This is a genomic window from Agrobacterium sp. 22-214-1, assembly GCF_053522465.1.
On sequence record NZ_JBNWCK010000001.1, the window covers coordinates 481,402 to 536,022 of the forward strand.

The window sequence follows — 54,621 nt, forward strand, 5'->3', positions numbered from 1 at the left end:
AGCGAGCCTGCAATGCCGCGCATCAGCTTGAAATAGAGGTCTGGGCCGGGTTCCAGTGTCGCTGCTTCCGGATCGAGCGTCGCCGATTTCGCCGCGGTGCCTTCGGTGATGACCGAAATCAGCTTCGGCTCGAATTGCGGTTCAGCGAAAACGCAGGTTGCGCCGAGCTGGCGAACCTTTTCCTGCGTCTGCTTGACGCGGTCCGCACCCGGCAGGGTTTCGGGGCTGACGGTGATCGACCCCGCCGTCTTCACGCCGTAACGATGCTCGAAATATTGATAGGCATCGTGGAAGACGATGAAGGGCTTGTCCTTCACCGGCTTGATCGTTTCCTTGAGTTCGGCGTCGAGCGCATCGAGGTCGTCGATCAGTTTTTTGGTATTGGCCTGATAGGTCGCGGCATTGCCGGCATCGGCGGCGATCAGCGCGGTTTCCATCGTCTGCGCCATGGCCTTGGCATTGGCGGGATCGAGCCAGAGATGGGTGTCGTATGCACCGTGGTCATGGCCTTCGTGACCCTCCGCATGGTCGTGTCCATGATCGTGCGCGCCTTCCTCTTCGGCGTGGCCGTCATGCGCCTCGTGGCCTTCATCGCCATGGTCGTGTGCTTCAAAGGGGCCGCCTTCGCGGAAGGGCAGCTTTTCCAGACCCTTTGCGTCTTCCAGTTCCACCACGGTCGCCCTGCTGGCAAGCGCTTCGAGCGGCTTTTCCAGGAATGCTTCCAGTCCCGGCCCAACCCAGAAGACCACGTCGGCCTTTTCCAGTTTGCGGGCATTGGACGGTCTGAGATTATAGGTATGCGGCGAAGCCGCGCCGTCGACAATGAGCTGCGGTTCGCCGACGCCCCGCATGATGGCGGCGACGAGGGAATGGACGGGCTTGATCGAGACCACGACATCGGGCGCGGCGGTGGCGCCGGAAGCGGCGGCCGCTATTGCCACCGATGCCATGAGCGGGATCAGGAACGATTTCATGAAATGCACTCCACTTGAAGAAGTATAGTTATGTTATTACATTTATTGCGTAACTCTATAACGTATGCAATAGCGGTAAGCAACATCGCCGAACGGACAATCCCATGCTTCATTCCGCCCATCGGGGCAAAGAGATACTTGTTTCCCTTGCCAATGCCGGCGTGCAGCGTAACGGCCACTGGCTGGTGCGTGGCGTGGAGTTTTCCGTCAGCAAAGGCGAGATCGTCACGCTGATCGGGCCGAATGGTTCCGGCAAATCCACCAGCGCGAAAATGGCGATCGGCGTGGTGAAGCCGACCGAGGGCGAGGTTTCGCGCATTGCCGGTCTGAAGGTCGGTTATGTGCCGCAGAAGCTTTCCGTGGACTGGACCATGCCGCTTTCGGTGCGGCGGCTGATGACGCTGACCGGGCCGCTGCCAGCCCGTGAAATCGACGCGGCGCTGAATGCGACGGGCATTGCGCATCTCGCCAATGCCGAGGTCCAGCACCTTTCCGGCGGCGAGTTCCAGCGCGCTCTTCTGGCCCGCGCCATCGCCCGCAAACCCGATCTGCTGGTTCTAGACGAGCCCGTGCAGGGTGTCGATTTCTCCGGCGAGATAGCCCTCTATGATCTGATAAAAAATATCAGAAATTCAAATAATTGCGGAATTCTGTTAATATCGCATGACCTGCATGTGGTGATGGCGGAAACCGACACCGTCATATGCCTGAACGGCCATGTGTGCTGCCGGGGCACGCCGCAGGCGGTGAGCCAGAGCCCGGAATATATGCGGCTGTTCGGCGGCTCGGCTGCCAAGGCGCTTGCCGTCTATAGCCACCATCACGATCATACCCATCTGCCCGATGGCCGGGTGCAGCATGCGGATGGTTCGGTGACCGATCATTGCCATCCCGAAGATGGGCACCATCATATGCATGACCACGGCCACCATCACGACAGCCATGACGACTGCGGCTGCGGCCATGAGCATGAGCATGAGCACGAGGGCCATACGCCTCCCGGCCAGCGGCAGGGAGAGCGCCATGTTTGACGATTTCTTCGTTCGCGCCATGGTCGCCGGTATCGGCGTTGCGCTCACTGCCGGTCCTCTCGGCTGTTTCGTCGTCTGGCGGCGCATGGCCTATTTCGGCGATACGATGGCCCATTCGGCGCTGCTCGGCGTCGCGCTGTCGCTGCTGTTGCAGCTGAACCTCATCGTCAGCGTCTTTTTGGTAGCGTCGGCGGTTTCGATCCTGCTGCTCTTTTTGCAACGGCGTCAGGCGCTTTCCGCCGATGCATTGCTTGGCATCTTGTCCCATTCGGCGCTGGCGATCGGTCTCGTCATCGTCGCTTTCATGAGCTGGGTGCGCATCGATCTCGTCTCGTTCCTGTTCGGCGATATTCTCGCCGTTACCCGCAGCGATATCGCCCTGATCTGGGGCGGCGGGCTGGTGGTCATCGTCTCCATGGTGTTCCTGTGGCGGTCGCTGCTTGCCTCCACCGTCAATACGGAGTTGGCCGAGGCCGAGGGCTTGAACCCGGAGCGCGCAAAGCTGATCTTCACGCTGTTGATGGCGCTGGTGATAGCCATTGCCATGAAGGTGGTCGGCATCATGCTCATCACATCGTTGCTCATCATACCGGCGGCGACTGCCAGACGCTTTTCCGCGACGCCTGAGGTGATGGCGGTGGTGGCTTCGTTGATCGGCGCGGTCGCCGTTGTCGGCGGCCTGTTCGGCTCGCTCAGTTACGATACGCCGTCCGGCCCATCCATCGTGGTTGCCGCGGTGATCCTCTTCGTTATAAGCCTGTTACCGGCGCCGGGTTTTTCCCGCGCCGCGGATGAAGGAGGCAAATCATGAATGCACAGACCCAGCAGAACCTCACCAAGAACCAGTCGCTGGTCATGAATGCCCTCTCAAACGCGCATCAGCCGCTCAGCGCCTATATGATCCTCGACAAGCTGCGGGATGAGGGTTTTCGTGCGCCGCTGCAGGTTTACCGGGCGCTGGAAAAGCTGGTGGAGTTTGGCCTCGTGCACCGGCTCGAGAGCCTCAACGCCTTTGTCGCCTGCACCCATACGCAGGCGGAGTGCTGCTCGCACCACCATGGCACGGTGGCTTTCGCCATCTGCGAATCCTGCGGGCAGGTGACGGAGTTTCACGATCACGAAATCGACCACCGCCTGGAGCGCTGGGTGAAGGACAGCAAGTTCAAGGCGGAAAAGACCACCATTGAAATTCGCGGCCTCTGCGCCACCTGCTCGTCTTAGTCTCATGGCAGGGCGGGCGTGGATGCCCGCCGTTTCCTACCCCTCGATTATCGCCAGATCTTTCGAAAAGCGCTTCCAGTTTTCGATGTATTTTTCGGCCGAGCGGCGAAGCCCCGCGGCGGCCTCATCATCCAGCGTGCGGATGGCGCGCGCCGGCGAGCCGACAATCAGGGAATTGTCCGGAAATTCCTTGCCCTCCGTCACCAGCGCATTGGCGCCGACGAGGCAGTTGCGGCCGATCTTCGCGCCGTTCAGGATCGTCGCGCCCATGCCGATGAGCGAATTGTCGCCAATGGTGCAGCCATGCACGATGGCATGGTGGCCGATAGTGCACATTTCGCCGATGACGGCGGGAAAACCGGGATCGCTATGCACCATCACGCCCTCCTGAATATTGGTGCCGCGCCCGATGCTGATCGGCTCGTTATCGCCGCGCAGCGTTGCGCCGAACCAGATGCCGACATCCTCACCGAGCGTCACCGAGCCGATGACATTGGCATCCGGGGCAACCCAGTAGCGATCAGGCGCAGGGGTCTGCGGCACCCGGTCGGCGAGGCGGTAAAGCGGCATGGTGGTCTCCTCCCTTTTGTTTTTTTGACGACCTCAGGCAACCGTCACGCCCAGCGTGCCGACACCCTCGACGCCGCATTCGATGCGGTCGCCACGCACGATGGGGCCGACGCCGGCCGGCGTGCCGGTCATGATGACATCGCCAGCGGCAAGCGTGAACAGCTTGGAAAGTTCGGCAATCACTTCCGGCACCTTCCAGATCATCTGGGCCAGATCGCCCGTCTGCTTGCGTTCACCATTGACGTCGAGCCAGATCGCGCCGGTAGCGGGATGGCCGATCCTGTCTGCCGGGACGATGGGGGAGACCGGTGCGGAATATTCGAAGGCCTTCGCGCCTTCCCAGGAGCGGCCCATCTTCTTCAGGCCGTCCTGAAGGTCGCGACGGGTCATGTCTATGCCGACGGCGTAACCCCAGACATGATCCAGTGCCTCGGACGCCGGGATATCGGCACCGCCGCTTTTCAGAATCACGACACATTCGACTTCGTAGTGCACATTCGATGACAGCGGCGGGTAGGGGAAGTCCTGACCGGCGGGCAGCAGATTGTCCGGGTTTTTCTGGAAATAAAAGGGCGGCTCGCGCGAGGGATCGTGGCCCATCTCAATAGCGTGATCGGCATAATTGCGGCCGACGCAATAGACCCGCCGGACGGGGAACAGATCGCCCGTGCCTTCAACGGGCAGGAGAACGGGTTTCGGAGCGGGGATGACGGTGGTGGCCATGTCGATTTCCTGTCGTCTTTTTCGGTGCGATTCTTGTCCCGCGATTCCGGGGCGATTTCCAGTTCAAAATGACCCCGACTGCAAAACTGGCTTTTTACGGTCCTTTGCTGTAGAAGCCGGCGCAAAGAGGTTAATCCATGTACAGACAAGCGCTTGCAAGCGGCGAAAAAATCTTCGCCGTGGCCCCCATGATCGACTGGACCGATACCCGCTGCAGGTTTCTGCACCGGCAATTGTCGAAGCGCGCGCTGCTTTATACTGAAATGATCGTCGCCGACGCCATCATCCATGGCCAGCGCGACAGGCTGCTCGGCTATCACCCTGGGGAACATCCCGTCGCGCTGCAGCTTGGCGGATCGGATCCGGCCAAGCTCGCCGAGGCGGTGCGGATCGCCGGCGATTACGGATATGACGAGATCAACCTCAATGTCGGCTGTCCCTCGGATCGCGTGCAGTCCGGCACATTCGGTGCCTGCCTGATGCGCGAGCCGGAGGTGGTAGCGCAATGTGTCGCGGCAATGAAGGCTGTCGCCAGCGTGCCGGTTACGGTGAAATGCCGGATCGGGGTCGACGATCAGCAGCCGGAAGCTGTTCTGCCGGATTTTCTGAAGCGGGTTGTTGCGGCGGGCGCGGACGCGGTCTGGGTTCATGCGCGAAAAGCCTGGCTGCAGGGGCTTTCGCCGAAGGAAAACCGCGAAGTGCCGCCGCTCGATTATGATCTCGTCTATCGCATGAAGCGGGAAAACTCCGATGTCTTTATCGGCATCAATGGCGGTATCGCCGATCTCGATCAGGCGAGCGAACATCTCCAGCATATGGATGGTGTGATGCTCGGCCGTGCCGCTTATCACAACACGTCCATTCTTGCCGATGTCGACCATCGCATCTATGGCGAAGAGGCCCGCCAGCCGGACTGGATAGCGCTGCGTGACGCGATGATGGCCTATGCCGCCGACTATATCGCCGCAGGCGGACGTCTCAACCACGTCACCCGCCACATGGTCGGGCTGTTTCAGGGCATGCCCGGCGCGCGCCGTTTCCGGCAAATCCTCTCCAGCGACGCCACCCGGCCGGGCGCTGGCCCGGAGGTGATCGAGGCCGCTTTCGCGGCCATCGATTTCAGCCCGACGAAAGACATGGCGGGCTGAAAGCGCTCAGACCGCCTTTTGCAGTTCCTGCGCACCAACAGGCGCATTCACCTTGCCGCCGGTGATGAAGAAGGCGAAGACATCGCGCGGTGTCTTTTCGACCTTCCGATCCGGCGCTATCAGCGGCAGATCGTCCGGCACGGCGCCCTTCGCATAGGTCTTTACCCGCTCGGCCCAATGGTCGATGTCTTTTTTCGGGTAACAGGTCTTGATATCGTCCTCGCCCTTCTGCAGGCGGCAATAGACGAAATCGGCCGTCACATCCGGCAGCATCGGATAATCATGATGGTCGGCGCAGACGACGGCGACCTTGTGCCTGGCGAGAAGATCGATGAATTCCGGAACCTGAAATGTCTCGTTGCGCACCTCGACGACATGGCGAAGACGGATGCCGTCCTGCTTCTCCGGTAACAGAGACAGAAATGCGCCAAAATCCTCCGCGTCGAATTTTTTCGTCGGCGCGAATTGCCAGAGGATCGGGCCGAGGTGGGACCCGAGTTCCGTCAGCCCCTGCGTCAGAAACTTCGTCATCGATTCACCGGCCTCGGCCAGAACCCTGCGGTTGGTGACGAAGCGGCTCGCCTTTAGCGAGAAGACGAAATCCTCGGGCACTTCGGAAGCCCATTTGGCAAAAGTTTCCGGCTTCTGGCTGCTGTAATAGGTGCCGTTCACCTCTATGGCCGTGAGCTGCCGGCTGGCATGCTCCAGCTGGCGCTTCTTCGGCAGTTTTTCCGGATAAAATGTGCCTTCCCATGGCTCAAAGGTCCAGCCGCCGATACCGGTGCGGATCGTGCCTGACATATTCATCTCTCTAATCTCCTCCACCGGCGCGATCCACTGATGACAATTCACATGAGTTGCCACGTGTGTTCTCTTGAAATTTCTCAAGTGTAAATCTTGGATATTTTTCTATCCATTCTGTTCTTTGCATTGCCCGCGCGGAAATGTCAGAGATGCAATATATCTTGCTTAGCTCAAACATTATTTCATTCTTCTCGCGTTCCACCTTTATGACAGCACCTAGGGGGTGCTTTTCTAGGTCGGCCGTTCCCATCGCCGTATATCGATGAACAGGCACTGGAGTCAGATTGCACCATCGATCTGACACCAATAAGTGCAACTCCCAATGGAATTCATCTAAGTGCCACCACAGATTTTTGTATGTTTCAAACTTTCTGTCGTTAATCGGGTTCGCCCGTTCAACTTCAATGCAGATTACCGACATAACGTCTTCATCGATAAACCAAAGATCAGGAATAATTCCTTCTTTCCAAACCTCTCCTATCTCTAGGAATTCCTTCCAAGAGGTTGATTCTTCGGTGTTAGCCCATCCTTCTTCATTCCATTGAAGCTCTTGAATTGCTTTTCGAAATCCAGAACGTTTGGCTGCCCGATATGACTGCTGAAGCAATGTTATTGCGGTCTCGTGTATCGATCCAACCAATTTGTTCTACTCCGCAGCCTCCCGTTTTCCGGCCGGCCGGCGCTCCAGAAGCTCCTTCAGGAAGTGACCGGTATAGGAGCGATCGACCTTCACGATGTCCTCCGGTGTGCCGGTCGCCACCACCTCGCCGCCGCCCGTGCCGCCTTCGGGGCCGATATCGATGATCCAGTCGGCCGTCTTGATGACTTCGAGATTGTGTTCGATCACAACGACGGAATTGCCCTGTTCCACCAGCGCGTGCAACATTTCCAGGAGCTTGTTGACGTCGTGGAAGTGCAGGCCGGTCGTCGGTTCGTCGAGGATATAGAGCGTGCGGCCGGTCGATCGCTTTGACAGTTCCTTGGCAAGCTTGACGCGCTGCGCCTCGCCGCCGGAGAGCGTATTGGCCTGCTGGCCGACCTTGATGTAACCGAGGCCGACATCGAAGAGCGATTGCAGCTTGTCGCGCACTGCCGGCACGGCGGCGAAGAATTCCACGCCTTCCTCGACCGTCATATCCAGCACGTCGGCGATGGATTTGCTCTTGAAGGTGACGTCCAGCGTTTCGCGATTATAGCGCTTGCCGTGGCAGACATCGCAGGTGACATAGACGTCAGGCAGGAAGTGCATCTCGATCTTGATGACACCGTCGCCCTGGCAGGCCTCACAGCGGCCACCCTTGACGTTGAAAGAGAAACGGCCCGGTGCATAACCGCGCGCCTTGGCTTCCGGCAGGCCGGCGAACCAGTCACGGATCGGCGTAAAGGCGCCGGTATAGGTGGCCGGATTGGAGCGCGGCGTTCGGCCGATCGGCGACTGGTCGATATCAATCACCTTGTCGATGAATTCGAAACCATCGATGCGATCGTGCTCGGCCGGGATTTCGCGCGCTCCCATCACCCGGCGGGCCGCCGATTTGTATAGAGTCTCGATCAGGAAGGTGGACTTGCCGCCACCCGATACGCCGGTTACGGCGGTGAAAACGCCAAGCGGCACAGCCGCGGTGACATTCTTCAGATTGTTGCCGCGTGCACCGAACACCTTGATCTCGCGGCCCTTCTTGGGCTTGCGGCGCTCAGCCGGCACGGCAACGCCGAGTTCGCCAGAGAGATATTTGCCGGTTAGCGATTTTGGATTGGCCATCACCTCCTGCGGCGAGCCTTCGGCAATCACCTGACCGCCGTGAATGCCGGCCGCCGGGCCGATATCGACGACGTAATCTGCCGTCAGAATGGCATCTTCGTCGTGTTCGACCACGATGACGGTATTACCGATATCGCGCAGATGTTTCAGCGTATCGAGCAGCCGGGCATTGTCGCGCTGGTGCAGACCGATGGAGGGCTCATCGAGAACATAGAGAACGCCTGTCAGGCCCGAACCGATCTGCGAGGCCAGACGGATACGCTGGCTTTCACCGCCGGAAAGCGTGCCGGAATTGCGCGACAAGCTGAGATAATCCAGCCCGACATCGTTGAGGAAGCGCAGCCTTTCGCGGATTTCCTTGAGGATACGGACAGCGATTTCGTTCTGCTTGGCGTTTAGGCTTTCCGGCAGCACCTCGAACCAGTCACGCGCGGTGCGGATCGACATTTCGGTGACTTCGCCGATATGCAGCCTGTTGATCTTGACGGCGAGCGCTTCCGGCTTCAGGCGATAACCGGCGCAGGCCGGGCAGGGGGCCGCCGACATGTAGCGTTCGATTTCCTCACGCGCCCAGGCGCTGTCGGTCTCTTTCCAGCGACGCTCCAGATTGGGCACGATGCCTTCGAAGTTCTTCACCGTCTTGTAGGAGCGGGCGCCGTCCTGATAGTTGAACTCGATCTTGTCATCCGTGCCCTGAAGGATGGCGTGCTGCGCCTCCTTCGAAAGATCGGACCATTTGCTTGAAAGCTTGAAACCGAAAGCTTTGCCGAGTGCTTCCAGCGTCTGGTTGTAATAGGGCGAGGAAGACTTTGCCCAGGGAGCAATGGCGCCGTCGCGCAGGGTGCGGGCTGGCTCCGGTACGATCAGGTTTTCATCCACCTTCTGCTGCGAGCCAAGGCCATCGCAGCTGGGGCAAGCGCCGAAGGGATTGTTGAAGGAGAACAGACGCGGCTCGATTTCCGGAATGGTGAAGCCGGAAACGGGGCAGGCGAATTTTTCCGAAAACAGCACACGCTCGTGAGTCTCGTTGAGAGACTTGTTGGCGGAGCCGCCGGCGGCGGTCTCTTCGGGCGGCAGAGGCTTGTCGGCAAATTCTGCGATTGCCAGGCCGTCGGCAAGCTTGAGGCAGGTCTCGAGACTGTCGGCAAGGCGCGCGGCCATATCCGGGCGCACCACCGCACGGTCGACCACCACGTCGATATCGTGTTTGTATTTCTTGTCGAGGGCGGGCACGTCGGCGATTTCGTAGAACTGGCCATCCACCTTGACGCGCTGGAAGCCCTTCTTCATCAGATCGGCGAGTTCCTTTTTATATTCGCCTTTGCGGCCGCGCACCATCGGCGCGAGAATATAAAGACGTGTGCCTTCCTCGAAAGCGAGGATGCGGTCGACCATCTGGCTGACCGTCTGGCTTTCGATCGGCAGGCCCGTGGCCGGCGAATAGGGCACGCCGACACGCGCGAACAGCAGGCGCATATAGTCGTAGATTTCGGTGACCGTGCCGACCGTGGAACGCGGATTGCGCGATGTGGTCTTCTGCTCGATGGAGATTGCCGGCGACAGGCCGTCGATCTGGTCGACATCCGGCTTCTGCATCATTTCCAGGAACTGGCGCGCATAGGCCGAAAGGCTTTCGACATAACGGCGCTGGCCTTCGGCATAGATCGTATCGAAGGCAAGCGAGGACTTGCCCGAACCGGAAAGGCCGGTCATGACGATCAGCTTGTTGCGCGGCAGGTCCAGATCGATGCCCTTGAGGTTGTGCTCACGGGCGCCACGGATGGAAATCGTCTTCAGTTCACTCATGACAAGGCTCGGACAAAAATAACAGGCTTGATGGCAGCGCGTCCTTATGTAGTGACGCAGCCGGATGTGTCGAGGTCTATTCCCAATCGGTCGCAGCTTTTCGGAATGCTTGACTCGAAATCTGGGATTCAATAGAACAAAAAAGGAACGAATTGCAAGCGCGAATGTCTGCTCCCGCAGCTTAAGATTATTCTTTGTGGATAGTTCCATGCTTGCGGTGCCCTTTGCCAGCGGCGGCAGCTATTGTGTGGCGAATTTTTTGAAATGCAATTGCCGGTCATGAAGGCTGGCGGACAGGATGACGAGATGGCTGGTAGCGTAAACAAGGTAATTCTGATCGGGAACGTGGGTGCAGATCCCGAAATCCGCCGGACGCAGGATGGACGCCCCATCGCCAACCTGCGTATCGCCACCTCTGAGACCTGGCGGGACCGCAACAGCGGCGAGCGCAAGGAAAAGACCGAATGGCACACCGTCGTCGTCTTCAACGAAGGCCTGTGCAAGGTCGTCGAGCAATATGTCAAGAAGGGCGCCAAGCTCTATATTGAAGGCCAGCTGCAGACGCGCAAATGGCAGGACCAGACCGGCAACGACCGTTATTCCACTGAAATAGTGCTGCAGGGCTTCAACTCCACGCTGACGATGCTCGATGGTCGCGGTGAGGGCGGTGGCCGTAGCGGCGGCGATTTCGGCGGCGGCAATGATTATGGCAGCGGCGGCGGCTCCAGCTATGGCGGCGGTTACGACCAGCAGTCCTCGTCGCGCGGCGGCTCTTCCCGTGGCGGCGGCCAGCCTTCCGGCGGCTTCTCCAACGATATGGATGACGATATTCCGTTCTGAGCGGATGGCGAATTCGGGAAAGCGTAACGGGAGACAGGCATGAGTGATGCGCCCGCACCGAAACAGCCGGCAACCTGGCGCATCGTTCTTGCCTTCTTCCTCGATTTCTGGACGGCGTTTTTCGCCGCCGGATTTCTCGTGGCGGCGGTTGCAGGCGGGCGCACGCCACAGGGTTTTGCCTTGAACGGTGTGCCCGCCTTTATCGCGTTTGCGCTTATCGTCGCATATTTTGTCGTGCTCGGCCGGTTCTTTGGCGGCACGTTATGGCAGCGTCTTCTGAAGGCGAGGCGCTAACATCCGGCTTTGCCGGCTCTCCGATGGGGGAGAAGGTATTTCGGCGTCGCGGCAGACTATGCCGCGACCTTGTCCGCCAGCATCGCGACCATGACATCGGATTGCGACACGATGCCGACCATCTTGCCTCTGGCGTCGATCACCGGCAGGTAATGCAGTCCTTCTTCGGCAAAGCGGATGATGGCTTCCTCGATTGCCGTTTCCGGCCGTACGGTTCTGACCGGCGATGTCATGATGTCCTTGACGGTATCGTTGGGGGCGCTTGCGCCGGAGAGGATGAGGCGCAGCCGCTGCAGGAAACCGATGGAGGGACGGCCGTTTCTCCAGCTCGCCTTTTCCAGAAAATCCGTCTGGGTGACGATGCCGACGATCTCCGCCTTATCGTTGGTGACCGGCAATGCCTTGAAATGGTGGCTGTGCATCAGCGCATGGGCATGGCGCAGACTGTCATCAGGCGCAACACCGACGACATCGCGCGACATGACGCTGGCGCAATCGAGATGCAGCGCACGGCGACGCCAGGAGCGCAGTTCGGTCTTGCGTAAAATGGTTTCGAGCTCGTCGCGGTCGATATCCAGGACCTGGTCATATTCCTTCAGCACCTCGTCGAGGTCGTTGGAGGAAAAGCCGATTTTCTGGATGGGGGTCGGATCGGTGGTGCCATGGGCGGCCTTGCCGAGCTTCAGGCCGTGTGGGTAGGCGCGGCCGGTGGCATTGTTATACGCGAGGGCCAGGGCAAGAAGGATCAGCGAATTTCCGGCGACGGGCCAGAGCAGGAAACCATAACCGAGGCTGTGCACGGCTGGGCCGCCGAGAACGGCGGTGAGCGCCACCGCACCGCTTGGCGGGTGCAGGCAGCGCAAAGCCATCATTGCGGCAATGGCGAGGCTGATGGCGAGCGCGCTGGCAAGGAATAGATCCGGTATCAGCAGCGCGACTGTTACGCCCACGAAGGCCGAAACGAGGTTGCCGCAGAGGATCGACCAGGGCTGCGCCAGCGGGCTGGAGGGCACGGCGAACAGAAGCACGGCCGAAGCGCCCATCGGCGCGATCATGGCGGGCAGGGTGGGATCGAAACGCAGAGCGAGACTTCCCAGAAGGCCGGTCAGCAGAATGCCGACAAAGGCGCCGGTTGCGGAGCGCAGCCTTTCCCTGTTGCTGACGGGTGCGGCATCCGGGATGAGGCGACGCAGCGTGGAACGCATGGAGATAACTTTCGAATCCGAAAAAACATGCGTCTTTTAGCCGAAGCTGCGATCGGATTTAAAGGGAGGATTTTCCGGCGTTTTAGCGGTTGGCGGGAATTTATTGCGCGGGCACCGCCAAAGGGCGGCTTTTCAAAAAGCGAAGGCCGATTTTATGCCGTCGACCACGAACTGCACGGAAAGGGCGGCAAGCAGCACGCCGAGCAGTCGGGTGAGGATCGCGCGGCCGGTATTGCCGAGAAAACGGTCCATCCGCTCCGAGACGATCAGGGCCGCATAAACGAGGGCCATGGCGAAAGCGAGGATCAGGATGAGCACCAGCATCTCGACGGTGGTTTTCATCGAGCCGGCGAGAAGTACGGTTGCGGAAATGGCGCCCGGCCCGGCGATCAGGGGCAGCGCCAGCGGAAAGACCGCCAGATTGTGAAGGTGGTCCTTGGTGATGGCGATCTCGGAGGTCTTTTCCTTGCGCTCCTGGCGTTTTTCGAAAATCATCTCGAAGGAAATCCAGAACAGCAACAGGCCGCCGGCGATGCGGAAAGCACCGAGCGAGATGCCGAGAAGATTGAGGATGGCAAGGCCGAAGAGCGCGAAGACGGCGAGAATGCCGAAGGCGATGATGGAGCCGCGCAGCGCCACCTGGCTGCGCTGGTCGCGCGTCATGCCGGCGGTCAGCGCCAGAAAGACGGGGGCGAGGCCCGGCGGATCGAGCGTGACCAGAAGTGTGGTAAGCGCGTTGATGAGCGTTTCGCTGCTGGCCATTCTTTCCCCGTCTCATCTGTTTTTAGGGCGGAGCCTACGCAAGTCGCCGGCACTTTGAAAGGGAGCGGCGGCGCTTTTGCTAGGCTAAATCGTGAAAAGCGGCGTTCGTCTTGCAAATGACGCAAAAGCCTGTTCAAAACTCGCCGGGAAATTGGCTTAACGTGGCTGTTTCCGCTATAAAAATCCATCCGATTCTTAACAGAGAATGTGATCCGTTTTGACTGACCAGAGCCCCCCCGGCGGCGGAAAACTTCCGCCAGGCATTGAACCGATTTCCATCATGGAGGAAATGCAGCGGTCGTATCTCGATTACGCCATGAGCGTCATCGTATCCCGCGCGCTTCCCGATGTGCGAGACGGCCTGAAGCCGGTTCATCGCCGTATTCTTTACGGCATGTCCGAACTCGGCATCGACTGGAACAAGAAATACGTCAAATGCGCCCGCGTTACCGGTGACGTGATGGGTAAATTCCATCCGCACGGCAACTCGGCAATCTATGACGCGCTGGCGCGTATGGCGCAGGACTGGTCGCTCCGCCTGCCGCTGATCGACGGGCAGGGCAATTTCGGCTCGATCGACGGCGATCCGCCGGCGGCAGAACGTTATACCGAATGCCGTCTGGATAAAGCTGCGCATTCGCTGCTTGACGATCTCGACAAGGAAACGGTCGACTTCCGCGACAATTATGACGGCACCTTGCAGGAGCCAGTCGTCATTCCGGCCAAGTTCCCGAACCTTCTGGTCAACGGCGCAGGCGGCATCGCCGTTGGCATGGCCACCAATATTCCGCCGCACAATCTCTCCGAGGTGATCGACGGCTGTATCGCCATGATCGACAATCCGGCGATCGAGCTGCCGGAACTGATGCAGATCATTCCGGGTCCCGACTTCCCGACCGGCGCCTTGATCATGGGCCGCTCCGGCATCCGCTCGGCTTATGAAACTGGCCGTGGATCGGTTATCATGCGTGGCCGCGCGACGATCGAGCCGATGCGTGGCGACCGTGAGCAGATCATCATCACCGAAGTTCCCTACCAGGTGAACAAGGCGTCGATGATCGAAAAAATGGCGGAGCTCGTCAAGGAAAAGCGCATCGAGGGCATTTCCGACCTGCGCGACGAATCCGACCGCCAGGGTTACCGCGTCGTCATCGAATTGAAGCGCGACGCCAATGCAGACGTCATCCTGAACCAGCTTTACCGCTACACGCCACTGCAGACCTCGTTTGGCTGCAACATGGTGGCGCTGAACGGCGGCAAACCCGAGCAGATGACGCTACTCGACATGTTGCGTGCTTTCGTCTCCTTCCGCGAGGATGTCGTCAGCCGTCGCACGAAATACCTGCTGCGGAAGGCGCGCGAGCGTGCGCATGTGTTGGTGGGTCTGGCGATTTCCGTCGCCAATATCGACGAGGTCATCCGCGTCATCCGCCATGCTCCCGATCCGGCTTCGGCCCGAGAGGAACTGATGACCCGGCGCTGGCCTGCACAGGATGTGGAAAGCCTGATCCGTCTCATCGATGATCCCCGCCACCGCATCAACGAAGACGGGACTTACAACCTCTCCGAGGAACAGGCACGCGCCATTCTTGAATTGCGTCTTGCCCGTCTGACGGCGCTCGGCCGCGATGAAATTGGCGACGAGCTGAACAAGATCGGCGCTGAGATCAGCGAGTATCTGGAAATCCTGTCATCGCGCCTGCGCATCATGCAGATCGTGAAGGATGAGCTGACCGCCGTTCGTGACGAGTTCGGTACGCCGCGTCGCTCCGAGATCGTCGAGGGCGGTCCCGACATGGACGATGAAGACCTCATCGCCCGCGAGGACATGGTCGTCACCGTTTCGCATCTCGGCTATATCAAGCGCGTGCCGCTGACCACGTACCGGGCGCAGCGTCGCGGCGGCAAGGGCCGTTCCGGCATGGCGACGCGCGACGAGGATTTCGTCAACCGTCTCTTCGTTGCCAATACCCATACGCCGGTGCTGTTCTTCTCCTCGCGTGGCATCGTCTACAAGGAAAAGGTCTGGCGTCTGCCGATCGGCACGCCGCAGTCCAAGGGCAAGGCCCTCATCAACATGCTGCCGCTGGAGCCCGGCGAGCGCATCACCACCATCATGCCGTTGCCCGAGGATGAGACCACCTGGGAAACGCTTGACGTGATGTTCTCGACGACACGCGGCACGGTTCGCCGCAACAAGCTCGGCGATTTCGTGCAGGTCAACCGCAATGGCAAGATCGCCATGAAGCTGGACGAGGAGGGCGATGAAATCCTCTCCGTCGAAACCTGTACGGACCGCGATGACGTGCTGCTGACGACCGCGCTCGGCCAGTGCATCCGCTTCCCCGTGGACGATGTGCGCGTCTTTGCCGGCCGCAACTCCGTCGGTGTGCGCGGCATCAACATGGCCGAGGGTGACCGCATCATTTCCATGACCATTGTGGGCCATGTGGAAGCTGAACCGTGGGAGCGTGCGGCCTATCTTAAGCGCTCGGCTGCTGAGCGGCGTGCCGCAGGCGTCGATGAGGACGATATCGCACTCGTTGGCGAGGAAGTGACGGAAGAGGGTGAACTGAGCGAAGAGCGTTATCAGGAACTGAAGGCACGTGAAGAATTCGTGCTGACGGTTTCCGTGAAGGGCTTCGGCAAGCGCTCCTCTTCTTACGATTTCCGCACCTCGGGCCGCGGCGGCAAGGGCATCCGCGCCACCGACACCTCGAAGACCAACGAGATCGGCGAACTGGTTGCGGCCTTCCCCGTGGACGAAGGCGACCAGATCATGCTGGTTTCCGATGGCGGGCAGCTCATCCGCGTGCCGGTCAACGGCATCCGCATCGCCAGCCGCGCCACCAAGGGTGTGACGATCTTCTCTACCGCGAAGGATGAGAAGGTGGTTTCCGTGGAGCGCATCAACGAGCCGGAAGGCGACGACCAAGCAGAGAACGGTAATGGCGAAGATGCCGCCGACGATCTGCCGGAGGCACCGGAGAACGAGGCGTAAGCCGCCTCGTCATCTTCGGGTACCAATCAAGAAGAACCCCGCGGCGCTCAGGCTCCGCGGGGTTTTTGTTTGTGTCGTATCGACTGCGTTTGATTTTCAGCGAATCCGAATATGGACCGGAGCGCGACCCGAACGGCTCGCGACGTGAAGGTGGATGTTTGCTTCCGGCTGATTGGAGCGCCAGGCACGGGCGCCATGCGACAGAAGCAGCGCCACGAGATCGCGTGTCTTCGCCTTGGAACGGTTGAGACCGAGATCGGCGATACGCATCGCCACTTCGTGAATGGGATGCAGAACCGACAGGCTGCCATGCCCGTTGCCAGACGCAATGTCCGAATAATTCTCGTTGACTGCCATCTTGGAAAGCCTCGCTACACATTACAAACTTCGAGGAGACAGGCGATGTTTCGACCATGAAGCACCGCCTGTGGAAACGTCTGTTACTGGAGTGACGCCCAGCAGCTGACGCCTTTCTTTTTCAATGCATTGCATGCATTCACCGCGGCGTTCTGGCCATCGAAGCCGCCGAAACGGGCGCGGTAGATCTGGGAGCCGTCCTTGCTGAAGGCGACCGTGAAGGGTTTTGCGGAGCGCAGTGCCGCGCCACCCTTTTCCTGCGCGTTCTGCAACAGGCCGCGTGCGGAGTTCTCATCGGGAGATGCACCGATCTGGATCACCCAGCCGCCCTGCGGAGCCTCTGCCCTGGCCGAGACCGAAGGGGCGGAGAGGACAGGCGCCGTGGTGGATGCGGTGACGATATTGTCCACCTTGGTCGAGTTGGTGATCAACTTGCGGTCCGGTGCAGCGGGCGCCTGATTGATTGGGTCCTTGCCCTTCTGCCAGGTGGCGGCTTCCATGGCCTTGACGGCTGCATTGGAAGAGGAGCCCGCGAAGGCGGTGACCGGGGCTTCTTCGTAACGGGTCTGCGGCACCGGACCGGAATTGGGCAGGCCGGCTGCGGTTGCCGCAACTGCCACGGAAGGAACAGCAGCGGCCACGGCGACGGGCTCTTCGACCGGCGCTGAGCGGGTCTGCGCGATCAGGTTGCTGTTGCCGCCACGCGATGCCTGCGGCAGATAGGTTGCGACAAGCTTGCGCATGGTGGCGTCACGGGCAGCGCTGGAGCGGCCGCCGAGAACGACGGCGACGATGGAGCGGCCGTCCAGCTGAGCCGATGTGGCAAGGTTGCTGCCGGCTGCACGGGTATAACCGGTCTTGATGCCATCCACACCCTTCACGGTTCCGACGAGGCGGTTATGGTTGCCGATAACCTGCTTGCCGAAATTGAAAGTGCGGGTGGAGAAATAGCCGTAATATTGCGGGAAATGCTGGCGAAGCGCGACGCCGAGACGGGCCTGGTCGCGTGCCGTCGTCATCTGCGCCGTGTTGGGCAGGCCGTTGGCGTTGCGATAGGTCGTGCGGGTCATGCCGAGTGCGCGGGCCTTGGCGGTCATCATTCTGGCGAAACGGTCTTCCGAGCCACCGAGATATTCGCCGAGCGCGGTTGCCATGTCATTTGCGGACCGGGTGACGAGCGCGAGGATAGCCTGCTCCACGGTGATGCTGCCGCCGGCGCGCACACCGAGCTTGGACGGCGGCTCCTTGGCGGCGTTGGCTGACACCGGCACCTTGGAATCGAGCGAGATACGTCCAGTATTGAGCGCTTCGAATGTCAGATAAAGCGTCATCATCTTCGTCAGCGAAGCCGGATAACGCAGCCCGTCCGGATCCTCGCCATAGAGGACCTTGCCGGTTTTGGCATCGATGACGATGCCCGCATATTTCGGATCGGCCTTTGCGGTTTGAACGGATGTTGCGGTTATGAACGCCGCAGCAAGGGTTAACGCAATAAACCTTACGAAAGACGTCGCACCCGCTTTGCGCGAATGTGCCCCAGATAGACTTTTCAACACTGCTGAACTCTTCAATCGCATATTTCTGTTCCGCTCGGACACGCCCCGCCCGATGCTCCGGGAAGAAACTTTATCGGGATGGCGTTACCAAGTGGTTTATGAAAGGTATCTGCCTTCCATAAAATGCGACTTTTCGCACGCAATCTGTGCCGTGCTGTTTCACCGATTTCCGTCTTTTACGAGGCGGCGCTCGATATAGTTTTTCACATCCGCATCCAGCTTTTGCCATTGCGGCAGCAGGGCGGAGGAGAAACGGTAGAACAGGCTGAGGTCCTGTCCGGCGTGAATATCCCTCTGACAATCGCTGCCGGTGGCCGCCTGCGGCGTTTGCGGCAGCAGGCAGCGCACCACATAGGCGCTTTCGCCTTCGCGCTCGCCGGTCAGTATGACTTCCTTGCCGTAACCGGAATCAGCCCGCAGGCGGTGCAGCAGCAGGCCGTGCTTCAGCGGCACGGGCTCTCCTTCCGTCAGCCGTGAATAGATCGGCCCGAAACGGCCGGACATGTCCTCGGACATGGTGCTTTGCGAAAGCTGGATGAAGATGAGCCCTGCCGCCTGCGCCGGATCGTCGAAGACGGCGCGATTCGCTTCCTCATACCCCTTGAGGTCAGGCCAGCTCAGATAAAGGTCGACGCGCTCGCGTTCTCCGCCGAGGCGCTCGGAAGGCGCCCGCAGGGTGTTTTTGGCAAGCTTCAGCCGGTCGTTGCCGATGACGATCTCCACCTCCTCGGTGGCCGTCGTATGGCCCGCCTGGAGAATCCGCTCGCCATACCATTTGATGCCGAGATTGAGGGTGCCTAGAAAGACGAGAAGAATTCCGGCGATGAGAGCGGCCCGGAGCATGAGTGACGATGAAAGCAGGGGTTTCTGGTCGTTCATGGGCTTCCATATTCGTTCCGGCCGCCGGATAAGTTTCCGGCCGGGAAATAGCCGTGCAAAGCTTTAACCCGAGGCGATCGGCATTGAAATGATGTTTTGCCACTGCTACCTGATAACGACCAAGCAAAGGACGGCATATGGCAGCGCGCGACAGATATTCCCGGAAGCTCGAATGTTCCAGATGTGGTCATCAGGGTTTTGCCGAAGCGTCGGAATCGGATGACAAGAGCCGCCGGGACGTCGATTTTCGCATCGATGAAATGCCGCGTGGATTTCGCGCGGAGCGCGCCTCGGGCGATCCAACGGATTTCATGATCCGCTGCGCCCAGTGCGGCAACATATTCCGTTTCCTGCAGAAAACCGCCTATGCGCCCGGAGGCGAGCCGCGCGTGAAGGCCTGAAGGGAAGGTATCGGCATGACTTTACCGCAACAACCGAACGGAGCGCCGCAAAGGCGCAAGCCGATCTGGCCGTGGATCGTGCTGCTGGTGCTGACGCTTTCAGCCATTTATTCCTATAATCGCGCCAACGAAATCATCGCCGAATTGTCCGATACCTTGCCGCCGGCGCTGCTGAACCTGTTCGAAGATATTCTCCGGGGTGACGGCCGGCATGGCAATGGCGGGCCGAGCATCGGCGTCTGAGGCGAGGGCGGTATGGAGAGCCGCTGGCCTTTTTGGCCGTGCTTCGTCTTCTGGGCCATAAAAGAAAAAAGCCCCGCAAAGAGGCGGGGCAGGTTGATCGCTCGGGGAAAGTTGGGCAATGCCCGGGAGCGATGGGTTGATATAAGTGACAATAGTGCTGACGCGATAGGCCATTTCCGTCCCAAACAGTACGCCTATGCATAAATTTCGCTCAATCAGCAGATTTTTAAACGATGAGTTCGGGAAATCTGTAAGACAACTTGACAGACTTTCGCTTTATTCTTCGCATTGCCTCGAATTGCACATATTCGCCTTTAACATAACGTGACATGAGCAGACGCATGGATAAATCGGGAATCCTCTTCGTGGCGCTTTTGCTGGTGCTTGTGGCAATCGTTTTAAGCCTGACGCTATTCGATACGGCTCAGCAGGTGCCCTCGATACCTTCAGGTGATGGATCCCTGCTGCCGCCGGCAACGACCCCGGGGCAATGATCTGCCAACCATAAGAGAAGGGCGACACAGCTCGTCCGGGCGGGATTGACGGCCTTTTTCAAACCGCTATAAAGCCTCACCACCGATGGATGGGTGTCCGAGTGGTTTAAGGAACCGGTCTTGAAAACCGGCGTGCGTGAGAGCGTACCGTGGGTTCGAATCCCACCCCATCTGCCATAAAGCGCAAAAATCATTCGAACAACGCTGCGACGAGGGATGCCTCGATCGCGTTAATCAGCTTTGGAATGGCTCGAATTCAGCGCAAATGAGAAACCCGCCTTGCGGCGGGTTCCATGCTGTTTATCCAATCAAATTTCCGGGCAGCCCCGTTCATTGGCGAAGGTGATGCGATCCGGCCCCCGGCGCGTGAAGCCTTCGACGACGACACGACCAGGGGTGACGCGCACGACCTCGGGATCGCGCAGGCCTGCTTCACGGGCGGCGGCGCGGGCTTCGCGTTCGCTGCAGCCGCGCATGCGGGGCGGGCCGCGGCGGTCTACGTCCCGGTCACGATCGCGGATGACGGGGCGAACGCCATCGGGGCCGATTCTGAGTTCCATGTCCTGCGCACCTGCGGGGATCGGCGCGGCGAAGGATGCCAGGGCGATGCCCATCGCCAGAGCTGTGGTTTTCATAAGCTTGATCATGTTTCCTCCCTCAGCCGAAACCGGCGGAAAGCTCGTTTGTTTGCGGGGAGAGAACGCGGTTGCCGTCCGTTTGTTCCTTGCAGATGCGGTGAGCGGGAGATGTTGAGGCGGGTAAATCCGGCCCGATGGGCGGGCTCAAAAGATAGAAATCATTAACCACGTTCGTTACAATTTTATCGAATTTGCAGAAGTCGTTCGCATTTTCGCCACGTTATGCACAAGATTAAGCGACTGTTAGGTGCTTCGATGGCAGGGGCAATTATCGAGGCAAGTGAGGGTGCGGTTCTCCGAGCCAATAGCAGCGTGGGGCAGACGATTTGAATTCTACGGTCAAGAAACTCGGCATCAACGCCAGGTCGGGCGTGAAGTGGCTTGCAATTTCCGTGCTTTGCGCCGCAACCGCATCGTGTTCCACGACATCCGAGACCAAGCCTAAGCCCAAGCGCAGCAAGGAATATTTTTCCGAATCCGAATATGGCGTCAAAGCCAGCCCGCGTGTGGCCGATGGCAAAGCCATTCCCAAGGGCGGCGGGCGCGAGCTGATCGGCAACGCCTATACCGTCAAGGGCCGCCGTTATTTCCCGAAGGAAGAGCCGGGTTACAACAAGACCGGTCTTGCTTCCTGGTACGGTTCCGCCTTCCATGGCCGCCTGACCGCTAATGGCGAAGTCTACGACAAAGAACATCTTTCTGCCGCACATCCGACATTTCCCCTGCCGAGCTACGCGCGCATCACCAACATGGAAAATGGCGCTTCGGTTCTGGTGCGCGTCAACGATCGCGGACCGTTCCACGAAGGCCGCCTGATCGACGTTTCAAGCAAGACGGCCGATCTTCTCGACATGAAGGCCACCGGCACGGCCAATGTGCGGGTACAATATGCCGGCCGCGCACCGCTCGATGGTCACGACATGCCTTATCTGATGGCATCCTATATTCCGAAGGGTTCGCGTTCGCCGGGTGTAGCACCCGAAGGGCAGATCGCGACGGGCGTGATGGTGGCTTCGGCCTCACCGAATTTCGTTCCGGCTCCCGTATCCAACCCGAATTATGGCGGCTCCGCACAGACCGCGCTCGTCGGTTCCAAGAAGAATGCGGCGCTTCAGGCCATGCCGCTGGTCAACGGCCCGGCGCCGGCTTTCGAGCAGTTCGCGATCCTGCCGGAAATCGGCCCTATCCTGGCGGAGCGTCCGGAAGGCAATTTCATGCGTGAGCCGGCGGCGCCTGGCGGCAATTATCTGCGCGTGCCGACGCCTTCCTCCAAATTTGCGGCGGCCTATTCCGAAGAATCGGCTACGGTCTCCAGGACCGCGAGCGCCTTCGACAGCGTGCTCGTCGACCGTGGCGCGCTGAACGAGCAATCGATACTCGCCCATGTGAAGCGTCAGCAGGCGAAGTCGCGCTGACGGATTGAAGGATACGGCCGGCCTCTCGCCTTTGACGCGGGCAGCCGGTTACGGCAGGCAGGACTGGGCGGTTTCATGCGCAAGGCCATTCATCGCTCCTATCGTTCGGTCGTCGCAGCGGCAGCGTTTGCGTTTTTCAGTGCAGGTCCGGTGCAATCGCAGACCGGCCCCTTCATTGCAAAGGCCGAACAGGCCTATATGATCGATGCCGAAACAGGCACGGTGCTTCTTTCGCAAAACGAGAATCAGCCCTTTCCGCCCGCGTCGCTTGCCAAGCTGATGACGATTGAGGTGGTGCTGGATGCGCTGTCAAAGGGGCAGGTGACGTCAGAGACGGCTTACCCCGTCTCCGAATATGCCTGGCGCACGGGCGGCGCGCCCTCGCGCACCTCGACCATGTTCGCGGCGCTGAAATCCTCCGTCAGCATCAACGATCTTTTGACCGGCATCATCGTGCAGAACGCCAATGACGGCTGCATCGTCGTTGCCGAAGGCATGGCGGGTTCGGATTCCGCCTTCGCCAAGCGCATGACTGTGCGGGCGGGCGAACTGGGCATGAGCAGCAGTACCTTTACCAATTCGACCGGGCTTCCCGACCCCGGCAACCGGACGACTGCGAGGGACATGGTGCGTCTTGCGCAACATCTGCGTGACACCTATCCCGAGCGTTACGGGCTTTTCACCAAACCGGATTTCGAATGGAACCGGATTTTCCAGCGCAACAAGAATACGCTCCTGATGCCTGGCAGCGGCATAGACGGTCTCGGTCTCGGTTTTGCGGAAGGCAGCGGTTTTGCGGCTGTCGTTTCGGCCGAGCGGGAAGGCCGCCGGGTCTATCTGGCGCTTGCCGGCATCGTGGACGACAAGACGCGGCAGGAAGAGGCCCGCCGGGTGGTGGACTGGGGCCTGACCGCCTTTGAAAAACGCCATCTCTTCAGCAAGGACGAAGCCGTCGGGTCGGTCAGCGTCTATGGCGGCGATGTTTCGCATATCGATCTTTCGCCGAAGGAAGATGTCAGCGTGCTGGTGCCGGTCAATAATCCGGAGCGTATTTCCGGCCGCATCGTCTATCGCTGGCCCCTGAATGCGCCGCTGGACGTCGGGGCAAATGCCGGAACGCTTAAGATTTTTTCGGGCGAGCGCCTGTTGCGGGAAGTACCGCTTTATACGAAGGCGGCAGTCGGCAAGGGGTCGCTCACCCAGAATGCGACAGGCGCGCTGAAGGAACTCTTGCTGTTCTGGCTCTGAACGCCTGTTCCACGCGCAGACTAGTTCCTATGCTTTTGTTCAGGCATCGGATTTTCTGAAAACCGCTTCACAGATTTCGGTTCGATGCTGTAAACAGGCATTTCGAATTCGAGGAAACCCGTGCAGGACGTGACATTGGCCGAAAAGACCGGATTGTTCATCAGCTTCGAAGGCGGCGAAGGCGCCGGCAAGTCGACGCAGATTCGCACGCTTGCCGAGGCGCTTCGCGGCCGTGGTTTTGAGGTGGTCGTGACGCGTGAGCCGGGCGGCTCGCCGGGTGCGGAGGCCGTTCGGCATGTTCTCCTCTCGGGTTCTGCCGAATCCTTCGGGGTGCGCATGGAAGCGATCCTGTTTGCGGCTGCGCGCAACGACCATGTCGAAGAGGTCATTCGCCCGGCGCTCGCGCGCGGTGAGATCGTGCTCTGCGACCGGTTCCTCGATTCGTCCCGCGTCTATCAGGGCACGACCGGCAATCTGGAACCGGATTTCATCGAGACGTTGCAACGCATCGCCATTGACGGTGTCGTGCCGGAACTGACGTTGATTTTCGATATTGCCGCCGAAAAGGGGCTCGCCCGCGCCAGAAAGCGCGCGGATGAAGGCGCTGCGCCGGACCGGTTCGAAAAAGAGGAAATCGAGACCCACGAGAAGCGGCGTGAGGCCTATCTCGACATCGCGCTTGCCGAGCCGCGTCGTTGCCGGATCGTCAACGCCGATCAGCCGGAAGAAAAAGTGGCGGAGGATGTCATGTCCTTTGTCGAACCCTTGCTCGAACAGCTGAAAACAGCGGCGGGCGTGGCGCATGAGTGAGGTCCAGGGCGTTCTCGACGGTGCGATTGCGCCGCAGCAGAACACGAAGCTTTTCGGGCATGAGGAAGCGGAAGCCTTCCTCGCGCAGTCCTATCGCTCCGGCAAGGGCCATCATGCCATTCTGATCGAAGGGCCGGAGGGGATCGGCAAGGCGACGCTTGCCTTCCGTTTCGCCAATCATGTACTCAGCCATCCCGATCCGTCGCTGGCGCCGGATTTTCTCGCCGATCCCGATCCGCAATCGCTGGTCAGCCGCCAGATCACGGCCGGGGCCTCGCATAATCTGCTGCATCTGACCCGTCCGGTGGATGAAAAGACCGGCCGCGTGAAATCCGCCATTACGGTGGACGAGGTGCGGCGGGCAGGGCACTTCTTTTCGCAGACCTCCGGCACCGGCAACTGGCGCATCGTCATCATCGATCCCGCCGACGATCTCAACCGCAACGCCGCGAATGCGATCCTCAAAATACTGGAGGAGCCACCGAAACGAGCGATGTTCCTCGTTCTCTCCCATGCGCCGGGAAAATTGCTGCCGACCATCCGTTCGCGCTGCATGCCGTTGAGGCTCCTGCCGCTTTCCGATGCGGCCATGGTGCAATCTCTCGATCATCTCGGCATCAGCCCGGAAGGCAAAAAGCGCGACGCCCTGCTTGCCGCCTCCAAGGGCAGCGTGGCGCAGGCGTTGAAGCTGATGAATTACGGCGGCTCCGACATTGTCGAAGCCTTTGCGCAGGTCATGGCGGCTGAGGGACCTGGCGCGCGCAAGCAGATGCATAAGCTCGCCGAGGTTCTGGCACAGAAGGACGGCGACATCGTTCTCGGCTTCTTCATGGAGCATGTAACGGAAGAGCTCATGGAGCGCGCACGGGCGGCGGCGATGGCGGGCGATATCGCGGCGGCGGAGAAACATGCACGGCTTTCCTCGACGCTCTCGGAACGCATCACCGTGGCGCAGGCCTATAATCTCGACAAGAAGCAGATGGTGCTTTCCATTCTGGAAGATATTCGCGGCGTTTGAAGGCGAGGGATCGTACGGAATGTACGATTCGACGGTGGATGAATTCTCCTCCGTCAGGCCGGACTTGATCCGGCATCCAGCCACGGCGCATCCGCGCCCTGAAGAGAGTCTTTTGCGATCAAGGACTTGATCGCGCTGGACCCCGGATCCAGTCCGGGGTGACGGAATGCGGAGCCAAGCGCTCGCCAAATCCGCTTTGTCTGCAAGCGGTCGTACAAAACGTACGCTCTGCCTTTCGCTGCTGCGAACAATGGTTTAAGAGCGGTCTATCCAAAAAACAGCCTGTAAAGTCGATAGACCGTCATGACAGACAAGACACCATTCTACATCACCACCGCGATCTCCTATCCTAACGGCAAGCCGCATATCGGCCATGCCTATGAGTTGATTGCGACGGACGCCATGGCACGCTTTCAGCGCCTGGATGGAATGGATGTGTTCTTCCTGACAGGCACCGACGAACACGGCCAGAAGATGCAGCAGACGGCGCGGGCGGAAGGCATTTCGCCGGAAGAACTGGCTGAGCGCAATTCCGACCAGTTCCGCGCGATGGGCAAGCTGCTCAACGCCTCGAACGACGATTTCATCCGCACCACGGAAGAACGTCACCACGAGACCTCACGCAATATCTGGAACCTGATGGCCGACAGCGGCGACATCTACAAGGACAGCTATGCCGGCTGGTATTCCGTGCGTGACGAGGCCTATTACGCCGAGGACGAAACGGAAGTGCGCGCTGACGGCGTTCGTTACGGGCCGCAGGGCACGCCAGTGGAATGGGTGGAGGAGGAAAGCTATTTCTTCAAGCTCTCCGAGTATCAGGACAAGCTGCTGAAGCTCTATGAGGAGAACCCGGAGTTCATCGGCCCGGCAGAACGTCGCAACGAAATCATCTCCTTCGTCAAATCCGGCCTCAAGGACCTGTCGATTTCCCGCACCACCTTCGACTGGGGCATCAAGGTTCCAAACGATCCGAAGCATGTCATGTATGTATGGGTCGATGCGCTGACCAACTACATCACCGCCACGGGTTATCTTGAAGACAGGAACGGCCCGCGCGCCAAATATTGGCCGGCCGACGTTCACATCATCGGCAAAGATATCATTCGCTTTCACGCGGTTTATTGGCCGGCCTTCCTGATGAGCGCGAAGCTGCCTCTGCCCAAGCGCGTCTATGCGCATGGCTTCCTGCTCAACAAGGGCGAGAAGATGTCGAAATCGCTCGGCAATGTCGTTGATCCCGCCAACCTGGTGAACCATTTCGGCCTCGATCAGGTCCGTTATTTCTTCATGCGTGAAGTCTCCTTCGGTCAGGACGGCAGCTATAGCGAAGAGGGTATCGCCACCCGTATCAATGCCGACCTCGCCAACGGTATCGGCAATCTCGCCAGCCGTTCACTGTCGATGATCGTCAAGAATTGCGACGGCCAGATTCCGACCCCCGGCGCGTTCACCGATGAAGACAAGGCGATGCTGGCATCTGCGGACGGATTGCTGGGCGTTTGCCGTGAGGAGATGGGCAAGCAGCTCATTCACCGCGCGGTAGCGGCCATCATCGCCGTCGTTTCGGAAACCGACCGGTATTTCGCGTCGCAGGAGCCGTGGGCGCTGAAGAAGACCGATCCCGAGCGCATGGGCACCGTGCTTTACGTTACGGCGGAGGTGGTGCGCCAGATCGGCATTCTCTTGCAGCCGATCATGCCGGGTTCCTGTGAAAAGCTGCTGGATCTCGTCGCGGCGCCTGCCGACAAACGTGATTTTGCGGCTTTGGGCGAGGCGGGTCGTCTGGTTCCGGGCACGCCGCTGGAAGCACCGAAGCCGGTTTTCCCGCGTTACGTCGCACCGGAAGCGTGAAGGCGAGACCCATGCTGATCGATACCCATTGCCATCTGGATTTTCCCGATTTCGAGGCTGAGCGCGACGATATCATCGCCCGCGCCCATGCTTCGGGCGTCAGCCAGATGGTGACGATCTCTACCCGGGTGCGTCGTCTGCCGGAACTTTTGAAGATCACGGAAAAATACCCGTCAGTCTTCTGTTCGGTCGGTACGCATCCGAACAATGCCGACGAGGAACTGGATATCACCGCCGACGAACTGGTGCGGCTGGCCGAGAGCCATGACAAGATCGTGGCGATCGGCGAGGCGGGTCTGGATTATTTCTACGATACGCAGAAGCCGGAAGACCAGAAGACCGGCCTCATTCGCCACATCGAGGCCGCAAGACGAACGAAGCTGCCGCTCGTTATTCATAGCCGAAGCGCCGATGACGACATGGCCGCTATTTTGCGCGCCGAAAGCGGGAAGGGTCCATTCCCCTTCATTCTGCACTGCTTTTCCGCTGGTCCCGAGCTGGCGAAAACCGGTGTCGAGCTTGGCGGTTATGTGTCCTTTTCCGGCATTCTGACCTTCCCTAAATCGCAGGATATCCGCGATATCGCCGCCACCGTGCCGCTGGACCGGCTGCTGGTGGAGACGGATGCCCCCTATCTTGCGCCGAAGCGCTGGCGGGGAAAGCGCAACGAGCCGTCCTACGTGGTCAATACCGCTGAGGTTCTGGCCGAGGTGCATGGTGTTTCCTATGAGCGCATGGCCGAAATCACCACCGAAAACGCCTTCCGCTGCTTTTCCAAGATGACAAGGGTGTAGGTGTGGCAATCTACCGTCGTCGCTTCACGGTTCTCGGATGCGCGTCGTCGCCCGGCGTGCCGCGCATCAACGGCGACTGGGGCGCGTGCGATCCCGAAAACCCGAAGAACCGGCGCACGCGAACGGCCTTCATGGTGGAGCAGATCGGCCCGGATGGCGGCAGGACGACTGTTGTCATCGACACCGGTCCGGATTTTCGCGAGCAGATGATCGCGGCGAAGGTGGAGGCGGTCGATGCGGTGCTTTACACCCACGCCCATGCCGACCATCTGCACGGTATCGACGATCTGCGCATCTATTTCGCCCTTCAGCAAAACCGCATTCCGATCTATGCCGATCCCATTACCATGGCGCGCATAAAGGACGGTTTCGCCTATTGCCTGGAGACCCCGCCGGGCAGCAGCTATCCGCCCATCGTCGAACCGCGGATCATCGCCGATATCGACGCGGCGCTGATTATCGATGGGGCAGGCGGGCCGATCCCGTTCAACGTGCATATGCAGCAGCATGGCGATGTGCATTCGCTGGGATTCCGCATCGGTGACGTCGCCTATTGCACCGATGTCAGCGATTTTCCGGCAGAAAGCCTGCCGAAGCTTGCCGGTCTCGATGTCCTCGTCATCGACGCGCTGCAGCACCGTTATCACCCCAGCCACCTTTCGCTGGAACAGGCGCTTGGCTGGATCGAAAGATTCGCACCCAAAAGGGCGATCTTGACCCACATGCATATTCCGCTCGATTATGAAACGGTGATGCGGGAAACGCCTGATCATGTCGAACCGGCCTATGACCAGATGCGTTTCGAGATCGAGATCGAAGCAGCCTGACGCCGCCTGAAAAGGAACAGCATGTCGACCAAGCCTTTCCGTGCACCCAGTATGGCGAGCTTTTTCGACAATCTGCGCGCCAGTCGGCTGCGGGCGATGTTCCGGCGCGGCGAGCTGGGACTGGTGCTCCTTGCCGTCTTCATCGGCATTACGGCGGGCCTTCTGGTGGCGCTGATCGGCGCCTTGAGCACGGCGTTGCATCTGCTGGTTTTCGGCGTCGAGCGGCTGAGCAGCAGCGATCTTTCCGGACGGATCGTGCTTGCCGGCCCGATCATCGGCGGCATCGTGCTCGGGTTGATCATCTTCATCCTTTCGAAGACCCGCAAGAAACCCATGGTCGACCCCATCGAGGCGAATGCGCTGCATGGCGGCCGGCTGTCGTTGACGGACAGCATCATCGTCTGCGTGCAAAATATCGTCTCCAACGGTTTTGGCGCGTCCGTTGGGCTGGAGGCCGGTTACACCCAGATCGCCAGCGGCGTCGCCTCGAAGATCGGCATCAAGCTGAAACTGCGGCGAGGGGACATGCGTATCCTCGTCGGCTGCGGTGCGGCGGGCGCGATTGCTGCGGCATTCAATGCGCCGCTGACCGGGGCGTTCTACGCCATCGAACTCATCATCGGCACCTATACAGTGGTGACGCTTGCGCCGCTCATCGTCTCGGCACTGGTGGCAACGACGGTCATCGGGATTATCGGCGGCCATGGCATCTCGATCGATATTGTCGATGCCAGCCGTGTAACACCGGCGGATTATGTGCCCGCCATCTTTCTCGGCGTCGTATGTGCGGCCATCGGCATCGTGCTGATGCAGGCGGTGTCCTTCATCGAAGAAACGGCACGCAAAAGCGCCATTCCGGGCTGGCTGCGTCCTGCCATCGGCGGCGTGGCGGTGGGCGGGCTCGCGCTGATTTCACCGCAGGTGCTGTCGAGCGGCCATGGCGCGCTGCATCTCAATATCGATGCGGAACTGACGATATACGGGGTGGCCGGGTTGTTCCTGCTGAAGGCGGCGGCCAGCGCCATTTCCATCGGCTCGAATTTCCGCGGCGGCCTTTTTTTCGCGTCGCTGTTCATGGGTTCGCTGCTGGGCAAGATTTTCGCGCTCTGCGCACCCTATATCGGTTATGGCTCGACGGCGCCCATCGTCTATGCCGTGATCGGCATGAGCGCCTTTGCCGCTGCCATCATCGGGGGCCCACTGACGATGACGTTTCTTGCGCTGGAACTGACCGGCGACTTCCAGATCACGGCGCTGGTGCTTGCCGCCGTCATCACCACTTCGCTCGTGGTGCGCACGACCTTCGGTTACTCCTTCGCCACCTGGCGTTTTCACCTGCGTGGCGAGAGCATTCGCAGCGCCCATGATATCGGCTGGATCCGCGATCTGACGGTCGGCAGGATGATGCGCGCCGATATCCGCAAGGCCAATGTCAGCATGGGTCTTCCAGCCTTCAAGGAGAAGTTCCCGCTCGGTTCGACGCAACGGGTAATCATGACCCATGATGACGGACGTTATGCCGGCATCGTTCTCGTGCCCGAAATCTACGCCGACCCGATGGATCGCGACCCCAGCAAGATCAGCCTCGAAACCTATCTGCAATACAAGAACGATGTGTTGCTGCCGACCATGAATGCCCGCCAGGCGGCGGCAGCCTTCGATGCGGCGGAGAGCGAAGCGCTGGTTGTGGTCAATGACAAGATCGAAAATCGTCCTGTCGGATTGCTTACCGAAAGCCACACGCTGAGACGCTATAGCGAAGAACTGGATTTGAGGCGCCGGGAGGCGTCAGGTGAGTTTTGATATTGCATTAGATTTTCGATTTTATTGATATAATTACATTATTAAATTTATTGTCGCTCCAATTCCTCATAAAAGAAGCCGCCATCACCTGCTTCGCGCAAAACGGCTTTCACCAGACCACGACGGCGCAGATTTGCGCGGCGGTGGGCAGGTGTTCCGGCAATCTCTTCCATATTTCGATAGCAAGCAAGCGATCATCGAAACGATCGTTGCCGAAGAGCGGCGGGAAACAGCCGACTATTTCGCCGAAACCGGCGCGGCGGACGATCGGTGCGATTTTGGGTTTCGTCTACGCCTCGCTGGAGCTTGCGACCGATCCGACCTATGCCCAGCCGACCATGACGATATCCGGCGCTTGACACGTCCAATATATCCATTATTCTGGATATATGGATAATAGCAGTGCAATAACCGCGCTTGGCGCGCTCGCCCAATCTACCCGACTGGAGACCTTCCGGCTTCTCGTGCGCCACGAACCGGATGGCATTCCGGCCGGTGAGCTTGCGCGTCTTCTCGACGTTCCCCAGAACACGATGTCGGCGCATCTCGCCACGCTTTCCCGGGCCGGTCTGGTCAAGAGTGAACGGCAGAGCCGGTCTATCATCTATCGCGCCGATCTTGACGGGTTGCGCCTGCTGACCCTGTTTCTGCTGAAGGATTGCTGCGGTGGCTCGACCGAGCTTTGCGCGCCGTTGATTGCCGAGCTGACACCCTGCTGCAGCCCGCAGGTAAAGCCGTCATGAACGCCGCCGGGCTGGTGTCCACCATTTCTTCTGCTTCGATCGCGGGGCTTGCGAGACCACCGATCTAACCACGGACCGAAACCATGACCGACAAGATCTATAACGTGCTCTTTTTGTGCACGGGCAATTCGGCTCGCTCCATTCTTGCCGAATCCATTCTCGCCAAGGAAGGTGAGGGGAGGTTCAATGCCTATTCGGCCGGCAGCCAGCCGAAGGGAGAGGTAAATCCTCACGCCCTGAAGGAACTGGCGGTACTGGGGTATCCTACCAGCGGCTTCACCTCGAAAAGCTGGGACGTGTTTGCCGGGCCGGATGCGCCACGGATGGATTTCATCTTCACTGTGTGCGACAGCGCCGCCGGCGAAGCCTGCCCGGTCTGGATCGGCCATCCGATGACGGCCCATTGGGGGATAGAGGATCCCGCCGCTGCGGTCGGCTCGGAGATCGAGGTTCAGCGCGCCTTCGCGCAGGCCGCGCGTTTCCTCAAGAACAGGATCGCGGCTTTCGTCAGCCTGCCCCTGCAATCCATCGATCGAATGGCGCTGGAAACGCAGCTTCGGCAGATCGGTGCATTGGATGGAACCACCAATCCTGAAGAAAAGTCGGCCTGATGTCTGCCTTCGAACGATATCTGACCGTCTGGGTGTTTCTGTGCATCGTCGCCGGTGTTGCGCTCGGCCATTTGATGCCCGGCGTCTTTCAGCTCATCGCTGCGGCCGAGATCGCCAAAGTCAATATTCCGGTCGCGATCCTGATCTGGCTGATGATCATTCCGATGCTGCTAAAGATCGATTTCCGCTCTCTTTCGCAGGTCGGTATGTTCTGGCGCGGCATTGGCGTGACGTTGTTCATCAACTGGGCCGTCAAGCCGTTCTCGATGGCGCTGCTCGGCTGGTTTTTCATCGGCTGGCTGTTCCGCCCTTATCTTCCGGCTGGTGAGATCGATTCCTATGTCGCCGGGTTGATCATCCTTGCCGCTGCTCCATGCACCGCCATGGTCTTCGTCTGGAGCAACCTTACACGCGGCGAGCCGCTGTTTACGCTGTCGCAGGTCGCGCTCAACGATGTGATCATGGTCGTGGCCTTTGCTCCCGTGGTCGGCCTGCTGCTTGGCCTTTCCGCCATTACCGTGCCCTGGGATACGCTTGTTCTCTCCGTTGCGCTCTATATTGTCGTTCCGGTCATCCTTGCGCAGCTGATCAGGCATCGGCTCATGACTGACGGAACCTCACGGATGCTGGATTGCGTTCTCGCAAAGCTGCAGCCGGTTTCTCTGGCGGCGCTGCTCGCGACACTCATTCTTCTCTTTGCCTTTCAGGGCGAGCAAATCATCGCCCAGCCCGCCATCATCGGCCTGCTCGCCATTCCCATCCTCATTCAGGTCTATCTGAATTCGGGGCTTGCCTACCTCCTGAACCGCATGATGGGGGAGCGCCATAGCGTCGCCGGGCCTTCTGCACTCATTGGCGCCAGCAACTTCTTCGAACTTGCGGTCGCGGCCGCCATCAGCCTGTTTGGCTTTCAGTCAGGTGCTGCGCTGGCAACCGTTGTCGGCGTCCTCATCGAAGTTCCGGTCATGCTTTCGGTCGTCTGGATCGTGAACCGCTCGAAGGGCTGGTATGAGGCTGCGCCCGCCGTTTCCCGAACCACAATGACCGAAAGGCAGTGACCATGGACGCCACCATCTATCACAACCCGTCCTGCGGGACGTCGCGCAACACGCTGGCGCTGATCCGCGCGGCAGGGATCGAGCCGACCGTGATCGAATATCTGCGGGAACCGCCGACACGCGAGAATCTCGCAAGAATGATTGCGGATGCGGGCCTGACGGTGCGCGAGGCCATGCGCGAGAAGGGGACGCCCTATGCCGAGCTCGGTCTCGACAATCCGGACCTGACTGACGACCAGTTGCTCGATGCGATGATGGAAACGCCGATCCTTATCAATCGCCCCTTCGTCGTGACACCGCTCGGCACCAGGCTCGCCCGTCCTTCAGAGGTCGTGCTGGATATTCTGCCGGACATTTTCAAAGGACCGTTCTTCAAGGAGGATGGCGAGCAGGTTCTCGACAATGAAGGAAAGCGCGTTGTCTGATACGTTTCCCGCGTTGCAGGCGCATCACCTGCACGGCATTGACCCGGAGGCTCTGCGTCCGGCGTTTTCGACCCATAAACCGCGCATCCTGATCCTTTATGGCTCGCTGCGCGAGGTGTCCTATAGCCGTCTGCTGGCATTCGAGGCTGGGTGGCTGCTCGAACGGCTCGGTTGCGAGGTTCGGATATTCGATCCGAAGGGTCTGCCTTTGCCCGATGAAGCGCCGGCCAGCCATGCCAAGGTGCAGGAACTGCGTGAACTTTCCGAATGGTCGGAGGGACAGGTCTGGGTAAGCCCGGAACGTCATGGCGCGATGACCGGCATCATGAAATCGCAGATCGACTGGATTCCTCTTGCTATCGGTTCTTTACGGCCGACACAGGGCAAGACGCTCGCCGTCATGGAAGTGTCCGGCGGCAGCCAGTCCTTCAACGCCGTGAACCAGATGCGAATTCTCGGCCGATGGATGCGGATGATCACCATTCCCAACCAGTCCTCGGTGGCAAGGGCGTATCAGGAATTCGACGCGGAAGGCCGGATGAAGCCGTCATCCTATTATGACCGGGTTGTGGATGTCTGCGAGGAACTGGTGAAATTCACGCTGCTGACGCGTGACGCTTCCAGCTATCTCACAGATAGATATAGCGAACGCAAAGAGTTGGCAGATGAACTTGAGAAACGTGTTTCGTTAAAATCAATCTGATAGGGTGAGTTCTGTTCAACGCTTCGTGCTTTTCAATCCCGGAACCATATGATCGGTTCGATTTCGGCGGGAGAAGATATCACGGGCTTTCGAGGCGTTGAACCAGCCATGGCTTGATCGTGCGGCGACGTATGTAACCAGCAATAGCCGCACAAATCCGGAACTGCACCATCAAATAAGTTCCATAATATATGTTATGCGATTATTGTTTGTGGATTGAAGCCACCTCCCTGACGGGTGTTTCCCGGCGCAGCGAACGCCGGTCTTCCCCTTTAGGCGGGATTTTGACGATCTGCCGGCGTGGTATGGATTAAACCTCTTCCTGTGGTGTTCTCCTGAGTGCGACTACTCATGAAGGAGCTTGCGTCGTGAAATATTTCCACCCCATCACTCTCCTTATCGCGACATTGGTTTGCACGCCGGTCTCTGCCAATCCATTCTCGTCTGCGGCCGGGCGCTATCGTATCGATCCTGCCTCTCACATCCGCTTTTCAATTGCACAGGTTGCCGGCCCCGGGATCAAGGGCACAATTCCTGATATTTCCGGCCGCTTCGACATCGACCCGGACCAGCCGGCCAGATCTTACGTGGAAATCAGTCTCAACCCTTCCAGCGTCCAGACCGGGCAAGAACGGGTGGAAAACTTCCTGCGATCCAGCGCGGTTTTTAATATCGCCGTTTATCCGCAGATCGTGTTTCGCTCCAGCCGCGTTACGCAGGACGGACCGCGCAGCGCGGTGGTTGAAGGCACATTGACAGCCAGAGGCATATCCAGACCCGAAACATTTCACGCAACATTCGTTGAACAACAGAAGGGATCCGTCACCTTCCATGTCACCGGCAATGTTGCACGCCTGCCCTATGGCATGGGTGTCGGAGTGCCGCTCTATTCGAATACGGTTGCATTCGACATCGATTTGAAGGGCATCAGATAAAGGCGATCTGGGCATCGAAAAATCCATCGGCGGTGGGATTAAGTGCCGCGGACGGGTGTTTGTCTAATATCGGGCATGTTGTCCGATCTGTTACCCTTCAGAGGACAATCTTCATGCGTGCACATCATTTCGTTCTGGCCGGCGTAGTAACGCTTGCCGCCACGGCTGCCCTCGCCGAACCCTATGCCGGTGGCGCCGTGGTTGAAAAGGCAACGGCCAAAGGCACGATCCTGACCGACGCCAAGGGCATGACCCTTTATACATTCGACAATGATACCAATGGCGCATCGGTCTGCTACGACGGCTGCGCAAAGAAATGGCCGCCCCTCGCCGCCTCGAAAACCGACAAGGCGGATGGCGACTATAAACCAATCTCCCGCAAAGATGGTACGATGCAATGGTCGCATGACGGAAAGCCGCTCTATCGCTGGCAGATGGACAGCAAGCCCGGCGATGTCACGGGCGATGGCGTCGGCGGCGTCTGGCACATTGCCAAGGAATAGTGTCCATGCCGGATTTTCTGGACGAGATGACGAGTTGCATACCAGCGCTTCGCCGCTACGCGAATGCGCTCACGCATGACCGTGACACGGCTGACGATCTCGTTCAGGACTGTCTGGAAAGAGCGATCCGTAAAAAGGCGCTGTGGAAACCGCAGGGTCCGTTGCGTCCGTGGTTGTACCGGGTGCTCGTCAACGTCTACCGCAACAATCTGCGCGGCCGAAATCGCCGGCCCTCGCAAGTGCCGATTGACGATGTTGCGGAACAGCTCTTCGTGCCGGCGGCGCAGACGGGCCGGATTGTGCTTGCCGAAATGGCCCGTGCCATTGAAAAACTGTCCGGCGAACACCGCGAGGCCCTGCTCCTCGTCGTCGTCGAGGGCCTCAGTTATGCGGAGGCGGCAGATGTTCTTGAAATTCCGCTGGGCACGCTGATGTCCCGTCTGGGGCGGGCCCGAACGGCTCTCGCCCGGATGACCCAGGAAGATCAGCCAAATCTCAAGGTGATAAAATGACCGGCAGCGAACCGCAGATAACCGAAGCCGATCTCATCTCTTATGTCGACGGGCAGCTCGAAGACCGGCGGCGTGACGCCGTTCGTGCCCACCTCGCCTCCAATCCGGCCGATGCACGCAAGGTTGCGATGTGGCAACAGCAGAATGCGACGCTGACGGCTCTCTACGGCCCGCTTGATACCGACGCCCTACCCGAGCGCCTCGATGTTTACCGCATCGAGCGGCGTCTGCGGTCACAGCGCGCCGATTGGCGTAACATAGCGGCGGCATCCGTCCTCATTCTGGCCGTTGGCTTGACAGGCGGCTGGTTCGGGCGCGGGCTGGTGTCCCAGGTCGCGGAACCGACCCACTCTATCGTGACGGATGCAACGCAGGCGCATAAGCTGTTTGCGAGCGAGGTTCTGCATCCGGTGGAAATCCGGGCCGATGCAGAGAATGCTTCCAGCCTGCCGAAATGGCTTTCGAAACGGCTGGACCGAAAACTGAACATTCCCGACCTCACCCGCCACGGTCTGTCCCTTGTCGGCGGTCGGGTTCTTCCCAGCTCCGAAGGCGCCGCCGCCCAGCTGATGTATGAGGATAAAAGCGGACAGCGCGTCACTCTTTATATCGTGGCTGCGGCCGATTCGAGCGACACCGCCATGCGCCGCTCCAGCATCGGTTCACTGGAGGCCATCTCCTGGGACGACGAAACCATCCGCTGCGCTTTGGTCGGCAACCTGCCTTCCGACCGCATGGACGCCATCGCGAAAGACACCTATCAACAATTGAGCTAGCCGATGAGATATTTCGAGGATCATTCCGATAGCGCATCGATGCGGGAACGGCTGTGGCGTAATACGCCCATATCCTACGGATTGGTGGCAATCGCGTTCCACTGGACAATCGCGGTGCTTTTCCTGGCGCAGCTTGCGCTGGGATATCTGATGAGCCGCGACAATATCGACCCGGTTCTTCAGTTCGACCTGTTCCAATATCACAAGTCGATAGGATTTCTGGTGCTGGCCCTCGCCGCGCCGCGTTTCCTGTGGTCGGTTTTCAGCAGAAAACCTCAGGCTCTAGAAGGCGAAGGGCTGGCATCGAGATTCGCAGCGCGGGCCGCTCACGCCGCGTTGCTGTTCCTGACGCTGGCCGTTCCCCTCGCCGGCTGGGCGATTGCGTCGACCTCGCCTCTGCAAATCCCCAGTTACGTCTTCGACCTCGTGGTCGTGCCGGGATTGCCTCTGATGATTTCCGACAAGGCGGAGGCCTTCTGGAGCGAGGTCCACGCCACCCTCGCCTACCTTGCCGCAGCCATCGTCTCTCTTCATGTGGCGGCAGCGTTATGGCACCATTTCATCCGCAAGGACGCTACTCTCCGACGTATGATTCCGTTTCCTACAGCCGCAGATAACAGGCGCAAAACCGCCGCCTCCCGGAAATAAACCCACAAGTCCGGCGACGTCATCTGAACCGGGAAGAATGCGCGGGTCAGCTGACGTTGCATAAAAGTCGCATTGCAACGGCTTTCGGCCTTTTCTCCGCACTGGATGACTCTGCTTCGGAACGATCGTTTGTTATTGTCGCCGCCGAAGAGCATTGGCGCATCGAGGTAGACTTTGCCTAAGTAAATACCGGTCTCAATCCAGTTTCACCCGTATTGCCGGATAGCCGCAGGCTGTCGGCGAATGATCATGTTCATCGGGTGGTGGCAAGAGACCGGTCTGGCATTGTTACAATGTGCCCTGCGCAGCGCCGCTGTCTCAGCTCTTCACCGCCCCAGAACACCGCCATGCCGTTCCCGTAAGGGTTTTCTCCTGCACCATCTCGGTGGACTTCCAAATGGAAGACCAAGAGACTATGTGCAAATTACTTCGGGTCCAATGGACCATTACGCCACGAACGGCGCCCCAGCCCTGGCTTGCATGCAGCGGATGCGGCGGCCTGAGGGCATTTCAGGCCAGTGGCAAGATCCGGCTTAACGCCAATGGCCGCAAGCTGGATGCCTGGCTTATCTATAGATGTATAATCTGCGACAAGAGCTGGAACAGGCCGATTTTCGAGCGCCAGAATGTCCGGGACATCGGCCCTGCCGTTCTCGAAGCGCTGCAGTCCAACGATCCGCAATGGATAAGGGCGGAGACATTCAACCTCGAAGCCTTGAGACGTAAATCGCAGCGCGTCGATGAGTTTCCCGAATTCGATATCGCGAAACAGATACGGGATGAACCTCCCGACTGGGTCATGGCGGAGATTGATCTCACGGTTCCGTTTCAGACCGGCATACGCCTTGACCGACTGCTGGCGTCTGAACTCGGGCTTTCGCGGTCGATGCTGCAGAAGCTTCAGGATGATGGTTCGCTTCGGGCGCAGTCCGACCGTTCCGATCTTTTGCGGCGGCGCGTTAAAAACGGCACCCGGATTGTGATCGCGCGTTGCGGCGGCTTCGATCCGGAGCATTTGTGGAGACCCGTCACGGCGGATTTCTAACGGCATGGCGAGGGCCTGAAGGTTCAGGCCCTCGCTTGCGGCATCGTTAAATCGGAAAATCCTATACTCCGCCTCAGGCGAGCGCCTCCTTCACCGCAGCGAGACCGCGGCGCAGGAACGGATCGGAATGGACGTAGAAGAATTGCACGCCGCGCTCCCGCCAGTGCGGCATTTCTTCCAATGTCGCGAGCGTTCCCGCGATTTTTCCGGCTGCGCGTATCTTGTCGACAGCGATGGCGACTTTTTCCATTACCACATCCGGGCGCGGCTCACCGAATGGCGGCGCGGGCGGATAGCCCATATCCTGCGAAAGATCGCCGGGACCGATGAAGAAGACGTCGATACCCTCGACGGTCAGCATCTCGTCCAGAGCATCGATCGCATCGACGGTCTCGATCATGGCGATGACCAGCCGTTTTTCATAATCGGACGGCAAGGCGTAACGCACCGCATCGACAATCGCGCGGGCCTCGTCGGCATTGCCGACCATGGGCACCATGATCCCGTCCGCGCCGGCATTCAGGTAGCGGATGACGAGCGGTCGCTCGTGCGAATGCGGGCGCACGATGGCAGCGCCACCAACGGAGCGCACCACTTGCCCGGTCGCGCGCACATCCTCGAAGCTCCATGTGCCGTGCTCGCAATCGAGGAAGATTGCGTCCGCGCCCAGTTCCACCAGCCGGGCGGAAAGGCCCGACGACGTATGGTGTGGGGTGAACATGCTGATGGCCTCACCCGCCGCAAGACGGGCGCGCAGCTTTGCTCCATTCATGGACGTCTCTCCCTAGTTCTTTTTCGGCATGTCCGGCGTGTCGTCCGGCGCGCCCACCCAGCGCGCGACTTCGATATCCTTCGAGGTGTCACGCATATGGGTCGGGCAGATGTGCAGTTCCGGAATGACTGCGCTTTGGTTCAGGCTGGCGCAGAGCATGATGGCGCGGGCGACATCATGCGGATCCATCATCACGGCGCGTTCTTCCTTCAGAGGCGGCCGCGCGCGGTTGTTCATGATCGGTGTATCCGTCTCGCCCGGCAGGATGGTCGTCGCGCGGATACCCTGGTTGCGATAGGTATTGTGCAGGAAGGTCATGAAATTCTTCACGCCCGCCTTCGCCGCACCATAGGCCACGCCGCCCAGAAGATTGGGATTGAGGGCGGCGAGCGAGGAGACGGTAATGATTGTGCCCTCACCTTTTTCGATCATCTCTGGCAGCACTGCCTGTGTCAGATTGAACACGGCCGTCAAATTGACGTTGATGGTGGCGTTCCACTCCTCCTCGCCGATGAAGCGGGCGTTGAGCACCTTGCTGGCGGAACCGGCATTGTTCACCAGAATATCGATGGGACCGACGGCCTCGCCGATCGACTTCACCGTGTCGAAGATCGCCTCGCGCGAGGCGATATCGAGCGTGCGGGCGATGGCCTTGCCCTTTTTCTTCTCGATCAGTTCCAAGACCTCGCGCAGCGGATCGAGGCGGCGTCCGGTCAGAACGACCGTCGCCCCTTCTTTCGCCAGCAGGATTGCGGTTTCGCGGCCGATGCCTGAACCGGCGCCGGTTACCAGCGCAATTTTTCCGTTCAGCAGTCCCATTCTCATCTCCTATTCGGCTGCGGCAGCAATGGCGCCAGAATAGCCGAAGATTTCTTTCGCCGCCTTCGCGGTTACCAGACCTTCGGAAATATCCTGTTCGATCAGCGCGTGCGAACGCTCGCTGGCCCTGCCCCAGCCGCCACCGCCGGGTGTCTGAACTTCCAGACGTTCGCCGGTCTGAAGAACCACCTTGCCCTTGGGGAAATGCGACTTGCCCTGCTTCATTACCTTGCCGGCGGATCCGCTCTGGCCTTCCACCACGCCGAAGCAGGGATGGCGGACGCGTTCCGACGCCAGATAGATGTTCATCGGGTTCTTGCCGAGATTGCGCAGAACGACGCGCTGACCAAGGCCGCCGCGATGTTTGCCGGCGCCGCCGGAATCGGCGATGAGTTCCTTGCGTTCCGTCAGCACCGGAACGGCGACCTCGAACATTTCGATGGCCGTGACCTTGCAGTTGGATGGGAAACTCAGCGTGTCCAGCCCGTCGAATTCAGCGCGTGCACCCTGCCCGCCGTGGAAATTCTGCACGGAACCGTATTGCGTGCCATCGTTACGCTGGCCGACGCAATTGGCCGCCCAGATCGGCGCACCGCCGCTATCGCCCAGAACCTTTTCCGGCACGATGCCTTCCAGCGCCTTGAAAATCAGCGAGGGAATGACGTGGCCGATCAGGTTGCGCGAATTGCCGGCCGTCCATTCCTGCGGATTGAGAATGGAGCCGAGCGGTGCTTCATCCGTGATCGGGACGATGCAGCCCTCATTATTGGGCGTTTCGGCATCGAGCAGGCATTTCAGCGCGTAGACCGAATGGGCGTAACGGTAGTTCGTGCGGCAGTTGATCGAATGCAGGACCTGATCCGAGGTGCCGGTATAGTCCACATGGATGGAATCGTCCCTGACGATCACGGCGGCTTTGAGTTTGACGTCGACATCGTAGCCGTCGAGCAGGACTTCAGCGGAATAGGTGCCGTTCGGCCATTCGCGGATCGCCTTGCGCGTCTGCGCCTCCGAGCGGGTGTGGATGGCGTTCGCCAACCCGTCGACATCGTCCAGCCCGTATTCATCGAGGAATTTGACGAGTTCGCGGCCCATGACATTGTTGGCGGCGATCATCGATTCCAGGTCGCCGCGCACTTCCGTGGGAAGGCGGACGGAGGCTGCGATGATATCGAACACGTCCTCGTTCGGCACGCCGGCCTTGAGCAGCTTGACGATGGGGAAACGGATGCCTTCCGCGAAAATGTCGCTGGCTTCCGAATGCAGCGGCGCGCCGCCAATATCGGGAAGATGGGCGATGGATCCCGCATAGGCGACGACCTTGCCGTTCTTGAAGATCGGCGTGATCATCGTCACGTCAGGAAGATGGCCGGTTCCGATTTCGGGATCGTTGGTGGCCAGCACATCGCCCTCTTCCAGCATTTCCACCGGAAACTTCGGCAGGAAATATTTCTGCGCCGCTGCGGGCAGCGAGGTGATGAAGACGGGGATCGACCAGGTGCATTGCGCCAGCGCCCTGCCCTTGCTGTCGAGAAGTACCGTAACGTAATCGTGGTTCTCACGCACGATCGGCGAAAACGCCGTCTTGCCGAGCACGTTATCGGCCTGATCCGCGATGAAGATCAGGCGGTTCCACATGACCTGAAGGTTGATCGGATCGTTGAAATCGGTTGCGGGTTTCGACATCTGACTGCCCCCTTAGAGAATATTGATCACGAGATTGCCGTGGGCGTCGACATGGAAGGCGCCACTCGGCCCGACAACGGCCGTCGATTCACGCTGCTCCACAATGGCAGGCCCCTTCACCTCGTGGCCGACCGGCAGCTTGTAGTGGTCGTAAACCGAGGTTTCGACATAACCGCCCGCCTCCTGAAAATAGACCTGGCGGCTGCCCTTCCGGGCTTCGGCAATGACGGTTTCATGCGGCCGGGTGACCTGATCCTTCTCGCCGCTGGCGCGCAGACGCCAGGTGATGACTTCCAGCGGTGCGGCCACCGTGCGGCCAAACAATTCGCGGTAGAGCTTGAAGAAACTGCCGCGCAATTCTTCAAGGAAAAGGTCCTTCGGCAGGTTGCGGTCAGGAAGCACCACCGTGATCTCGTGTCCCTGCCCCACATGGCGCATATCCACGGTATAGCGATTGGTGATCGTCTCCTTCGGAACGCCGGCGGCCGAAACCACTTCCGCGCCCTGAGCGGAAAGATCATCGAGCAGGCGGTTCATCGCATCGATATCCCAGGCATCGAGCGCCATCGGATGGCTTGCGGAGAGATCGACGGCGACCGGCGCGATCAACAGGCCGATGGCGGAGCTGACGCCCGCGCCGGTCGGGCAGATGATGCGCGAAATGCCGAGCTTGCGGGCGATGCCATAGGCGTGCACCGGTCCTGCCCCGCCGAAAGCCACCATCGGCAGCGAGCGTGGATCGACGCCGAGATCGGTCGCATGCATGGCAGCCGCCTTGCTCATGGATTCATTGACGAGATCATGGATGCCCCAGGCGCAGCGCTCGACGGACACATCGAGAGAAGTGGCCAGTTTGGACATCGCCCCGTGGGCCGCGTCCTTCGACACCTTGAACGAGCCGCCGACGAAGGATTCCGTTCCCATGTAACCGAGCAGAATATCGGCGTCGGTCACCGTCGGTTCGGTTCCACCTCGCTGATAAGCGGCCGGACCCGGCATGGCGCCGGCGGAATGCGGGCCGACATCGAGAAGGCCGAGCGGGTTCTTCGCCGCGATGGAGCCGCCGCCAGCGCCGATCTCGATCATCTGGATCGACTGGATTTTCAGAGGAAAACCGGAGCCCTTGCGGAAACGCTGGTAATGCGCGACTTCGAGATCGGTGCCGACATTCGGCTCGCCATCGGGAATGAGGCAGAGCTTGGCGGTGGTACCGCCCATGTCGAAGGAAAGAACGCTCGCTTCACCCGCCGTGCGGCCGAATTCGGCGGCGGCGACGGCACCCGCGGCAGGGCCGGATTCGATCAGGCGGACAGGAAGTTCGGCGGCACGGCGGCTCGGCACAAGACCGCCCGAAGAGGTCATCCACAGCACCTGCCGGTCGATGCCCTTCTCAGCAAACTCCCGCTGCAGATGGGCGACGTGGCCGGACATTTGCGGGCGGGTATAGGCATTGACCACCGTTGTCGAGGCCCGGTCGAATTCACGCATTTCCGGGCAGACCTCGGAAGACAGCGAAACGAAAATATCCGGGTCTTCCTCGCGCAGAAGGGCGGCGACGCGCTGCTCGTGCTGCGGATATTTGTAAGCATGCAGCAGGCAGACCGCCACCGAGCGGATGCCCTTTTCCTTCAGCCGTCCGGCAATCTCGCGGACGGTCTCTTCCTTGAGTTCCGTCATCACCTCGCCATCGGCGGCGATGCGTTCTTCGGCTCCAAAACTGTTGGCGCGGGTGACCAGCGGATCGGGATATTTGATATTCAGATCGTAGAGATCGTAACGCCCCTCGTTGCGGATCCGCAGCATGTCCTGAAAACCGTCGGTGGTGACGAAGCCGGTTTCGACGCCCTTGCGCTCCAGAACGGCATTGGTGACGACAGTGGTTGCACCCAGCACCTGCAGGTTCTCGATGGCAATCGCGTCCGCATGCTTTTCGAGCAGCTCCGACACGCCCTGGACAACGGCTTCGGCCGGATTTTTCGGCGTGCTCAGGACTTTATGGAGGTGAAGTTCGCCGCTGTCGTCCAGAAGCGCGAAATCGGTAAAGGTACCGCCAGTATCGAAAGCCAGTTTTGCCATTGTTTCCCTCGAGCGACCATGCAGCCTCTTTGGCTGCCTTGTGGACCCAAATTTGAATCCGTTCACTGATGGAAAATTGAAGCCTTCAGCCGGCCTTTACCAACACAACCTCGGTCTGCCGCCATAGGGTTTGCTTATAGCGAATTCAGATGGCGCGAATGCCGGGGTGGTGGCCGCTCTTGAGCTTGGTGACGATCTCGAGAAGCACGGAACGCGCCGCCAGCGCCGGCTCGGAAAGCGGCATATGATCGGAGACGCAGAGCGAAACCGTGGCGTCTATGACGGGGGTTGTCAGCGGGTGCAGCTGCGCGCCGCTGAAGCTCGGGGTTTCCAGAACAACGGAGGCTGGAAGGATAGTCGAGCCGAGACCGTCCAGCACCGCAGCGCCCAAAGCAGGCACGGATTCCAGTTCCGAAATGACTTCCGGCTTCGCGCGCGCCCGCGCCAGCCCTTCATCGATGAGCCGGCGAAGGAAATGCGCCTTGCTCGGCAACAGCATCGCGTGGCCATCGAGCACCGAAAGCGGAAGCGGCTGACCGGGTTCGGCCGGCAGCTTCATATCGGCGGGCGAGACGAGGAACATTTCTTCGCGGAACAATGGTTCCAGCGTCACGCCCTTGATGGGATCGGAGGTGTAGATCAGCGCCATGTCCATCTTGCCGGTCATGATCAGCTCGCTGAGGATATGGCCGAAACTGTCGTTGATATGGACCGTAATGGCGGGAAACCGCGCCCTCATCTCCTTGATGAGCGGCAGGGACAGCGCGCTGGAGGAGGAATAGGTCGCAAGCCCGATGGAGACGCGGCCGGAGACCGAGCGGGCCGAGCGGTCGATATCGGTCTGCGCCTGCTCGATCTGCTTCAGCATGATCTGGGCATGGCGATAGAGGATCAGCCCGGCCTCGGTCGGCGCGATGCCGACATTACTGCGCAACAGCAGCTGGTGTTTGAAATGCTGTTCCAGCGACGCGATCTGCTGCGACAGCGCCGGCTGCGCCACACGAAGAATGCCGGCGGCGCGCGAAACGCTGCCGGTATCGACGATCTTGACGAAGCTCTTGAGTTTTTTGAAATCGACGCTCATCGGTCCCCACTTTTTGGGGAAATCCTAGCGCATCGATGCGGAAACAGGAATCGATTTCTGCAAGGACGGCGCGTAATTTCAATGAGATAGAGAGTTTTACACGCCCGCACGCGGTAGACGACACAAGTGCTTTATGTAATCGGACATTTCCTCACCCTCATTCCTGTGCTCGTCACAGGAATCCAGCCGACGCGGCTCTCGCGCGGCCGGAAGAGTCCTTTCAGCCCAAGGACTTGGGCTGGCTGGATCCCTGTGACAAGCACAGGGATGAGGGACGGTGAGCGGACCGCAAAAAAGCCTCCTTTGGGCCAAGCGGTCTGTCTTACCGCAGGGCCGCCACCGCACGCTCGATGCGGTCGCATGCATCCTCCAGCACCTCCATGGAGGTGGCGAAGGAAATGCGGAAATAGGGCGAGAGGCCATAGGCAGCGCCCTGAAGAGCCGCCACGCCGACGCTGTCGAGGAGATAGAGGACGAAATCGAGATCGTTTTCGATCACCTTGCCATCCGCCGTCGTCCTGCCGATCACCCCGGCGCAGCTCGGATAGAGGTAGAAGGCCCCGTCAGGAACCATGCAGGAGAGGCTGGGGATCGCGTTGAGACGCGCGCAGGCGTAGTCGCGCCGCTGTTTATAGACCGCGACGCTTTCCGTCACGAATGTCTGGTCGCCGGAAAGCGCATGGGCGGCGGCGGCCTGGCTGACCGAGGAGGGGCAGGATGACATTTGTGACTGCAACTTGTTGATGGCGGCGACGAGTGCTGCCGGCCCTGCCCCGTAACCGATCCGCCATCCCGTCATGGCATAGGATTTTGAAACGCCGTTGGTCAGAAGCACCCGGTCCTTCAGTTCAGGAACGACGGTAACGAGGGTTTTCATCGGCTCGTCCCTGAACCAGACCTGATCGTAAATATCGTCTGATAGGACCATGACATGCGGATGGCGCAGCAATACGTCGCCCAGCGCCTTCAGTTCCGCTTCGCCATAGGCAGCACCCGTCGGGTTCGAGGGAGCGTTGAGGATCAGCCACAGCGTCTTCGGGGTGATGACCGCTTCCAGCGCTTCAGCCGTCAGTTTGAACCCCGTTTCCTCCGGGCATGCGACAATGACGGGCGTGCCGTCATTGGCGATGACCATATCGGGATAAGATACCCAGTAGGGAGCCGGGATGATGACTTCCGCGCCGTTTTCCACGCTTGCCATCAGCGCCAGAAACAGGATCTGCTTGGCGCCACCGCCAACGCAGATTTCGCTATCGCCATAGGTGATGCCGAGGCGCTTCTGAAAATCGCCGATGATCGCCTTGCGAAGAGCCGGTGTGCCGTTAACGGCGGTGTATTTGGTTTCGCCCCGGTCGATGGCGGCGTGTGCCGCGGCCTTGACGGCCTCCGGTGTGTCGAAATCCGGCTCGCCCACGGTCAGGTCAGCGATATCGCGGCCGGCGGCCTTCAATTCGCGGGCGCGGGCCGCCGCCGCCGTGCTTGGCGAAACCCTAATTTTCGACACGCGTGATGCTGGCACGAAAGTGCTCATGGTCTTCCCTCGTCTCAATCTAAAGCTTTGGACCTGTCAGTGCGCGGCTTCGAGTTCGCCGCGCATCTTTCCGGTGAGGAACAATTCCCCAAGTTCATCATGGGTGATCTCCGCCGGCGTGCCGTCCCAGATCACCTTGCCGAGACGGAGAATGACGGCGCGCTCAGCCACCTCCATGGCCTTTTTGGTGTTCTGCTCGACAAGCAGGATGGTCATGCCATTCGCATGCAGCCGCAGCAGCTCGTCGAACACGATGCCGATTGCGGCCGGCGACAGGCCGACCGAGGGCTCATCCACCAGCAGCACCTTCGGCCGTTGAAGGACCGCCATCGCCACTTCGAGCAATTGCTGCTCGCCGCCCGACATATTGCCCGCGAGCGTCGAGCGCCGTGTCTTCAGGATCGGGAAAAGGTCGTAGACATAGTCCCGGTCCGCCTTCACCTTCGCATCGCGAATGGTATAGGCGGCCATCTGCAGGTTTTCATCGACCGTCATGACCGGAAAATTGCAGCGTCCCTGCGGCACGAAGGATATGCCCTCGCCCAGAATGGCGCGCGACGACAATCCGGCGATATTTTTGCCACGCCAGTCGATGCCGCCTTCCTTGATGGTCGTCATGCCATAGAGCGTCTTGAGCAGGGTGGATTTTCCCGCCCCGTTCGGCCCCATGAGGGCCACGAATTGCCCGGCCGGCACATCCAGATCGACGCCGTTCAGGATATCGAGATTGCCGTAACCCGCGCGCAGGCCCTTGATGGAAAGATTGCTGTCAGCCGCCAAGATAGGCCTCCCTCACACGCTGGTCCTTGATGATGTCATGCGGCAGTCCCTCGACGAGTTTCGTTCCCTGATCGAGCACGACGACGCGCTGGCAGATGCTGGTGACGACATCGATATTATGTTCGATGACGAGGAAGCTCACGCCGAGCGATTTATTCGCATATTGGATCGTCTCCACCACACGCTCGATGATCTTCGGATTGATGCCCGCCATCGGCTCGTCGAGCAGGATGAGCTTCGGCTCCGGCATCAGCATGGAAGCGAACTGGATGAGTTTCTGCTGGCCGCCGGACAGATTACCGGCGGGCTGGTGGCGAACGTCCCAGAGGCCCGCCATCTTGATCAGTTCGCGCGCCCGCTCTCTCAACCCGGCCACGCGTCGGCGCGACATGCCGCCAAGGCCGAAGGTCGACAGCAGCGAGGGAAAGGTGAACATCTGGCCGGCGATGATGAGGTTCTCCTCCACATCGAGCGCCTTGAAGGTCACTGTCTTCTGGAAAGACCGCAGCATGCGGCCTTCGCGGGCGATGCGGTTGAGCGACCAGCCGGTGATATCCTGCCCGTCCAGTATCACCTTGCCGGTGTCCGGCCGGGCAAGCCCGGTGCTGCAATCGAAGAAGGTGGATTTTCCCGAGCCGTTAGGCCCGATCAGTCCGGCGATCTCGCCGCGATTGATGTGCATGCTGACATCGTTGACCGCCTTCACCGCACCATAGGACTTGCTGAGGTTCTTTATCTCGAGGATGGGAAGATGAGCCGTCATTTCGAGCCTCCGATCGCGTTCCAGAAGCGATTAATCAGGGGAGCAAAGCCCTTTTTGAACCAGAAGACGAGAACGAGAAGGCAGAAACCATAGGCGATCATCCGCACTTCTGGCGCGACGCGCAGCGCCTCCGTCAGACCGACGAAAAGCAGGCTGCCGAACACGGTCCCCGAAATCATGCCGGCACCACCGCCAAGAACGATGATCAGCATCGTCGTGGAATAATACATCTGGAAGGTCAGCGGGCTGACCACCGTGAGGTAGTGGGCATAGAGGCTGCCCCCTACCCCGGCAAAAACGGCGCTCAGCATGAAAACGATCAGCTTGTAGCGCCAGGTCGGAACGCCGAGGGATTCCGCCAGCGTTTCGTTTTCGCGAATGGCAACCATGTTGCGGCCGGCCGGTGAGCGGACGATCGCCCATGCGGCAAGCGTTCCCAGCACGCAGATTGCCAGAGCCAGATAATAGAAACTGGTGGTTCCACTGACCGTGAAGGAGAGCGGGCCAAGCTCGAAATAGGGTTTCGGTATGCCGGAGAGGCCCATGTCGCCGCGGGTCAGCGAAATCCAGTTCTTTGCGATTGCCTGGCCGATGATGACGAAACCGAGCGTACACATGACGAAGGATGTCGAGCGGAGACGCAAAGCCGGAATGCCGAGCGGCAGGGCGAGCGCACCGGAGACTAGGCCGGCGGCAATAAGGTTCACATAAAACGGCGTTTCATAGTGAACCGCCAGCAGGCCGGCCGTATAGGCGCCGATGCCGAAGAAAGCAGCCTGCGCCAGCGAGAGCAGGCCGGTATAGCCGACGAGCAGATTGAGCCCATGCGCCGGCAGCATGAAGATGAGTGCGATGATCAGCGAATGGGTTACGTAACGCGTGCCGATGAAGGGCGCGGCAAGTGCAACGATAATCAGGACGGCGGCGAGCGGAATGCGCAGATCGCGGCGGCGTGCCTGGGGAACGGTGTCTGTGAGAGACATGTCTAGTCCTCAAAATTCGAGAAAATTCGGCTGGCGCGGCTTCTAAAAGCGCGCCTGCGTCGAAAACAGGCCGTGCGGACGCCACATCAGCATCAGGATCAGCGTTGCGAAACCCACCGTGTCGCGGAATTGCAGCCCGACATATGTGGCGACGAGGCTTTCGGCGATGCCGAGGATCATGGCCGCGAAGAAGGTTCCCCGCACATTTCCAAGACCGCCCATGATGATGATCGGCAGGGTCTTGAAGGTGATAAGCTCCCCCATGCCGCCATAAACGCTGACATTGACCGGAGCGGTCAGAACGCCCGAAAGTGCGGCGAGTGCGGCCCCGAGGATGAAGGTCCTCAAAACCACCTGGGACACATCGATGCCGACCACGCCACAGCATTCGACATTCTGCGAGACGGCCCGCATCGCCATGCCGAGACGGCTATAGGTGACCATCAATTCCAGACCGACGAAGACGATCAGACACACGACGAGAATGAGCACGCGCTGCTGCGCCAGCGTGAAGCCGAGGATGGAAATCGGCTCGATATAACCGCCAGCGAAAAACTTGTAGCCGCCGCCGAAGACAAAAATGATCGTGTTTTGCAGGATCAGCGCGATGCCGAGGGTGGCGAGAACGCCGGACTCCGCCGGCGCCCCCACCATTCTGCGCATCACCAGCTGGCCGACCACATAGGCCACGACCACGGTGGAAAGAACGCCGACGACGATCGAAGCCTCATAGGAAAGGCCGAGATAATCGATGGCGAACCACGCCCCGAAGGTTCCGAGCATGTAATATTCGCCATGAGCGAAGTTGATGGCTCTCAGCACCCCGAAAATCATGGTCATGCCGACGGCGACGATCGCGTAGACGGAACCGGTGACGATCCCGTTTACGACTTGCTCGAGAATTGTCGAGAACATGGCTGTACCCCTCCCGGTCTATCAGTTCGCAGGGTACTGGATTTCCGCCGTATAAGCGCCCTTGATGCTGGGCTTGCCGTTCTCGATCTGGAGAAGGATCATCGGAAGGCGCGCCTGATTGTGATCGTCGAAGGTCACTTCGCCGACCGGGCTCTTGTACTTGATCTTGGAGAGCGCTTCGCGGACGGCGTTGCGGTCGGCGCCTCCGGCTTCCTTGATCGCCTGGGCGAGCAGGTTGACGGTATCCCAATGCACATAGGCGTGATTGTTCGGCGCTTCCTTGTATGTCGCGGTGAATTTCTCGACGAAGGCTTTGCTGGCGGGACTATCGAACTGCGGCAGCCAGGCAGCGGCCTCAACAGCACCTTCCATGGCTTTCGGCGCGGATTTGATCGTCTTTTCGGTGTTGAATTCACCGTTGCCGATCAGCACGACCTTGCCGGCAAGCCCGAGTTCCAGCATCTGGCGGGCAACGATTGGCGTGGTATCGGCCAGACCATACATGATGATCGCCTGCGCGCCGTTATCGCGGATCTTCGCCAGCACGCTGCGGAAGTCGACCTCGCCTTCCTTGTAATAATCCTCGCTGAGAATTTCGCCCTTGAAGTCCGGCAGGTATTTCTTGGTGAAGGTGATGGCGGAGCGGCCGTAGTCGCTATCGACCGAAAGGACGGCGAATTTGGTGAAACCACGCTGTTCGGCGGCGTATTTCGCCACGACGAGCGCACGGTTCTCATCCGTTGGATAATTGCGGAATGTCCATTTGAAACCGCCGACGCCCGCCTGATAGGTGATCTTCGGGTTGGAGGACGCGGCGTTCAGCAGCAGAACCTCGGCATCCTCGGCGACAGGCTGCATCGCAAGCGTCACGGAGCTGGAGACGTCGCCGATGACGAAATCCACCTCGTCCTGATCGATCAGGCGGCGGGTGGCCGAAACGCCTTCGACCGGCGTGCCCTGGCTGTCGGCGTTGAAAAGTTCGATCTGCTGGCCATTGATGCCGCCGGCCGCGTTGATATCCTTTACCGCGAGTTCCGCGCCGTGCATGGAGAAAGCGCCGTAGCGCGCATTCGGGCCGCTCATCGGCGCGACGAGGCCGAGCCTTATCGTGTCGGCCGCATAAGCTGCGGCGGAGAGCGCCGGCGACAGGCTCAGGATCGGGGCGACCGCTGCGGAAACCAGTAGAAGTCTGCGAGTAATACCGTTTTTCATGTTCCCACTCCTTTTCGGATTTATCTGTTCCGGCTTTGGCCGGGCGAGCTTTTGCCGCTTTTGCGGTTCTTGTCGATCAACGTCATGCTAATCTTTCAGGCAGAGTAGGTTCATCGCCGGATATTTTGCCAACACAAGTCCTTTCTGCCGCTATAGCGTTTCCTTATGCCGGCAGTTGTTTCCCCCTATCCAGACGTCGGGTTTCGATTTTTGCATGTCTTCCATGCAGGCAAATGCCTGTATTTTTCGCGTCAGAATGGGCATATTTTATGCAACTTCATCACTGGAAACCACGAAAATGAAACTTCACGAAACCGTTCGAAACTATTTCCGCAACCGTCGCGCCGTGGCCGAACTGAGCGCGCTCGATGACAGAAGCCTTTCCGATATCGGCGTCAGCCGCTCGCATATCCGTTCCGCCGTGGAAGGCCGCCGCTAACAGACAGAAACGGTCGCCTTCATGGGCGTCCGCGCGCAGCACGGTCTTCAGGTGCTGAAAATTGCGCCTCAGAATCAGTAAAGCTCCTGTAGAACTCTTCTCCACATATTGGGCAGCGCTTTCAGAGCGCGGCCAAGAGGAGAGTCGAATGAACCAACCCGATTATTCCCCCGACTATTCCATTGTCGCGAGAACTCCGTCTGTCGAAGACTATCTGCGCCTTCGCGCCGTGGCCGGGCTAAGCCCCTTCTCACGGGAGGCGGCGGAGAAGGGTTTGCGGGGCACGGTCTTCTCCGTGCTGGTTCTGCATGCAGGGTCCGCCATCGGCATGGGCCGGCTGATCGGCGATGGCGGCTGCTTTTTTCAGGTCGTGGACATTGCCGTCGATCCCGCCCATCAGGGCCGGGGCCTGGGCAAGGCGGTCATGGAGGCGCTGATGAGCCATGTAAAGAGCGAATTTCCCGCTTCGGCCTATGTCAGCCTGATTGCCGATGTGCCGGCAAACAGGCTATACGAAAAATTCGGCTTCAAGGAGACCGCGCCGAGGTCGCTCGGAATGGCCTATCGCGTCAGCACCTCGGCCTGATCGCCGGCAGTCGGCAGCGAGCGTCCCTCAGCTTGAGGTGGTTCAGCCGTTCGATGCAGCTTTGAAAATCGCCAACTGATCGGCAAAGGCGCGTTTATAGGCGGGACGCGCCTCGCCTCGGGCGACATAGGCCGCGAGATTAGCGTATTCATCGAGAATGCCCGAACTTTTTATCCGTTGCAGCACCGATATCATCAACAGATCACCGGCGCTGAATGCGCCGTCGAGCCACTCGGCCTTCCCCAGTCGACTGGACAATTCGCCGAGCCGCTTGCGAATACGTTCATCGACGATCTGCAGGCGTTCGCCGTGCCAGCTTTTGTCCCTTTCAAGAAAGCCGGTGACAAAATGCTCGACAATGGGCGGTTCCATGGTGCTGAGTGCGGCGAACATCCACATGATCGCGCGCCCCCGCGCATTCGCATCCTGCGGCAACAGGCCGGCATGGCGTTCGGCTATATGGAATATGATCGCACCGGATTCGAACAGGACGAGATCGCCCTCCTCATAGGTCGGGATCTGCGCGAAGGGTTGAAGCGCGAGATGCGCCGGTTCCCGCATCGCCTTGAAGGAAAGGAGGCGGACGTCATAAGGCTGGCCCACTTCTTCGAGTGCCCAGCGGACGCGCATGTCGCGGGCGAGACCCTTGCCGCCATCGGGCGAACGTTCAAAAGCGGTAATGGTGACTGTCATTGCTGTTCTCCATCACTCCCTACCCCTGCTCTCGCCTGACGTTGTGTCACACTATGCGTTGGGATGAGCGAAAACAACGTCGTCGTGTTTTCGGCACAGGCTCAGGCGGCGGTGCGCTTTCGACGGGACACCCAGATCAACACCGGCAAGGCGGTAAAAGACAGTGCGGCGCCCGCCAGGAACGTGCCGAAGGAACCATGGATGTCCCACAGCAAGCCCGCGATGACATTGCCCACCAGCACCGCCAGACCTGTCATCAGATTGAAAACGCCGAAGGCCGTTCCCTTAAGGTGTGGCGGCGCCGTTTCCGCAATCAGGGCCGCGAGCAGCCCCTGCGACAGGCCCATATGCAGCCCCCACAGAAGGATGCCGAACAGGAACAGCGGAATGGAATTGGCGTAGGCGAGCGTCAGATAGGAGGCCGCCAGCACGGCCACGCTCGCAGCGATAATTCCCGTGCGGCCGATCCTGTCCGAAAGCCGGCCGGCGGGATAGGCAGTCAGGCCATAGACGGCATGCATGATGACCATCGTGATCGGTATCCATGCCGGCCGGAAACCCGCCTCTTCGGATTTTAGCAGCAGGAATGCTTCGCTGAAACGCGCGAAGGTCAGGAGCGACGCCGCGATGATGACGATCCAGACCGCCTGATTGAGTTTCGCAAAATCGGCGAGCCGGAATGGCTTTTCGGCTTTTGGTCTTGCGGGCGCATCCGGTTCCTTCACACCGGCGATGAGGATGAACACAGCAAGGAAAGCGGGAATGACGGCGATCCAGAAAATGGCGAGCACATTTTCGCTGAGCGCGAACATCAGCCCGATGGCCGCCAGCGGTCCGATGAAGCCGCCAACCGTATCGAGCGACTTTCTGAGCCCGAATGCGGCGCCACGAATTTCGGGCGGCGTCACATCGGCAATAAGGGCGTCGCGCGGCGTTCCGCGAATGCCCTTGCCGACCCGGTCCACCGCCTTGGCGGCGACGATCCAGCCAAGCGAGGTGGCGAAGGGAAAAGCGAGTTTCGAGATTGCGCCGAGACCGTATCCAAGCACGGCGAGCATTTTCCGCCGCCTCGTCCAGTCCGCGATAATCCCGGAAAACAGCTTGGTCGTGGTGGCGATGGCAACCGACATGCCCTCGATGAAACCGACAGTGACCGCGGAAGCGCCGAGACCGGAAACGAGATAATAGGGCAGCAGCGTCTGCACCATTTCCGAAGAAATATCCATCAGAAGGCTAACGATGCCGAGCACCCAGACCGTCGCTGGAATGCGTGCCCGAACCGTCGCAGAAACAGGCGCAGAAGAAGTCGTCATGATGCCCCCCGATCGTCTCTGGAATAATCATGTCCCCCTGAAACAATCAACCGTGCGGATATCGTGCAACCGCGACAAACAGGGAAAATCAGGGCAATCAAATCTCCGTGGGGCTGAAGCAAATACCGCCGAAGCCCGATGAAAGGGCTGGCCATTTCACGCAAAAACTCTAAGCTCCAGCGCCGGACACGGATTGCCGAGAACCATCAGTTTTCAGTTCAAATCATTAGGGAGAAAACATCAGATGAGCCTGCGTATCAACGACATAGCACCCGACTTCACCGCCGAGACCACCCATGGTCCGGTGAGCTTCCACGACTGGATCGGCGACGGCTGGGCGGTCCTGTTTTCGCATCCGAAGAACTTCACGCCCGTGTGCACGACGGAACTCGGCGCGATGGGCGGCCTGCAGCCGGAATTCGAAAAGCGTGGTGTCAAGATCATCGGTATTTCGGTCGATCCGGTCGAAAGCCATGAAAAATGGAAGAACGATATTCGCACCGCGACCGGTTTCAACGTCGATTATCCGCTG

General features: G+C 59.7%; 58 protein-coding genes and 1 tRNA gene (2 of these 59 cut by a window edge). 34 read left to right on the plus strand and 25 right to left on the minus strand.

Annotation, left to right across the window (positions count from 1 at the left end):
- Positions 1–974, minus strand: the 5' portion of a protein-coding gene (gene znuA, locus ACQZ5G_RS02440) for a zinc ABC transporter substrate-binding protein ZnuA (RefSeq protein WP_448736872.1). 19 nt of this gene lie to the left of the window's left edge; only the first 974 of its 993 coding nucleotides appear in the window; its start codon is at positions 972–974; its stop codon lies off the left edge, out of view.
- Between the two features lie 104 nt (positions 975–1,078).
- Between znuA and znuC the strand changes: the two genes are divergently transcribed.
- The 3 genes from znuC to zur are packed head-to-tail and all read left to right on the plus strand — an operon-like array spanning position 1,079 to position 3,226.
- On the plus strand, positions 1,079–2,005 hold the full coding sequence (gene znuC, locus ACQZ5G_RS02445) for a zinc ABC transporter ATP-binding protein ZnuC (protein WP_448736873.1): 927 nt from the start codon (positions 1,079–1,081) through the stop codon (positions 2,003–2,005).
- Positions 1,998–2,816: a zinc ABC transporter permease subunit ZnuB gene (znuB, locus tag ACQZ5G_RS02450; RefSeq protein ID WP_020809931.1), complete on the plus strand. Its 819-nt coding sequence runs from the start codon at positions 1,998–2,000 to the stop codon at positions 2,814–2,816. Before znuC ends, znuB begins: the two co-directional genes overlap by 8 nt.
- Positions 2,813–3,226, plus strand: a complete 414-nt coding sequence (zur, locus tag ACQZ5G_RS02455) for a zinc uptake transcriptional repressor Zur (RefSeq protein WP_003525037.1) — start codon at positions 2,813–2,815, stop codon at positions 3,224–3,226. The genes znuB and zur overlap by 4 nt, the downstream gene beginning before the upstream one ends.
- A gap of 36 nt (positions 3,227–3,262) precedes the next feature.
- Here the strand turns inward: zur and ACQZ5G_RS02460 are convergent, their stop codons facing one another.
- Positions 3,263–3,796 (minus strand): gamma carbonic anhydrase family protein, encoded by a 534-nt coding sequence (locus ACQZ5G_RS02460; RefSeq protein WP_003525039.1) that lies wholly within the window; start codon positions 3,794–3,796, stop codon positions 3,263–3,265.
- 33 nt (positions 3,797–3,829) lie between these two features.
- Positions 3,830–4,519, minus strand: a complete 690-nt coding sequence (locus tag ACQZ5G_RS02465; RefSeq protein ID WP_448736874.1) for a fumarylacetoacetate hydrolase family protein — start codon at positions 4,517–4,519, stop codon at positions 3,830–3,832.
- A 137-nt stretch (positions 4,520–4,656) separates the two neighbouring features.
- Between ACQZ5G_RS02465 and dusA the strand changes: the two genes are divergently transcribed.
- Positions 4,657–5,667 carry a tRNA dihydrouridine(20/20a) synthase DusA gene (gene dusA / locus ACQZ5G_RS02470; protein WP_448736875.1) on the plus strand — a complete coding sequence of 337 codons (1,011 nt, stop codon included), beginning with the start codon at positions 4,657–4,659 and terminating at the stop codon, positions 5,665–5,667.
- A 6-nt stretch (positions 5,668–5,673) separates the two neighbouring features.
- Here the strand turns inward: dusA and ACQZ5G_RS02475 are convergent, their stop codons facing one another.
- The 3 genes from ACQZ5G_RS02475 to uvrA are packed head-to-tail and all read right to left on the minus strand — an operon-like array spanning position 5,674 to position 10,039.
- The gene (locus ACQZ5G_RS02475; RefSeq protein ID WP_448736876.1) at positions 5,674–6,474 is read right to left on the minus strand and encodes a DUF72 domain-containing protein; all 801 of its coding nucleotides are present in this window, start codon (positions 6,472–6,474) and stop codon (positions 5,674–5,676) included.
- 4 nt (positions 6,475–6,478) lie between these two features.
- A complete protein-coding gene (locus ACQZ5G_RS02480) occupies positions 6,479–7,111 on the minus strand; it encodes a hypothetical protein (protein ID WP_035240802.1) in 633 nt (210 codons plus the stop codon).
- Positions 7,112–7,117: 6 nt separating this feature from the next.
- The gene (gene uvrA, locus ACQZ5G_RS02485; protein ID WP_448736878.1) at positions 7,118–10,039 is read right to left on the minus strand and encodes an excinuclease ABC subunit UvrA; all 2,922 of its coding nucleotides are present in this window, start codon (positions 10,037–10,039) and stop codon (positions 7,118–7,120) included.
- A gap of 264 nt (positions 10,040–10,303) precedes the next feature.
- Here uvrA and ACQZ5G_RS02490 point away from each other — a divergent pair, with 264 nt between their 5' ends.
- A complete protein-coding gene (locus tag ACQZ5G_RS02490) occupies positions 10,304–10,879 on the plus strand; it encodes a single-stranded DNA-binding protein (protein WP_448736879.1) in 576 nt (191 codons plus the stop codon).
- 39 nt (positions 10,880–10,918) lie between these two features.
- Positions 10,919–11,173, plus strand: a complete 255-nt coding sequence (locus ACQZ5G_RS02495) for a hypothetical protein (RefSeq protein ID WP_448736880.1) — start codon at positions 10,919–10,921, stop codon at positions 11,171–11,173.
- A 56-nt stretch (positions 11,174–11,229) separates the two neighbouring features.
- Here the strand turns inward: ACQZ5G_RS02495 and ACQZ5G_RS02500 are convergent, their stop codons facing one another.
- The gene (locus ACQZ5G_RS02500) at positions 11,230–12,378 is read right to left on the minus strand and encodes an HPP family protein (RefSeq protein WP_448736881.1); all 1,149 of its coding nucleotides are present in this window, start codon (positions 12,376–12,378) and stop codon (positions 11,230–11,232) included.
- A 132-nt stretch (positions 12,379–12,510) separates the two neighbouring features.
- Positions 12,511–13,140 carry a MarC family protein gene (locus tag ACQZ5G_RS02505; protein ID WP_003525062.1) on the minus strand — a complete coding sequence of 210 codons (630 nt, stop codon included), beginning with the start codon at positions 13,138–13,140 and terminating at the stop codon, positions 12,511–12,513.
- A 217-nt stretch (positions 13,141–13,357) separates the two neighbouring features.
- Between ACQZ5G_RS02505 and gyrA the strand changes: the two genes are divergently transcribed.
- Complete coding sequence (gene gyrA, locus ACQZ5G_RS02510; protein WP_448736882.1) at positions 13,358–16,141, plus strand: DNA gyrase subunit A; 2,784 nt, start codon at positions 13,358–13,360, stop codon at positions 16,139–16,141.
- A 96-nt stretch (positions 16,142–16,237) separates the two neighbouring features.
- Here the strand turns inward: gyrA and ACQZ5G_RS02515 are convergent, their stop codons facing one another.
- The 3 genes from ACQZ5G_RS02515 to ACQZ5G_RS02525 form a co-directional block, all read right to left on the minus strand.
- Positions 16,238–16,498 (minus strand): hypothetical protein, encoded by a 261-nt coding sequence (locus tag ACQZ5G_RS02515; protein WP_448736883.1) that lies wholly within the window; start codon positions 16,496–16,498, stop codon positions 16,238–16,240.
- An 83-nt stretch (positions 16,499–16,581) separates the two neighbouring features.
- Positions 16,582–18,075, minus strand: coding sequence for an SPOR domain-containing protein (locus ACQZ5G_RS02520; RefSeq protein WP_448736884.1), 1,494 nt, complete (start codon positions 18,073–18,075; stop codon positions 16,582–16,584).
- Positions 18,076–18,213: 138 nt separating this feature from the next.
- Positions 18,214–18,933 (minus strand): hypothetical protein, encoded by a 720-nt coding sequence (locus tag ACQZ5G_RS02525; RefSeq protein WP_448736885.1) that lies wholly within the window; start codon positions 18,931–18,933, stop codon positions 18,214–18,216.
- Positions 18,934–19,070: 137 nt separating this feature from the next.
- Between ACQZ5G_RS02525 and ACQZ5G_RS02530 the strand changes: the two genes are divergently transcribed.
- The 4 genes from ACQZ5G_RS02530 to ACQZ5G_RS02545 all read left to right on the plus strand — a co-directional run bounded on the left by ACQZ5G_RS02530 (position 19,071) and on the right by ACQZ5G_RS02545 (position 20,248).
- Positions 19,071–19,334, plus strand: coding sequence for a hypothetical protein (locus ACQZ5G_RS02530; RefSeq protein ID WP_035261275.1), 264 nt, complete (start codon positions 19,071–19,073; stop codon positions 19,332–19,334).
- 15 nt (positions 19,335–19,349) lie between these two features.
- The gene (locus ACQZ5G_RS02535) at positions 19,350–19,577 is read left to right on the plus strand and encodes a hypothetical protein (protein WP_035261278.1); all 228 of its coding nucleotides are present in this window, start codon (positions 19,350–19,352) and stop codon (positions 19,575–19,577) included.
- A 341-nt stretch (positions 19,578–19,918) separates the two neighbouring features.
- Positions 19,919–20,071 (plus strand): hypothetical protein, encoded by a 153-nt coding sequence (locus tag ACQZ5G_RS02540; RefSeq protein ID WP_162856850.1) that lies wholly within the window; start codon positions 19,919–19,921, stop codon positions 20,069–20,071.
- Between the two features lie 87 nt (positions 20,072–20,158).
- Positions 20,159–20,248 (plus strand) — tRNA-Ser (locus ACQZ5G_RS02545).
- A 131-nt stretch (positions 20,249–20,379) separates the two neighbouring features.
- Here ACQZ5G_RS02545 and ACQZ5G_RS02550 read toward each other — a convergent pair.
- The gene (locus tag ACQZ5G_RS02550; protein WP_448736886.1) at positions 20,380–20,718 is read right to left on the minus strand and encodes a hypothetical protein; all 339 of its coding nucleotides are present in this window, start codon (positions 20,716–20,718) and stop codon (positions 20,380–20,382) included.
- A 317-nt stretch (positions 20,719–21,035) separates the two neighbouring features.
- Here ACQZ5G_RS02550 and ACQZ5G_RS02555 point away from each other — a divergent pair, with 317 nt between their 5' ends.
- The 20 genes from ACQZ5G_RS02555 to ACQZ5G_RS02650 all read left to right on the plus strand — a co-directional run bounded on the left by ACQZ5G_RS02555 (position 21,036) and on the right by ACQZ5G_RS02650 (position 38,437).
- Positions 21,036–22,124, plus strand: coding sequence for a septal ring lytic transglycosylase RlpA family protein (locus ACQZ5G_RS02555; protein ID WP_003523698.1), 1,089 nt, complete (start codon positions 21,036–21,038; stop codon positions 22,122–22,124).
- Between the two features lie 75 nt (positions 22,125–22,199).
- Complete coding sequence (locus ACQZ5G_RS02560) at positions 22,200–23,372, plus strand: D-alanyl-D-alanine carboxypeptidase family protein (RefSeq protein ID WP_448736887.1); 1,173 nt, start codon at positions 22,200–22,202, stop codon at positions 23,370–23,372.
- 135 nt (positions 23,373–23,507) lie between these two features.
- The gene (gene tmk / locus ACQZ5G_RS02565; protein ID WP_448736888.1) at positions 23,508–24,182 is read left to right on the plus strand and encodes a dTMP kinase; all 675 of its coding nucleotides are present in this window, start codon (positions 23,508–23,510) and stop codon (positions 24,180–24,182) included.
- Positions 24,175–25,200 carry a DNA polymerase III subunit delta' gene (locus tag ACQZ5G_RS02570; protein ID WP_448742658.1) on the plus strand — a complete coding sequence of 342 codons (1,026 nt, stop codon included), beginning with the start codon at positions 24,175–24,177 and terminating at the stop codon, positions 25,198–25,200. The genes tmk and ACQZ5G_RS02570 overlap by 8 nt, the downstream gene beginning before the upstream one ends.
- A gap of 303 nt (positions 25,201–25,503) precedes the next feature.
- Complete coding sequence (gene metG / locus ACQZ5G_RS02575) at positions 25,504–27,054, plus strand: methionine--tRNA ligase (protein WP_448736890.1); 1,551 nt, start codon at positions 25,504–25,506, stop codon at positions 27,052–27,054.
- An 11-nt stretch (positions 27,055–27,065) separates the two neighbouring features.
- A complete protein-coding gene (locus ACQZ5G_RS02580; RefSeq protein WP_448736891.1) occupies positions 27,066–27,848 on the plus strand; it encodes a TatD family hydrolase in 783 nt (260 codons plus the stop codon).
- A gap of 2 nt (positions 27,849–27,850) precedes the next feature.
- Complete coding sequence (locus ACQZ5G_RS02585) at positions 27,851–28,675, plus strand: MBL fold metallo-hydrolase (protein WP_003523686.1); 825 nt, start codon at positions 27,851–27,853, stop codon at positions 28,673–28,675.
- Positions 28,676–28,696: 21 nt separating this feature from the next.
- Entirely contained in the window at positions 28,697–30,478 is a 1,782-nt protein-coding gene (locus ACQZ5G_RS02590; RefSeq protein ID WP_448736892.1) for a chloride channel protein, read from the plus strand.
- A gap of 209 nt (positions 30,479–30,687) precedes the next feature.
- Positions 30,688–30,837: a hypothetical protein gene (locus tag ACQZ5G_RS02595; RefSeq protein ID WP_448736893.1), complete on the plus strand. Its 150-nt coding sequence runs from the start codon at positions 30,688–30,690 to the stop codon at positions 30,835–30,837.
- A 30-nt stretch (positions 30,838–30,867) separates the two neighbouring features.
- Complete coding sequence (locus ACQZ5G_RS02600) at positions 30,868–31,221, plus strand: ArsR/SmtB family transcription factor (protein ID WP_448736894.1); 354 nt, start codon at positions 30,868–30,870, stop codon at positions 31,219–31,221.
- A gap of 83 nt (positions 31,222–31,304) precedes the next feature.
- On the plus strand, positions 31,305–31,832 hold the full coding sequence (locus ACQZ5G_RS02605) for an arsenate reductase ArsC (protein ID WP_448736895.1): 528 nt from the start codon (positions 31,305–31,307) through the stop codon (positions 31,830–31,832).
- The gene (gene arsB, locus ACQZ5G_RS02610) at positions 31,832–32,890 is read left to right on the plus strand and encodes an ACR3 family arsenite efflux transporter (RefSeq protein WP_448736896.1); all 1,059 of its coding nucleotides are present in this window, start codon (positions 31,832–31,834) and stop codon (positions 32,888–32,890) included. Before ACQZ5G_RS02605 ends, arsB begins: the two co-directional genes overlap by 1 nt.
- Before the next feature lie 2 nt (positions 32,891–32,892).
- Positions 32,893–33,315, plus strand: a complete 423-nt coding sequence (gene arsC / locus ACQZ5G_RS02615) for an arsenate reductase (glutaredoxin) (RefSeq protein WP_448736897.1) — start codon at positions 32,893–32,895, stop codon at positions 33,313–33,315.
- Positions 33,293–34,018 (plus strand): arsenical resistance protein ArsH, encoded by a 726-nt coding sequence (gene arsH / locus ACQZ5G_RS02620; RefSeq protein ID WP_448736898.1) that lies wholly within the window; start codon positions 33,293–33,295, stop codon positions 34,016–34,018. The genes arsC and arsH overlap by 23 nt, the downstream gene beginning before the upstream one ends.
- A gap of 368 nt (positions 34,019–34,386) precedes the next feature.
- Complete coding sequence (locus ACQZ5G_RS02625; protein WP_003523668.1) at positions 34,387–34,953, plus strand: YceI family protein; 567 nt, start codon at positions 34,387–34,389, stop codon at positions 34,951–34,953.
- A gap of 113 nt (positions 34,954–35,066) precedes the next feature.
- Positions 35,067–35,456, plus strand: a complete 390-nt coding sequence (locus ACQZ5G_RS02630) for a COG4315 family predicted lipoprotein (protein WP_003523666.1) — start codon at positions 35,067–35,069, stop codon at positions 35,454–35,456.
- Between the two features lie 5 nt (positions 35,457–35,461).
- Positions 35,462–35,968 (plus strand): sigma-70 family RNA polymerase sigma factor, encoded by a 507-nt coding sequence (locus ACQZ5G_RS02635; RefSeq protein ID WP_003523664.1) that lies wholly within the window; start codon positions 35,462–35,464, stop codon positions 35,966–35,968.
- Positions 35,965–36,744: an anti-sigma factor family protein gene (locus tag ACQZ5G_RS02640; protein ID WP_003523663.1), complete on the plus strand. Its 780-nt coding sequence runs from the start codon at positions 35,965–35,967 to the stop codon at positions 36,742–36,744. Before ACQZ5G_RS02635 ends, ACQZ5G_RS02640 begins: the two co-directional genes overlap by 4 nt.
- 3 nt (positions 36,745–36,747) lie before the next feature.
- The gene (locus ACQZ5G_RS02645; RefSeq protein WP_448736899.1) at positions 36,748–37,392 is read left to right on the plus strand and encodes a cytochrome b; all 645 of its coding nucleotides are present in this window, start codon (positions 36,748–36,750) and stop codon (positions 37,390–37,392) included.
- A gap of 415 nt (positions 37,393–37,807) precedes the next feature.
- Positions 37,808–38,437, plus strand: a complete 630-nt coding sequence (locus ACQZ5G_RS02650; protein ID WP_448736900.1) for a DUF1062 domain-containing protein — start codon at positions 37,808–37,810, stop codon at positions 38,435–38,437.
- 73 nt (positions 38,438–38,510) lie between these two features.
- Here the strand turns inward: ACQZ5G_RS02650 and ACQZ5G_RS02655 are convergent, their stop codons facing one another.
- The 11 genes from ACQZ5G_RS02655 to ACQZ5G_RS02705 form a co-directional block, all read right to left on the minus strand.
- Positions 38,511–39,209 carry an HpcH/HpaI aldolase family protein gene (locus tag ACQZ5G_RS02655; RefSeq protein WP_448736901.1) on the minus strand — a complete coding sequence of 233 codons (699 nt, stop codon included), beginning with the start codon at positions 39,207–39,209 and terminating at the stop codon, positions 38,511–38,513.
- A 12-nt stretch (positions 39,210–39,221) separates the two neighbouring features.
- Positions 39,222–40,028, minus strand: coding sequence for an SDR family oxidoreductase (locus ACQZ5G_RS02660; protein ID WP_448736902.1), 807 nt, complete (start codon positions 40,026–40,028; stop codon positions 39,222–39,224).
- Between the two features lie 9 nt (positions 40,029–40,037).
- Complete coding sequence (locus ACQZ5G_RS02665) at positions 40,038–41,714, minus strand: hydantoinase B/oxoprolinase family protein (protein WP_448736903.1); 1,677 nt, start codon at positions 41,712–41,714, stop codon at positions 40,038–40,040.
- A 12-nt stretch (positions 41,715–41,726) separates the two neighbouring features.
- Complete coding sequence (locus ACQZ5G_RS02670; protein ID WP_448736904.1) at positions 41,727–43,790, minus strand: hydantoinase/oxoprolinase family protein; 2,064 nt, start codon at positions 43,788–43,790, stop codon at positions 41,727–41,729.
- 145 nt (positions 43,791–43,935) lie between these two features.
- Positions 43,936–44,874, minus strand: a complete 939-nt coding sequence (gene nac, locus ACQZ5G_RS02675) for a nitrogen assimilation transcriptional regulator NAC (protein WP_448736905.1) — start codon at positions 44,872–44,874, stop codon at positions 43,936–43,938.
- Positions 44,875–45,196: 322 nt separating this feature from the next.
- Positions 45,197–46,405, minus strand: a complete 1,209-nt coding sequence (locus ACQZ5G_RS02680; protein ID WP_448736906.1) for an aspartate transaminase — start codon at positions 46,403–46,405, stop codon at positions 45,197–45,199.
- A 36-nt stretch (positions 46,406–46,441) separates the two neighbouring features.
- Positions 46,442–47,185 carry a branched-chain amino acid ABC transporter ATP-binding protein gene (locus ACQZ5G_RS02685; RefSeq protein ID WP_448734983.1) on the minus strand — a complete coding sequence of 248 codons (744 nt, stop codon included), beginning with the start codon at positions 47,183–47,185 and terminating at the stop codon, positions 46,442–46,444.
- Positions 47,175–47,948: an ABC transporter ATP-binding protein gene (locus ACQZ5G_RS02690; RefSeq protein ID WP_312357757.1), complete on the minus strand. Its 774-nt coding sequence runs from the start codon at positions 47,946–47,948 to the stop codon at positions 47,175–47,177. Before ACQZ5G_RS02690 ends, ACQZ5G_RS02685 begins: the two co-directional genes overlap by 11 nt.
- Complete coding sequence (locus ACQZ5G_RS02695) at positions 47,945–48,931, minus strand: branched-chain amino acid ABC transporter permease (protein WP_448736907.1); 987 nt, start codon at positions 48,929–48,931, stop codon at positions 47,945–47,947. The genes ACQZ5G_RS02690 and ACQZ5G_RS02695 overlap by 4 nt, the downstream gene beginning before the upstream one ends.
- Before the next feature lie 42 nt (positions 48,932–48,973).
- Positions 48,974–49,846 carry a branched-chain amino acid ABC transporter permease gene (locus ACQZ5G_RS02700; RefSeq protein WP_035217353.1) on the minus strand — a complete coding sequence of 291 codons (873 nt, stop codon included), beginning with the start codon at positions 49,844–49,846 and terminating at the stop codon, positions 48,974–48,976.
- Positions 49,847–49,867: 21 nt separating this feature from the next.
- Positions 49,868–51,058 (minus strand): ABC transporter substrate-binding protein, encoded by a 1,191-nt coding sequence (locus tag ACQZ5G_RS02705; protein ID WP_448736908.1) that lies wholly within the window; start codon positions 51,056–51,058, stop codon positions 49,868–49,870.
- 298 nt (positions 51,059–51,356) lie between these two features.
- Here ACQZ5G_RS02705 and ACQZ5G_RS02710 point away from each other — a divergent pair, with 298 nt between their 5' ends.
- Together ACQZ5G_RS02710 and ACQZ5G_RS02715 are read left to right on the plus strand one after the other, a co-directional pair.
- The gene (locus tag ACQZ5G_RS02710; protein ID WP_080853169.1) at positions 51,357–51,497 is read left to right on the plus strand and encodes a DUF1127 domain-containing protein; all 141 of its coding nucleotides are present in this window, start codon (positions 51,357–51,359) and stop codon (positions 51,495–51,497) included.
- 148 nt (positions 51,498–51,645) lie between these two features.
- Positions 51,646–52,083: a GNAT family N-acetyltransferase gene (locus ACQZ5G_RS02715; RefSeq protein WP_137003493.1), complete on the plus strand. Its 438-nt coding sequence runs from the start codon at positions 51,646–51,648 to the stop codon at positions 52,081–52,083.
- Between the two features lie 42 nt (positions 52,084–52,125).
- Here ACQZ5G_RS02715 and ACQZ5G_RS02720 read toward each other — a convergent pair whose 3' ends face one another.
- Positions 52,126–52,776 carry a glutathione S-transferase family protein gene (locus ACQZ5G_RS02720; RefSeq protein ID WP_448736909.1) on the minus strand — a complete coding sequence of 217 codons (651 nt, stop codon included), beginning with the start codon at positions 52,774–52,776 and terminating at the stop codon, positions 52,126–52,128.
- 101 nt (positions 52,777–52,877) lie between these two features.
- Entirely contained in the window at positions 52,878–54,089 is a 1,212-nt protein-coding gene (locus tag ACQZ5G_RS02725) for an MFS transporter (protein ID WP_262535244.1), read from the minus strand.
- Positions 54,090–54,333: 244 nt separating this feature from the next.
- Here ACQZ5G_RS02725 and ACQZ5G_RS02730 point away from each other — a divergent pair, with 244 nt between their 5' ends.
- Positions 54,334–54,621, plus strand: partial view of a peroxiredoxin gene (locus ACQZ5G_RS02730; RefSeq protein ID WP_035217366.1) — the beginning only. Its footprint extends 369 nt past the window's final position; only the first 288 of its 657 coding nucleotides appear in the window; its start codon is at positions 54,334–54,336; the stop codon falls past the right edge of the window.

What these genes read in the sequence shown, in the direction of transcription:
- znuC (WP_448736873.1), top strand. Translation starts at nt 1,079, where the DNA reads ATGCTTCATTCCGCCCATCGGGGCAAAGAGATACTTGTTTCCCTTGCC.
- znuB (WP_020809931.1), top strand. Translation starts at nt 1,998, where the DNA reads ATGTTTGACGATTTCTTCGTTCGCGCCATGGTCGCCGGTATCGGCGTT.
- zur (WP_003525037.1), top strand. Translation starts at nt 2,813, where the DNA reads ATGAATGCACAGACCCAGCAGAACCTCACCAAGAACCAGTCGCTGGTC.
- ACQZ5G_RS02460 (WP_003525039.1), bottom strand. Translation starts at nt 3,796, where the DNA reads ATGCCGCTTTACCGCCTCGCCGACCGGGTGCCGCAGACCCCTGCGCCT.
- ACQZ5G_RS02465 (WP_448736874.1), bottom strand. Translation starts at nt 4,519, where the DNA reads ATGGCCACCACCGTCATCCCCGCTCCGAAACCCGTTCTCCTGCCCGTT.
- dusA (WP_448736875.1), top strand. Translation starts at nt 4,657, where the DNA reads ATGTACAGACAAGCGCTTGCAAGCGGCGAAAAAATCTTCGCCGTGGCC.
- ACQZ5G_RS02475 (WP_448736876.1), bottom strand. Translation starts at nt 6,474, where the DNA reads ATGAATATGTCAGGCACGATCCGCACCGGTATCGGCGGCTGGACCTTT.
- uvrA (WP_448736878.1), bottom strand. Translation starts at nt 10,039, where the DNA reads ATGAGTGAACTGAAGACGATTTCCATCCGTGGCGCCCGTGAGCACAAC.
- ACQZ5G_RS02490 (WP_448736879.1), top strand. Translation starts at nt 10,304, where the DNA reads ATGCAATTGCCGGTCATGAAGGCTGGCGGACAGGATGACGAGATGGCT.
- ACQZ5G_RS02495 (WP_448736880.1), top strand. Translation starts at nt 10,919, where the DNA reads ATGAGTGATGCGCCCGCACCGAAACAGCCGGCAACCTGGCGCATCGTT.
- ACQZ5G_RS02500 (WP_448736881.1), bottom strand. Translation starts at nt 12,378, where the DNA reads ATGCGTTCCACGCTGCGTCGCCTCATCCCGGATGCCGCACCCGTCAGC.
- ACQZ5G_RS02505 (WP_003525062.1), bottom strand. Translation starts at nt 13,140, where the DNA reads ATGGCCAGCAGCGAAACGCTCATCAACGCGCTTACCACACTTCTGGTC.
- ACQZ5G_RS02515 (WP_448736883.1), bottom strand. Translation starts at nt 16,498, where the DNA reads ATGGCAGTCAACGAGAATTATTCGGACATTGCGTCTGGCAACGGGCAT.
- ACQZ5G_RS02520 (WP_448736884.1), bottom strand. Translation starts at nt 18,075, where the DNA reads ATGCGATTGAAGAGTTCAGCAGTGTTGAAAAGTCTATCTGGGGCACAT.
- ACQZ5G_RS02525 (WP_448736885.1), bottom strand. Translation starts at nt 18,933, where the DNA reads ATGAACGACCAGAAACCCCTGCTTTCATCGTCACTCATGCTCCGGGCC.
- ACQZ5G_RS02530 (WP_035261275.1), top strand. Translation starts at nt 19,071, where the DNA reads ATGGCAGCGCGCGACAGATATTCCCGGAAGCTCGAATGTTCCAGATGT.
- ACQZ5G_RS02535 (WP_035261278.1), top strand. Translation starts at nt 19,350, where the DNA reads ATGACTTTACCGCAACAACCGAACGGAGCGCCGCAAAGGCGCAAGCCG.
- ACQZ5G_RS02540 (WP_162856850.1), top strand. Translation starts at nt 19,919, where the DNA reads ATGGATAAATCGGGAATCCTCTTCGTGGCGCTTTTGCTGGTGCTTGTG.
- ACQZ5G_RS02550 (WP_448736886.1), bottom strand. Translation starts at nt 20,718, where the DNA reads ATGATCAAGCTTATGAAAACCACAGCTCTGGCGATGGGCATCGCCCTG.
- ACQZ5G_RS02560 (WP_448736887.1), top strand. Translation starts at nt 22,200, where the DNA reads ATGCGCAAGGCCATTCATCGCTCCTATCGTTCGGTCGTCGCAGCGGCA.
- ACQZ5G_RS02570 (WP_448742658.1), top strand. Translation starts at nt 24,175, where the DNA reads ATGAGTGAGGTCCAGGGCGTTCTCGACGGTGCGATTGCGCCGCAGCAG.
- metG (WP_448736890.1), top strand. Translation starts at nt 25,504, where the DNA reads ATGACAGACAAGACACCATTCTACATCACCACCGCGATCTCCTATCCT.
- ACQZ5G_RS02580 (WP_448736891.1), top strand. Translation starts at nt 27,066, where the DNA reads ATGCTGATCGATACCCATTGCCATCTGGATTTTCCCGATTTCGAGGCT.
- ACQZ5G_RS02590 (WP_448736892.1), top strand. Translation starts at nt 28,697, where the DNA reads ATGTCGACCAAGCCTTTCCGTGCACCCAGTATGGCGAGCTTTTTCGAC.
- ACQZ5G_RS02600 (WP_448736894.1), top strand. Translation starts at nt 30,868, where the DNA reads ATGGATAATAGCAGTGCAATAACCGCGCTTGGCGCGCTCGCCCAATCT.
- ACQZ5G_RS02605 (WP_448736895.1), top strand. Translation starts at nt 31,305, where the DNA reads ATGACCGACAAGATCTATAACGTGCTCTTTTTGTGCACGGGCAATTCG.
- arsB (WP_448736896.1), top strand. Translation starts at nt 31,832, where the DNA reads ATGTCTGCCTTCGAACGATATCTGACCGTCTGGGTGTTTCTGTGCATC.
- arsC (WP_448736897.1), top strand. Translation starts at nt 32,893, where the DNA reads ATGGACGCCACCATCTATCACAACCCGTCCTGCGGGACGTCGCGCAAC.
- arsH (WP_448736898.1), top strand. Translation starts at nt 33,293, where the DNA reads ATGAAGGAAAGCGCGTTGTCTGATACGTTTCCCGCGTTGCAGGCGCAT.
- ACQZ5G_RS02630 (WP_003523666.1), top strand. Translation starts at nt 35,067, where the DNA reads ATGCGTGCACATCATTTCGTTCTGGCCGGCGTAGTAACGCTTGCCGCC.
- ACQZ5G_RS02635 (WP_003523664.1), top strand. Translation starts at nt 35,462, where the DNA reads ATGCCGGATTTTCTGGACGAGATGACGAGTTGCATACCAGCGCTTCGC.
- ACQZ5G_RS02640 (WP_003523663.1), top strand. Translation starts at nt 35,965, where the DNA reads ATGACCGGCAGCGAACCGCAGATAACCGAAGCCGATCTCATCTCTTAT.
- ACQZ5G_RS02645 (WP_448736899.1), top strand. Translation starts at nt 36,748, where the DNA reads ATGAGATATTTCGAGGATCATTCCGATAGCGCATCGATGCGGGAACGG.
- ACQZ5G_RS02650 (WP_448736900.1), top strand. Translation starts at nt 37,808, where the DNA reads ATGTGCAAATTACTTCGGGTCCAATGGACCATTACGCCACGAACGGCG.
- ACQZ5G_RS02655 (WP_448736901.1), bottom strand. Translation starts at nt 39,209, where the DNA reads ATGAATGGAGCAAAGCTGCGCGCCCGTCTTGCGGCGGGTGAGGCCATC.
- ACQZ5G_RS02660 (WP_448736902.1), bottom strand. Translation starts at nt 40,028, where the DNA reads ATGGGACTGCTGAACGGAAAAATTGCGCTGGTAACCGGCGCCGGTTCA.
- ACQZ5G_RS02665 (WP_448736903.1), bottom strand. Translation starts at nt 41,714, where the DNA reads ATGTCGAAACCCGCAACCGATTTCAACGATCCGATCAACCTTCAGGTC.
- ACQZ5G_RS02670 (WP_448736904.1), bottom strand. Translation starts at nt 43,790, where the DNA reads ATGGCAAAACTGGCTTTCGATACTGGCGGTACCTTTACCGATTTCGCG.
- nac (WP_448736905.1), bottom strand. Translation starts at nt 44,874, where the DNA reads ATGAGCGTCGATTTCAAAAAACTCAAGAGCTTCGTCAAGATCGTCGAT.
- ACQZ5G_RS02680 (WP_448736906.1), bottom strand. Translation starts at nt 46,405, where the DNA reads ATGAGCACTTTCGTGCCAGCATCACGCGTGTCGAAAATTAGGGTTTCG.
- ACQZ5G_RS02690 (WP_312357757.1), bottom strand. Translation starts at nt 47,948, where the DNA reads ATGACGGCTCATCTTCCCATCCTCGAGATAAAGAACCTCAGCAAGTCC.
- ACQZ5G_RS02695 (WP_448736907.1), bottom strand. Translation starts at nt 48,931, where the DNA reads ATGTCTCTCACAGACACCGTTCCCCAGGCACGCCGCCGCGATCTGCGC.
- ACQZ5G_RS02700 (WP_035217353.1), bottom strand. Translation starts at nt 49,846, where the DNA reads ATGTTCTCGACAATTCTCGAGCAAGTCGTAAACGGGATCGTCACCGGT.
- ACQZ5G_RS02705 (WP_448736908.1), bottom strand. Translation starts at nt 51,058, where the DNA reads ATGAAAAACGGTATTACTCGCAGACTTCTACTGGTTTCCGCAGCGGTC.
- ACQZ5G_RS02710 (WP_080853169.1), top strand. Translation starts at nt 51,357, where the DNA reads ATGAAACTTCACGAAACCGTTCGAAACTATTTCCGCAACCGTCGCGCC.
- ACQZ5G_RS02715 (WP_137003493.1), top strand. Translation starts at nt 51,646, where the DNA reads ATGAACCAACCCGATTATTCCCCCGACTATTCCATTGTCGCGAGAACT.
- ACQZ5G_RS02720 (WP_448736909.1), bottom strand. Translation starts at nt 52,776, where the DNA reads ATGACAGTCACCATTACCGCTTTTGAACGTTCGCCCGATGGCGGCAAG.
- ACQZ5G_RS02725 (WP_262535244.1), bottom strand. Translation starts at nt 54,089, where the DNA reads ATGACGACTTCTTCTGCGCCTGTTTCTGCGACGGTTCGGGCACGCATT.